The 57671-nt window shown below is 66.7% G+C and carries 49 protein-coding genes, 1 pseudogene and 1 riboswitch (1 of these 51 running past the window's edge); of the genes and pseudogenes, 30 read left to right on the top strand and 20 right to left on the bottom strand.

Annotation, left to right across the window (positions count from 1 at the left end):
• The 6 genes from DI605_RS07740 to DI605_RS07715 form a co-directional block, all read right to left on the bottom strand.
• Positions 1–349: the 5' portion of a DUF885 family protein gene (locus DI605_RS07740; RefSeq protein WP_293971541.1), read on the bottom strand. Its footprint begins 842 nt before the window's first position; the window shows 349 of its 1191 coding nt (coding positions 1–349); its start codon is at positions 347–349; its stop codon lies off the left edge, out of view.
• Positions 346–4122: a LamG-like jellyroll fold domain-containing protein gene (locus tag DI605_RS07735; protein ID WP_293972556.1), complete on the bottom strand. Its 3777-nt coding sequence runs from the start codon at positions 4120–4122 to the stop codon at positions 346–348. The genes DI605_RS07740 and DI605_RS07735 overlap by 4 nt, the downstream gene beginning before the upstream one ends.
• A 262-nt stretch (positions 4123–4384) precedes the next feature.
• Positions 4385–5671 (bottom strand): MFS transporter, encoded by a 1287-nt coding sequence (locus DI605_RS07730; RefSeq protein WP_293971539.1) that lies wholly within the window; start codon positions 5669–5671, stop codon positions 4385–4387.
• A 20-nt stretch (positions 5672–5691) separates the two neighbouring features.
• A complete protein-coding gene (locus DI605_RS07725; RefSeq protein ID WP_293971537.1) occupies positions 5692–6486 on the bottom strand; it encodes a 2-keto-4-pentenoate hydratase in 795 nt (264 codons plus the stop codon).
• An 85-nt stretch (positions 6487–6571) separates the two neighbouring features.
• Entirely contained in the window at positions 6572–8014 is a 1443-nt protein-coding gene (locus tag DI605_RS07720; RefSeq protein WP_293971535.1) for a mannitol dehydrogenase family protein, read from the bottom strand.
• Positions 8011–9492: a UxaA family hydrolase gene (locus DI605_RS07715; protein WP_293971533.1), complete on the bottom strand. Its 1482-nt coding sequence runs from the start codon at positions 9490–9492 to the stop codon at positions 8011–8013. Before DI605_RS07715 ends, DI605_RS07720 begins: the two co-directional genes overlap by 4 nt.
• Before the next feature lie 113 nt (positions 9493–9605).
• On the opposite strand from DI605_RS07715, the gene DI605_RS07710 reads away from it, so the two are divergent.
• From DI605_RS07710 to DI605_RS07680, 7 genes are all read left to right on the top strand, one after another.
• Complete coding sequence (locus DI605_RS07710) at positions 9606–10634, top strand: LacI family DNA-binding transcriptional regulator (RefSeq protein ID WP_293971531.1); 1029 nt, start codon at positions 9606–9608, stop codon at positions 10632–10634.
• A gap of 87 nt (positions 10635–10721) precedes the next feature.
• A complete protein-coding gene (locus DI605_RS07705; protein ID WP_293971529.1) occupies positions 10722–11639 on the top strand; it encodes a hypothetical protein in 918 nt (305 codons plus the stop codon).
• A gap of 149 nt (positions 11640–11788) precedes the next feature.
• On the top strand, positions 11789–13240 hold the full coding sequence (gene uxaC / locus DI605_RS07700; RefSeq protein ID WP_293971527.1) for a glucuronate isomerase: 1452 nt from the start codon (positions 11789–11791) through the stop codon (positions 13238–13240).
• 114 nt (positions 13241–13354) lie between these two features.
• Positions 13355–14026, top strand: a complete 672-nt coding sequence (locus DI605_RS07695) for an RpiB/LacA/LacB family sugar-phosphate isomerase (protein WP_293971526.1) — start codon at positions 13355–13357, stop codon at positions 14024–14026.
• A 211-nt stretch (positions 14027–14237) separates the two neighbouring features.
• The gene (gene kduD / locus DI605_RS07690; RefSeq protein ID WP_293971524.1) at positions 14238–14993 is read left to right on the top strand and encodes a 2-dehydro-3-deoxy-D-gluconate 5-dehydrogenase KduD; all 756 of its coding nucleotides are present in this window, start codon (positions 14238–14240) and stop codon (positions 14991–14993) included.
• Between the two features lie 147 nt (positions 14994–15140).
• A complete protein-coding gene (locus DI605_RS07685) occupies positions 15141–16148 on the top strand; it encodes a sugar kinase (protein WP_293971522.1) in 1008 nt (335 codons plus the stop codon).
• Positions 16135–17700 carry a carboxylesterase/lipase family protein gene (locus DI605_RS07680; protein ID WP_293971520.1) on the top strand — a complete coding sequence of 522 codons (1566 nt, stop codon included), beginning with the start codon at positions 16135–16137 and terminating at the stop codon, positions 17698–17700. Before DI605_RS07685 ends, DI605_RS07680 begins: the two co-directional genes overlap by 14 nt.
• A gap of 78 nt (positions 17701–17778) precedes the next feature.
• Here the strand turns inward: DI605_RS07680 and DI605_RS07675 are convergent, their stop codons facing one another.
• Both DI605_RS07675 and DI605_RS07670 read right to left on the bottom strand, forming a co-directional pair.
• On the bottom strand, positions 17779–18246 hold the full coding sequence (locus DI605_RS07675; protein ID WP_293971518.1) for a DUF1203 domain-containing protein: 468 nt from the start codon (positions 18244–18246) through the stop codon (positions 17779–17781).
• A gap of 111 nt (positions 18247–18357) precedes the next feature.
• Entirely contained in the window at positions 18358–18765 is a 408-nt protein-coding gene (locus tag DI605_RS07670; protein WP_293971516.1) for a cupin domain-containing protein, read from the bottom strand.
• Positions 18766–19012: 247 nt separating this feature from the next.
• On the opposite strand from DI605_RS07670, the gene DI605_RS07665 reads away from it, so the two are divergent.
• The 4 genes from DI605_RS07665 (at position 19013) to cobO (ending at position 24443) form a co-directional block, all read left to right on the top strand.
• A complete protein-coding gene (locus tag DI605_RS07665; RefSeq protein ID WP_293971514.1) occupies positions 19013–21991 on the top strand; it encodes a TonB-dependent receptor in 2979 nt (992 codons plus the stop codon).
• A 217-nt stretch (positions 21992–22208) separates the two neighbouring features.
• On the top strand, positions 22209–23204 hold the full coding sequence (locus tag DI605_RS07660; protein ID WP_293971512.1) for an alpha/beta hydrolase: 996 nt from the start codon (positions 22209–22211) through the stop codon (positions 23202–23204).
• Positions 23205–23226: 22 nt separating this feature from the next.
• A complete protein-coding gene (gene eda / locus DI605_RS07655) occupies positions 23227–23841 on the top strand; it encodes a bifunctional 4-hydroxy-2-oxoglutarate aldolase/2-dehydro-3-deoxy-phosphogluconate aldolase (protein ID WP_293971510.1) in 615 nt (204 codons plus the stop codon).
• The gene (cobO, locus tag DI605_RS07650; RefSeq protein ID WP_293971508.1) at positions 23838–24443 is read left to right on the top strand and encodes a cob(I)yrinic acid a,c-diamide adenosyltransferase; all 606 of its coding nucleotides are present in this window, start codon (positions 23838–23840) and stop codon (positions 24441–24443) included. The genes eda and cobO overlap by 4 nt, the downstream gene beginning before the upstream one ends.
• A gap of 320 nt (positions 24444–24763) precedes the next feature.
• Here cobO and DI605_RS07645 read toward each other — a convergent pair whose 3' ends face one another.
• Complete coding sequence (locus DI605_RS07645) at positions 24764–25564, bottom strand: ABC transporter substrate-binding protein (RefSeq protein ID WP_293971506.1); 801 nt, start codon at positions 25562–25564, stop codon at positions 24764–24766.
• Positions 25565–25726: 162 nt separating this feature from the next.
• Here DI605_RS07645 and DI605_RS07640 point away from each other — a divergent pair, with 162 nt between their 5' ends.
• From DI605_RS07640 to cobS, 8 genes are all read left to right on the top strand, one after another.
• Positions 25727–26728: an iron ABC transporter permease gene (locus tag DI605_RS07640; RefSeq protein WP_293971504.1), complete on the top strand. Its 1002-nt coding sequence runs from the start codon at positions 25727–25729 to the stop codon at positions 26726–26728.
• Positions 26722–27516: an ABC transporter ATP-binding protein gene (locus DI605_RS07635; RefSeq protein ID WP_293971502.1), complete on the top strand. Its 795-nt coding sequence runs from the start codon at positions 26722–26724 to the stop codon at positions 27514–27516. The genes DI605_RS07640 and DI605_RS07635 overlap by 7 nt, the downstream gene beginning before the upstream one ends.
• Positions 27515–27705, top strand: a riboswitch (cobalamin riboswitch). (Overlaps the previous gene by 2 nt.)
• 108 nt (positions 27706–27813) lie before the next feature.
• The gene (locus tag DI605_RS07630) at positions 27814–29802 is read left to right on the top strand and encodes a TonB-dependent siderophore receptor (protein ID WP_293971501.1); all 1989 of its coding nucleotides are present in this window, start codon (positions 27814–27816) and stop codon (positions 29800–29802) included.
• A gap of 82 nt (positions 29803–29884) precedes the next feature.
• Positions 29885–30418: a hypothetical protein gene (locus tag DI605_RS07625; RefSeq protein WP_293971498.1), complete on the top strand. Its 534-nt coding sequence runs from the start codon at positions 29885–29887 to the stop codon at positions 30416–30418.
• A gap of 14 nt (positions 30419–30432) precedes the next feature.
• Positions 30433–30819, top strand: coding sequence for a DUF1636 domain-containing protein (locus DI605_RS07620; protein ID WP_293971495.1), 387 nt, complete (start codon positions 30433–30435; stop codon positions 30817–30819).
• Positions 30816–31823, top strand: coding sequence for a nicotinate-nucleotide--dimethylbenzimidazole phosphoribosyltransferase (gene cobT / locus DI605_RS07615; protein WP_293971492.1), 1008 nt, complete (start codon positions 30816–30818; stop codon positions 31821–31823). Before DI605_RS07620 ends, cobT begins: the two co-directional genes overlap by 4 nt.
• Positions 31820–32368, top strand: a complete 549-nt coding sequence (locus tag DI605_RS07610; protein WP_293971489.1) for a histidine phosphatase family protein — start codon at positions 31820–31822, stop codon at positions 32366–32368. The genes cobT and DI605_RS07610 overlap by 4 nt, the downstream gene beginning before the upstream one ends.
• The gene (cobS, locus tag DI605_RS07605) at positions 32365–33072 is read left to right on the top strand and encodes an adenosylcobinamide-GDP ribazoletransferase (RefSeq protein WP_293971486.1); all 708 of its coding nucleotides are present in this window, start codon (positions 32365–32367) and stop codon (positions 33070–33072) included. The genes DI605_RS07610 and cobS overlap by 4 nt, the downstream gene beginning before the upstream one ends.
• Here the strand turns inward: cobS and DI605_RS07600 are convergent.
• The 3 genes from DI605_RS07600 to DI605_RS07590 are packed head-to-tail and all read right to left on the bottom strand — an operon-like array spanning position 33057 to position 36410.
• Positions 33057–34508: a cobyric acid synthase gene (locus tag DI605_RS07600; protein ID WP_293971483.1), complete on the bottom strand. Its 1452-nt coding sequence runs from the start codon at positions 34506–34508 to the stop codon at positions 33057–33059. The genes cobS and DI605_RS07600 overlap by 16 nt on opposite strands.
• A complete protein-coding gene (gene cbiB, locus DI605_RS07595) occupies positions 34496–35434 on the bottom strand; it encodes an adenosylcobinamide-phosphate synthase CbiB (RefSeq protein ID WP_293971480.1) in 939 nt (312 codons plus the stop codon). Before cbiB ends, DI605_RS07600 begins: the two co-directional genes overlap by 13 nt.
• Complete coding sequence (locus DI605_RS07590) at positions 35427–36410, bottom strand: aminotransferase class I/II-fold pyridoxal phosphate-dependent enzyme (protein ID WP_293971477.1); 984 nt, start codon at positions 36408–36410, stop codon at positions 35427–35429. The genes cbiB and DI605_RS07590 overlap by 8 nt, the downstream gene beginning before the upstream one ends.
• Positions 36411–36461: 51 nt before the next feature.
• Here DI605_RS07590 and cobU point away from each other — a divergent pair, with 51 nt between their 5' ends.
• Positions 36462–36980, top strand: a complete 519-nt coding sequence (gene cobU / locus DI605_RS07585) for a bifunctional adenosylcobinamide kinase/adenosylcobinamide-phosphate guanylyltransferase (protein ID WP_293971474.1) — start codon at positions 36462–36464, stop codon at positions 36978–36980.
• A 78-nt stretch (positions 36981–37058) separates the two neighbouring features.
• The gene (locus DI605_RS07580) at positions 37059–37673 is read left to right on the top strand and encodes a PEP-CTERM sorting domain-containing protein (protein ID WP_293971472.1); all 615 of its coding nucleotides are present in this window, start codon (positions 37059–37061) and stop codon (positions 37671–37673) included.
• Between the two features lie 102 nt (positions 37674–37775).
• On the opposite strand, the gene DI605_RS07575 is transcribed toward DI605_RS07580, so the two are convergent.
• Entirely contained in the window at positions 37776–39554 is a 1779-nt protein-coding gene (locus tag DI605_RS07575; RefSeq protein WP_293971470.1) for an ABC-F family ATP-binding cassette domain-containing protein, read from the bottom strand.
• A 134-nt stretch (positions 39555–39688) separates the two neighbouring features.
• Here DI605_RS07575 and DI605_RS07570 point away from each other — a divergent pair, with 134 nt between their 5' ends.
• From DI605_RS07570 to DI605_RS07560, 3 genes are all read left to right on the top strand, one after another.
• Positions 39689–39994 (top strand): hypothetical protein, encoded by a 306-nt coding sequence (locus DI605_RS07570; RefSeq protein WP_293971467.1) that lies wholly within the window; start codon positions 39689–39691, stop codon positions 39992–39994.
• A gap of 92 nt (positions 39995–40086) precedes the next feature.
• Positions 40087–40752 carry a response regulator transcription factor gene (locus DI605_RS07565; protein WP_293971465.1) on the top strand — a complete coding sequence of 222 codons (666 nt, stop codon included), beginning with the start codon at positions 40087–40089 and terminating at the stop codon, positions 40750–40752.
• Positions 40753–40919: 167 nt separating this feature from the next.
• Positions 40920–42245 carry an ATP-binding protein gene (locus tag DI605_RS07560; RefSeq protein WP_367120038.1) on the top strand — a complete coding sequence of 442 codons (1326 nt, stop codon included), beginning with the start codon at positions 40920–40922 and terminating at the stop codon, positions 42243–42245.
• Positions 42246–42359: 114 nt separating this feature from the next.
• On the opposite strand, the gene DI605_RS07555 is transcribed toward DI605_RS07560, so the two are convergent.
• The 5 genes from DI605_RS07555 to DI605_RS07535 form a co-directional block, all read right to left on the bottom strand.
• Positions 42360–43196, bottom strand: a complete 837-nt coding sequence (locus DI605_RS07555; protein ID WP_293971463.1) for a TorF family putative porin — start codon at positions 43194–43196, stop codon at positions 42360–42362.
• Between the two features lie 183 nt (positions 43197–43379).
• Positions 43380–44894, bottom strand: a complete 1515-nt coding sequence (locus DI605_RS07550) for a SulP family inorganic anion transporter (protein WP_293971462.1) — start codon at positions 44892–44894, stop codon at positions 43380–43382.
• A complete protein-coding gene (locus DI605_RS07545) occupies positions 44891–45586 on the bottom strand; it encodes a carbonic anhydrase (protein WP_293971461.1) in 696 nt (231 codons plus the stop codon). Before DI605_RS07545 ends, DI605_RS07550 begins: the two co-directional genes overlap by 4 nt.
• Before the next feature lie 112 nt (positions 45587–45698).
• Positions 45699–47012: an ATP-binding protein gene (locus DI605_RS07540; protein ID WP_293971458.1), complete on the bottom strand. Its 1314-nt coding sequence runs from the start codon at positions 47010–47012 to the stop codon at positions 45699–45701.
• A gap of 13 nt (positions 47013–47025) precedes the next feature.
• Positions 47026–47733, bottom strand: a complete 708-nt coding sequence (locus DI605_RS07535) for a response regulator transcription factor (protein WP_293971456.1) — start codon at positions 47731–47733, stop codon at positions 47026–47028.
• A gap of 263 nt (positions 47734–47996) precedes the next feature.
• Between DI605_RS07535 and DI605_RS07530 the strand changes: the two genes are divergently transcribed.
• A complete protein-coding gene (locus tag DI605_RS07530; protein ID WP_293971453.1) occupies positions 47997–48266 on the top strand; it encodes a hypothetical protein in 270 nt (89 codons plus the stop codon).
• 125 nt (positions 48267–48391) lie between these two features.
• Here the strand turns inward: DI605_RS07530 and DI605_RS07525 are convergent, their stop codons facing one another.
• Together DI605_RS07525 and DI605_RS07520 are read right to left on the bottom strand one after the other, a co-directional pair.
• Entirely contained in the window at positions 48392–48811 is a 420-nt protein-coding gene (locus DI605_RS07525) for a MerR family DNA-binding transcriptional regulator (RefSeq protein WP_293971450.1), read from the bottom strand.
• Between the two features lie 119 nt (positions 48812–48930).
• Positions 48931–50592: a long-chain fatty acid--CoA ligase gene (locus DI605_RS07520; RefSeq protein ID WP_293972550.1), complete on the bottom strand. Its 1662-nt coding sequence runs from the start codon at positions 50590–50592 to the stop codon at positions 48931–48933.
• Positions 50593–51162: 570 nt separating this feature from the next.
• Here DI605_RS07520 and DI605_RS07515 point away from each other — a divergent pair.
• From DI605_RS07515 to DI605_RS07495, 5 genes and pseudogenes are all read left to right on the top strand, one after another.
• Positions 51163–52299, top strand: coding sequence for a thiolase family protein (locus DI605_RS07515; RefSeq protein WP_293971447.1), 1137 nt, complete (start codon positions 51163–51165; stop codon positions 52297–52299).
• Entirely contained in the window at positions 52296–54623 is a 2328-nt protein-coding gene (locus DI605_RS07510) for a 3-hydroxyacyl-CoA dehydrogenase/enoyl-CoA hydratase family protein (protein ID WP_293971444.1), read from the top strand. The genes DI605_RS07515 and DI605_RS07510 overlap by 4 nt, the downstream gene beginning before the upstream one ends.
• Positions 54624–54684: 61 nt before the next feature.
• Positions 54685–56475, top strand: coding sequence for an acyl-CoA dehydrogenase C-terminal domain-containing protein (locus DI605_RS07505; protein WP_293971441.1), 1791 nt, complete (start codon positions 54685–54687; stop codon positions 56473–56475).
• A complete protein-coding gene (locus tag DI605_RS07500; RefSeq protein ID WP_293971438.1) occupies positions 56472–57386 on the top strand; it encodes a nitronate monooxygenase in 915 nt (304 codons plus the stop codon). Before DI605_RS07505 ends, DI605_RS07500 begins: the two co-directional genes overlap by 4 nt.
• A 3-nt stretch (positions 57387–57389) precedes the next feature.
• Positions 57390–57671, top strand: a pseudogene (locus DI605_RS07495) (electron transfer flavoprotein subunit beta/FixA family protein); the annotation flags it as partial.

Genomic DNA, 57671 nt, shown 5'->3' with positions numbered 1-57671 from the left:
GGCCCAGCAGGCGCGACAGTTCCGCCTCAAGGCGGGTGCGGGCGGCATCGGGCGAGGCATCGTCACCCAGCATCCGCTTCAGCTGGAGCGGATAGCGCGCCGCTCCTTTCACGTCGGCGAGCGCGGCATCGAGCGCAAGGCCCGAGCGGGCGGCCGCGAGATCGAACGCGAGGCCGGGGGGCAGGCCGCGCGCGTCGAGCGGCGACAGCAGGGCGAGCGCGCTGGCGGGATCGCGCTCGGCGGCGGCGGCATCAAGCATGGCGACGATGTCCGGCGTGGCGGCCGCCCCGGCACCGGCGACGAATGTGGCGGCCGCCCCGGCCAGCAGGGTGCGCCGGGAAACGATCATCGCGCGACCGGGGGAAGCGGCACCCGATTGTTCCGCAGCGTGACTTCGCGGGCATCGCCATCGAGCGCGAGGCGGACGCTGACGCCATCGGCCTTCACGCCGGCAGGCAAGGCGAGGCTGAGCGTGGCGGTCTTCGGCGTGAGATCCGTCGGCGCGGCGAGCGTTGGCACCGGAATGCTTGCGAGCACCGTGCCGTCCGCCGCGACCAGCATGGCCTTGCCGCCCGCAGCCTCCTTCGCGCCGAGGCTGTGCACGGTGACGCGCACGGTGCGGCCGCGCACCTGTATATCGTCCGTCCCGATGCCGATATCGGGACGCGTCTCGACCGGATCGCCCGCCTCCTCAAGCGCGAAATCGAGAACCGTGGTGGTAGAGGGCGCGAAGGCGACATCCACGTCCGCGCCACGTTCCAGCGTGATGCTGCGCGGGGCACCCTGCGACACGAGCGTCCTGCCTTCATTCGGGCTGGTGGCGGCCTGCATCGTCCAGCGGCCGGCGGTCACGTTCCAGCCGGTCATTTCGGCGCGCACCTCGCCCGGCATGGTGTTGTAGGCGATCACCCGGAAGCGATCGGGCTTCCCGCCGGGCAGCAGGATCGCGACCTTCTCGGCCGCGCCTTCCTCCGCGAAGCGCCAGCTGACGATGTTGCCCGGCCAGATCTGGCCGCGCCGGAGCGCGACGCCGCCCAGCCGCTCCCGCTGGAGGATCTCGGTGGGGGAATCGACGCGATCGGACCACCAGTGGCCGGTCGTCAGCATCGCCTCATGCTGCATCTTGTCGCGCAGGCTATCCTCATGGAGCGACGCGAGCGGGGCGAGATCGCCCGTCTGCGCCCAGGCGGCATAACGGGAGAAGGGATCGCTGCCCGCCTTGCCCGCCAGCGCCCTGCGCCAGGCCGGCCCCTCCGGCAGCAGATCGAAGACATTCTCGTTGAATTCGGCAAGGGCGCCGGCGCCGTTCTTCGCGATGCGGCCATAGAAAGGGCGGAGATATCTGGCGTCGCCGGTGAAGCGCCACGCCGCCCAGGCGGGCTGGAGCGGCGTGGTGGCGCCGCCGCCATCGCCCACGCGTTCCTTGTCCGAATACCAGTTGATCTCGTTCGGGAAGCTCCATGTGCCGTCGGCCGCCTGCCGGCCATGCGCGATCCAGCCATCCATCAGGCCGGTGACGAGCCCGCGCGCATCGGCATTGCCATTGTAGAGGCCGAGCAGAACGGGCGCGTGGAGGATCAGGAAGCCATAAGGCTTCTGCCACGCCCAGGGATCGTCGCGATAGATCCTGCGCCCGCCATACCAGCTGCTGGCGAAGTGGAGGTGGCCCGCCGGATTCACGAGCGCCACGCGATGCAGCGCCTTCGCGGTCGCCATCAGCCGTTCCAGCGCGATCGGCTCGCCCCAGTTCAGATAGAGCCGCTCGGCATCGGCATTGAGGCCTTCTTCATAGACGTGCAGTTCGTCCGTCTCGATCGTGCCGAGGCCGTTGGTGTGCATGGCGTTGCGATAGGATGCCTCCGTCAGCGCGCGCAGCGAGGCGTTGATCTTGTCCGGCTGCACCCCCATCAGCGCGAGACCCGGCCATTGCTGGGTCAGATCATCATCGTCGGAAATGCCACCGCCGAAATCGCCATAGGGGACCTGACGCTCATCGATCCACCAATCGACGAAGCGGCGGGTGGCGGCGAGATCCTGAAGCTGGCGCGCGGCCCAGGCGGGCACGCCGGCCGGGATGGCGGGCAGGGTGACCGGGGGCAGATTGGCGGGGGTGTAGTTGATGTCCGCCCAATAGGCGCGGCCCTCCACATTGTCGGGATCGATGCGGAGAAGATCGGTCATGTCGGCATAGACGCGTGCATAGAGGCCGGCGCGTTTCGAGGTGGTATGCTCCTCGACGAGGAAGGCCCAATTGTCCTTCACCTGATGGAGCCGGTCGGCGACATGCTCCCTCACCGCCGCGGCCCGATCCTTGAAGACCAGGCGGATCGCGGCGCCGTCCAGTGCCTGCGCGTCGAAATCGGGCGCGGCGGAGGCGATCGTCAGATAGAGGCTGTCGTTCGGGAGGATGCGATCGCGCAGGTCCAGCCAGAGGGTGCGCTTCTCATTCGGGCGGACCGAGACCGACAGATCGATCATGTCGCGACCGGGCCAGATCGGATCCTTCACCTTGATGTTGAGCGGGATCAGCCCATCCGGGCGGGGCGCGAGCTTCAGCGCGGGAATGTCGATGGCGATGCCATCGAGCCCGTCATGGATGTTCTGCCAGCCATAGGCCCAGGCGCGGGCGAACGGGCGGGCCGGGGGCGCCTCGCCGAATCCCGCCGGAATCAGCACGTGGACGATGGGCGAGAGGCCCCTAGGGCGGATGGCGGTGCCGGCGGCACTCGCATCGCCCGCGCCGACCGCCGCGCGCGCGCCGCCGACCGGCATGGCGACGACGGTGCCGCGTTCTTCCGGCGCGTAACGGCCCGCGATGAAGCTGTTCAGATCGGTGAGGATCGCCAGATCCGGCGAGGCCGAGGAATCGATCCTGTAGCTGAGCTTGAACGTGCCTTCGGGCTCGGTGCCCTTCGTTACGTCATAGGCCCAGATTTCCTGGATCGGCTGCTCCTGCATCACATTGGTGAAGCGCAGCCTGCCGCCCTTGCGTTCGGATAGATTGGTGACGGAGCGGACGACGCCCGGCGGGCGTTTCGCGAGGCTCGCATAGCCCTTGCCGTCCGCCGACCAGCCGAGATCGCCATAGGCCGCGCCGCGTATCTCGATCCGGTTGAAGTTCTCGTCCGCCGGGACGGTGAGGTCATAGCTCTTGCCGCCCTCGACATAGACGTTCCAGTCCGGCAGCTCGAAATAATCGTCGCGGCCGGGCAGGCGGGAGCGGTTATAGACGTCGGGCCAGGTCGTCTCGGGGATGCCGTCCACGCCCTTCCACATCCATTCCTTGAGATCCTTCGCGTCCGCAAATTCCACCTTGCGGACGCGCGTGACGGCGTCGCTCAGGGCGGGCGGGGAAGCCTTGTCCCAGCCGTAACGGTGCAGCCAGGCCTGCCGGCGGGCGGGGGCGTCCGTGGGGGAGGGAGCAGGGGCGGGATCGCCCTTCTCCGCCAGCGCCGTGACATCGGCGGGGAGAAGCATGTGATCGTAAACGCGGATTTCATCGAAATCGCTGCCGCGCATGAAATTGTAGCGGCTCTGCACCTGATGCGGGGACATGATGCGCGCGGCGAGGCCAAACTGGTCGAGCCCACTATCGAGATCGGCCTTCTGGAGCTTCGAGGCGACCTCCTTTCCATCCCAGAACAGCCGGACGCCGACCGTCTCGTCCCATGCGAAGGCGATATGGTGCCACGCCTCGGGCGCGGGCGGGGTGGGGATCTTCCACGATACGCGCACGCGGGAGAGGTTCGCGTCCGTCACGAAGGCATCGAAGCCGTGGCCATTCCAGTCGATCCGCAGGAAGGCCATGTCCCAGCTCGAATGATCGGCGAAGCCGGTGCGGAAAATCACGAAGGGCGCTTCGCCCACCGGCTGGCGTGCGCGCCAGAAGAAGGAGAGCGTGCCGCGCTGGGCGGCCATGTTGCCCGGCGCCTTCCACGAGACATAGCCCTCGTCCGGCCAGCGGACCGCGCCACCGATGGCGCCATCGGGCGTGATCGTCACGCCGCTCAGGAAATTGGGCTGCGCCTCTCCGCCGGCGACATCCGCGACGAGATCCCTGTCGGCGGAAAGGCGGAAGAGGAGGCCGCTGGAATCGGGCGCCGCCGCCCCGGATGCGGCCATCGCGGGATGCGCCAGCCCGGCGAGGCTCAGCGAGAAGATGCCGATGCGGAACAGCGACGAAACACGATCGGTCACTTGGCCAGTCTCTCCGATGGATGCCGGGCTTTCTGCATCCCGGTTTTCAGATGATGTCCCGTTCGGGTGCCACCGCGCGCCCGCGAAAGCAGCGGCCCGGAGCGGTAAACGCGACGCCCGCATCGCCCGGCTCCCGCCTTCGCGGCGACATGGTCACTACCCGACGGGCAGGCGCGGCCCCCAGCGTTCAGATCCGATCGACGCGGGCCAGGCGCGGCGAAAGCACATGCACGACCAGCACGGCGGCCAGATAGACGCTGCCCGCCACCGCGAAGATCGGCGTGTAGCTGCCGGTCGTCTGCAGGATATAGCCGGTGAACTTCGCCATCAGCATGCCGCCGATACCGCCCACCATGCCGCCGATCCCGATCACCGATCCCACCGCGCCGCGCGGGAACATGTCCGACGGGATCGTGTAGAGATTGGCCGAGAAGGCCTGATGCGCCGCCGTGGCGAGGCCGAGTATGCCCACGGCAAGCCAGAGATTTCCGGCATATTGGGCGAAGAAGATCGGCATGACGAGGAAGGCGCAGACCAGCATCGTCAGCTTGCGTGCCACATTCGCGCTGAGCCCGGCCTTCATCATGCGCGAGGAGGCGAAGCCGCCGGCGACGCTGCCCAGATCGGAGATCAGATAGATGGCGACGAGCGGCGGCCCGAAGCTCAGCAGATCGAGATGGTAGGTCTTGCCGAGGAAATCGGGCGTCCAGAACAGAAAGAGCCACCAGACCGGATCGATCAGGAACTTGCCGAGCGCATAGGCCCAGGTTTCCCGGTAGCCGAGCAGCCTGAGCCAGCCGATCTTTTCCGCGGGATCCGCCGGATCGCTCTCGATATAGGCGAGTTCGCCCGCGCTGAGCGCCTTCGTCTCGCGGGGGCGGCGATAGAGCGCGATCCAGGCGACGAGCCACAGCAGGCTGGCGACGCCCGTCACGATGAACGCCATGCGCCAGCCATAGGCGATGGTTAGCAGCGGCACGACGATGGGAGCGACGATCGCGCCGACATTGGCGCCGGCATTGAACGTGCCCGTCGCCAGCGCGCGCTCGCGGGCGGGAAACCATTCGGTGACGGCCTTGATGCCGGACGGGAAATTGCCGGATTCCCCCAGTCCGAGCAGCGCCCGCGCGAGCGAGAATTGAAAGGCATTGCCGACGAAGCCACACAAGGTGTGCCCGGCCGTCCAGATGATGAAGGCGATCGAATAGCCGATGCGCGCGCCCACCATGTCCACGATCTTGCCGAAGCTGAGATAGCCGATCGAATAGGCCGCCTGAAACCAGAAGACGACATCGGCATAGGTGGTTTCCGACCAGCCCAACTCGGCCGAGATGGTCGGCTTCAGCAGGCCGATCATCTGGCGATCGACATAGTTGATCGCCGTGGCCGCGAAGAGCAGCCCGCAGATCACCCAGCGATATTTTCCCACCCGCTCGGCGGCCGCGATGACCTCCGGCGGTGCTTCAGTGGCCATCGGTCCCTCTCCTGATTTTCTTATAGCGCGGTGATGATGCAGCGTGTCGCGAGCCGGCCGTCAAACCGGACATCCACGCTGTCGCCCACCGCGACGGGATGGACGCCGGTGACCGCGCCGCTGGAAATCCACTGGCCCGGCTGGAGCGCGATCCCGCGCTTCGCCATGATCTCGAACAGGAAGCGGGCGGCACCGATCGGCCCGTCGAGCATAGAGGCGGCCGTCTTGCTGCCGATCGGCGCGCCATTGATGTCGAGTTCGACGAGCCAGGCGTTCAGATCCAGCTCGCGCCAGTCGGGGATGGCCGCGCCGATGACCAGGCCGTTATTATTGCCGAAATCGGAGATGGTGACGAAGGGGCCGTTGCCATTGATGCCCACGAAAGGCGAACTGGCGATCTCGATGCCGACATGGACGGCATCCAGCAGATCGGCGGCTTCCGCGATCGTATAGCTTGCCTTGGCGGGATCGGGCGCGGTGCCGATGCGGAGCAGGAATTCCGCCTCCGCCGCCGCGAAACCATCCGCGAATACCGGCATGGCGACGGGATCGGCCGTCTCGTCGAAGATCGTATCGCTGAAGATCGGGCCGGTGAGCCGATCATAGCCCTCGACCGGCGGATTGATGCGGCCGACCTTCCAGCCGCCGATCGAGCCGCCATACAGAGTGATCGCCCGATCCTGGGCGGCATAAGCGGCGGAAATATCGCCCGGAATATCGCCGGGATAGGTGAGGAGCGCCGTGCGCGCCTTGCGCGCGCCGACGAAGGACTGGGCAATCTGATCGAGATTCCGATCGACGTTTTCGGACGGCAACTCCGCTCCCCTTCCGTATTATTTCAGGATGAGAGCGACTATAGGAAACCGGTGTCATTGACAAGCCGGCGGCGTGATGCGCTGCTCATCCGGCGAGGTGGATAGCGCCCCAATCCCCTGCGAAGGCCGCGTCGGCGGCGATCGAGATCGCGGCGGCGACGGGCGCGTCGGCGGCGAGATCCGGCGGCAAAAGCATGCCTTCCGCCAGAAGCCTGCCCAGTACCGTGGCGCCATCGCCTTCCGCCGCTGCGTCGGCGATGACGGAGCCGAGCGGATCGACGATCGTGGTGCCGGCGCGCGCGCGCCGCATGGCGAAGGCGATCCAGCAGCCGAGCGCGGCACAGATCCGCGCGGGCAGCAGGCCGCGCCGGCGCGCTTCCGCCAGCGTATCGACGAGGCGATAGGGAAGCTTCTGCGAGCCATCCATCGCGATCTGCTCCAGCCGGTGGATGATCGCCGGATTGCGGAAGCGGGCGAGGACCGCGCCGACATAGTCACCCAGATCGAGGCCGGGCACCTGGCGCAGCACGGGGGCGATCTCCTCCCGCATCATCGCCTCCACGAAGGAGGCCAGCGCCGCATCGCCCATCGCCTCCGCCACGCTGGCATGGCCCCGCAGCAGGCCCGCATAAGCGAGCGTGGAATGCGGGCCGTTGAGCAGCCGCAGCTTGGCATTTTCATAGCCGGCGACATCGCTGGTGATCGTGGCGCCAGACCCGCCCAGATCGGGGCCGAGCGGGCGGCCGATATCCTCGATCACCCACTGGACGAAGCTTTCGCGCTGGACGGCGGCATCGTCGCGCATGCCGAGCGCGGCTGCCGTCATGTCGAGGAAGGCGGCGTCCGATGCGGGCGTGATCGAATCCACCATCGTGGCGGGCACTCGCACCTCACCCTCTATCCAGCGGGCGAGTTCGGCATCGGTGAGGCGGGCGAAGGCGGCGAGCGCGGCGTGGAGCTTTGCGCCATTGTTGGCGAGATTGTCGCACGGCATCGGCACGAATGGCGGCACGCCCGCCGCTTTGCGCGCGGCGAGGCCCGAGACGATCCAGCCGATCACGCTGCGGGGGACGGCGGGTCCTGCGAGATCGTGAACGATATCGGGGTGGCCGGCATCGAGCGTGCCATCGGCGGCGAGGCAATAGCCTTTCTCGGTCACGGTCGTCGTGACGAGGCCGACATCGGCGGAGGCGAGCAGGGCCGCCGTTTCCGCGGCGTCGTCCGCCGCCAGGAAGCGATTGTGCGCGGCGATCACGCGCCAGCCCGGCTCCGCATCGCGGATGCCGATCGTATAGGCGCCGCCCTGCTCCTCCAGCGCGGCGATCGTGCCGCGCGTGCGCAGCGAGACGGCGGCGATGCCCCAGCGCGGATCATGATTCAGCACCGTATCGATGTAGGCCGCCTGATGCGCGCGGTGAAAGGCGCCGGGGCCGAAATGGACGATGCCGGTCTTGCCCGGCAGGAGGTGGCGGGGAGCCGCAACAGCGGCGGGCAGATCGGCCAGACGGCCGGCATGAAGACGATTCAAAGGGTAACGCCTCGCTTCCAAATGGCGATTTCGCGCTCGCCATTGCGTTCGGCCCTGGTTTCGGCGCCGGACGCGATCTCGCGGATATGATCGAGCATCTTTTCCTCGACCGGGGGAAAACCTTCTTCCAGCACCGCACCCGCGTTGAAATCGATCCAGCCGGGCTTGCGCGCGGCGAGCGCGCTGTTCGAGGCGACCTTCACGGTGGGGACGGGAAAGCCCAGCGGGGTGCCGCGCCCGGTGGTGAAGAGGATGACGGTGGCGCCCGCCGCCGCCAGTGCGGTGGAAGAAACGGCATCGTTGCCGGGGGCCTCGAGCAACGTCAGGCCGTGGCGGCTGATCCGCGCGCCATAATCGATCACGTCGACGACGCTGGCGTGGCCGCCCTTCTGCACCGCGCCGAGCGATTTTTCCTCGAGCGTGGTGATGCCGCCCGCGACATTGCCGGGGGAGGGATTTTCGGAGACGGGCTCGCCCGCATCGATGAAGCCCTGCTTGAAGCGATTGACCAGTTCGCCGATGCGATCGAACTGCTCCGCGCCGATCGCGCGCTGCATCAGCAGATGTTCCGCGCCGAAGATTTCTGGAATCTCGGTCAGGATCACGCTGCCGCCCGCATCCGCAACGCGATCGCTCATCCGGCCGACCAGCGGATTGGCGGTCAGGCCCGAAAGCCCATCCGATCCGCCGCATTTCACGCCCAACACCAGCGCGTCGAGCCCTACCGGTTCCCGCCTGGCCTGTGCCGCGATCCCGATCAGTTCGGCGACCGCGGCGATGCCGTCGGCCGTTTCATCCTCGGCGAATTGCGAGGTGACGGTGCGGATCAGCGCGCGGCGCTCCTCCGGAATGTCGGCAAGCAACTGGCTGATCTGGTTTTCCTCGCAGCCGAGCCCCACGATCAGCACGCCGCCTGCATTGGGATGGCAGGCGAGGCTGGCGAGGACATGGCGCGTGCCGGCAAGATCGTCGCCCAACTGCGAGCAGCCGAAGGGATGGGTGAAGGCGTGGACGCCATCCACCTTGCCTTCCGCAAGCGCCGCCGACTTTTCCGCGATGCGCTGCGCGGTGCGGGCGACGCAGCCGACCGTGGGCAGGATCCAGATTTCGTTGCGCGTGCCGACGCGGCCATCGGCGCGGCGATAGCCGAGGAAACCGCGCGTGCCGCTCGGCTCCGGCGGGGGCGGGGCGCCGGCTTCGAACCGGTAATCCAGCGTGCCGCTGAGCGAGGTGTGCAGATTGTGCGAATGGACATGCTCGCCCGGCGCGATCGCGCTGGTGGCATGCCCGATCGGGGAGCCGAACTTGTGGATGGCCTCGCCCTCGGCGATCGCGTGCAGCGCCATCTTGTGGCCGCGGCCGATCGGCTGGAGCGCGGTGAAGGCGGTGCCTTCCAGCATGACGGTCTCGCCGGCCGCCACATCTGCCAGCATCGTCGCGACATCGTCTGCCGGATGGGTCCGGATCGCTTCGGGCACGCTTTTCAGGCCTTTCAGTCGGAGCTTGCGGGAACCGGTGTCAACTAAGACTATGCGACTATATCCGCAAGGCTGGCTGGCGGCACAGTGGTTACCACGATATGGCGCATTCCATGCAGAAAACGGGACAGCCGACGATCAATGACGTTGCCCGTATCGCGGGTGTTTCGAAGAAGACGGTCAGCCGGGTCATCAACAATTCGCCGCTTTTGAACGGCGACACGCGCCAGCGCGTGGAAAAGGTGATCGCGGAAATCGGCTATATTCCCAATCCGCAGGCCCGCGCGCTCGCGCTGCGGCGGAATTATCTGATCGGCCTCGTCCACGACAATCCGAATGCGCAGACGGTGATGAACGTCCAGCGCGGCATGCTGGAGGCGTTGCAGGGGACGGAATTCGAACTGGTCGTCCGCCCGCTGAATCGCGGCGCGCAGAGCATGATGGACGACCTGCGCCACTTTCTGGAGCGGCAGCGCCTGTTCGGTGTGCTGCTGATGCCGCCGATCAGCGAGAATGATTCGATCGCGAAGCTCTGCGACGAGATAGGCTGCCGTTACGTCCGCATGGGATCGGCCCTGCTGGACGAGGAAGCGCGCATGGTCGCCTCGAACGATCGCGAGGCTGTGCGCGGTGCCGTCGCCTTCCTGATCGAACAGGGGCATCGCCGGATCGGGCTGGTCGCCGGGCCGCATGGCTTCCGTTCCGCCAAGGAGAGGCGCGCCGGCTTCGAGGAGGCGCTGCGCGAGGCGGGCATTCCGCTCCAGCGCAGCCTGATCGCCGATGGCGACTATACGTTCGAATCGGGGCTCGTCGCTGCCGAGCGACTGCTGGAACTGACGCCCCGGCCGACCGCCATCTTCTCCTCCAGCGATACGATGGCGGCGGGCGTGATGCACGCGGCCCGGCAGCGCGGGCTGGAAATACCCGACGATCTGTCGCTGATCGGCTTCGACGACACGCCCGTCGCCGCGCACGTCTGGCCGCCGTTGACGACGGTGCGCTGGCCGAGCGTCTCGATGGGGCGCTCGGCGGCTCTCAAGCTGATTACCGCGCTGGACGACGATCCCACGGCCGTGGAGGAGCCCTCGCTCTTCCTGTCCACGCTCGTCCGGCGCGGATCGGTGGCCGCCCCGCGCGAATAGCCGCGCTGCGGGAACGGCGTTTTCGGTCCGGCGGATCGCGCCCGTGCCGCTGGTGATGCCGTCCCGCAGCTTGCGAGGGAGACGTGTTTGTTCCAGAAAACGCGCGTGGGCCTGAAAACAGCTCTATTCGCCACATGGGCGCTCTGGGCGTTCCAGAACGCCGCGCCAGCCTTCGCCCAGGTGGCAGCCGGGCCGGCGGCCCCCAAGTCCGCGCCCGGCGAGATCGTCGTCAATGCCAGGACACAGACGATCATCGATTCCTTCATCGATGACGTGGCCGATATATCCGGCGAGCGGCAAATCCCGCGATGGGAGGGCTCGATCTGCCCCGGCATCGTCGGGCTGGAGGCGGCGCAGGCGGAATATGTGAATTCCAGGATCGGTGCTGCGGTCCAGGGCGTTGGCCTGCGACTGGATCGCGAGGGATGCGATCCTTCGATCTTCGTCATCTTCACATCCGGCCCGGAGCGCGTCGCCCGCGCGCTGGCGGAGCGCTATCCGATCACGCTGAGGGCGGATGGCCGGGCGAAGCTGAAGCGGTTCGTGGAAGCGCCGGCGGCAGCCCGCTGGATCACGACGACCGAGACCGGCGTGAAGGGCATCGCCAAGGCGGCGGGGTTCGCGGATCCCAGGCTCAACCTGGAAAATGGCGTCGTCAGCGGCAATGTCCCGCAATCGCGGATCGGCACTCCGGCGCGCGCCATCACCACATCGATGGTGGTGCTCCTCGACTCGACAAAGTTGCAGGGGCTGAGCATGCGGCAGCTGGGCGACTATATCGCCATGCTGGTGCTCGCCCGTCCTCCGCTCGGATCGACGCCGCCATCCCAGTCGATCCTCAATCTGTTTGGGGAAGGGGGCCGTGCGCTGGGGCAGATGACGGATTTCGATCTCCTGTATCTGCGCGCGCTCTATGCGGCGCCGGAGAATATGAAGGTCAACGCCCAGAAATCGAGCATCCGGCATGCGATGATGAAGGCGGCGGCCCTCCGGCCGGATCAGTGAGGCGATCGGCGGACGGCGCCACCCCGATTTCCTCGGCGCCAGCCGCTGATCCGGCGGCATCGGGCGGCGATTGGTACGACAAAAGTTGCGTCGAAATCTGACACCGGTTACCAGCACGCCGCCATGTTTTCGGGCCAGGGAGGATGACGATGCCACGGCGACTGGAGCTCAATCCGGACCGTCTTTTTCCGAGCGATCCCACGATGCGCGGCATCGCGCGCAGCCTCTATGCCGAGGTGGCCCGCCTGCCGATCGTGAGCCCGCACGGGCATACTGATCCCACCTGGTTTTCCGAAAACGAGAATTGGACGGACGCGCAATCGCTGCTGCTGGCGCCGGACCACTATGTCTATCGCATGCTCTTCAGCCAGGGCATCGCGCTCGACGATCTGGGCATACCGCATCGTGGCGGCGTGCCCGCGACGGACAAGCGCGCGGCCTGGCGCCTGTTCGCGAGCCATTATCATCTGTTCCGCGGCACGCCCTCGCGCATGTGGCTGGATCATGTGTTCGGCGAGGTGTTCGGCTTCGACGTGGCGCTGGAGGGGGCCACCTCCGATCTCTATTTCGACGGGATCAACGAGAAGCTGGCGAGCGGCGCCTTCAAGCCCCGCGCGCTCTTCGATCGCTTCCGCATCGATTTCCTCGCGACCACGGAAGGGCCGCAGGATGATCTTTCCGCGCATCATCGCATTCATCGCTCCGGTTGGGGCGGCCGCGTCGTCACAACCTATCGTCCCGATGCCGTGATCGATGTGGAACATGAGAATTTCGGCGCCTCGATGGCGACCTTCGCGGAGGTGACGGGCGAGGATGTCTATGGCTGGAAGGGGTATCTCGCCGCGCACCGCAAGCGCCGAGCCGATTTCCGCGCGGCGGGCGCCACCGCTACCGATCATGGCCATCCGACCGCGCTGACGGCCAATCTCTCGGCCGCCGAGGCAGAGGCGCTGTTCATGAAGGTAACGAAGGGCGAGTGGACGGCCGAGGATGCCGAACTGTTCCGCGCGCAGATGCTCACCGAGATGGCGGCGATGTCCGTCGAGGACGGGATGGTCATGCAGATCCATCCCGGCGCCTTCCGCAATCACAATGCCGGCCTGTTCGACAGTCACGGCCGCGACAAGGGTGCCGACATTCCCAGCCGCACCGAATATGTTCGCGCGCTGAAGCCGCTGCTGGATCGTTTCGGCACGAACACCCAGCTTTCGATCATCCTCTTCACGCTGGACGAGAGCGTCTATTCACGCGAGCTGGCGCCGCTGGCCGGCCATTATCCCTGCCTGAAGCTTGGCCCATCCTGGTGGTTCCACGATTCGCCCGAGGGCATGCGCCGCTTCCGCGAAACGACCACCGAGACGGCTGGCTTCTACAATAGCGTCGGCTTCAACGACGATACGCGCGCTTTTCTTTCGATTCCTGCGCGACATGACGTGGCGCGCCGGATCGACTGCTCTTTCCTGGCAAGGCTTGTCGCGGAGCACCGGATCGAGGATTGGGAGGCCGTCGAGCTTGCCCACGAGCTCACCAGCGGCCTCGTCAGAAGGGCCTATCGCATCGACACGCCGCAACCGGCCGAGTCGCTCCGGGCCGCCTCTTGAACTGGCTGGTGACACCGGTTACTCGGCGGTTCGCGATAGTCGATCATTCTCGCACCATGGAGGCGAGACTCACTGGCCGGACGCGCCGCCCGACACATTAGAGGAACGAGTATCATGAAGATCGCGCTGATCACCGAGAACAGCCAGGCCGCCAAGAATGGCATCATCCATCAGGCCCTGACATCGGTTGCCGAGCCGCTGGGCCATCAGGTCTTCAACTACGGCATGTATTCCGCCGAGGATTCCGCCTCGCTCACCTATGTGATGAACGGTCTGCTGGCCGCCATCCTGCTCAATTCCAAGGCGGCGGATTTCGTCGTCACCGGCTGCGGCACGGGCATGGGCGCGATGCTCGCCTGCAATTCGATGCCGGGCGTGTTCTGCGGCCTCGTGATCGATCCGACAGATGCCTTCCTGTTCGGCCAGATCAATGACGGCAACGCCATCTCCATGCCCTATGCCAAGGGCTTCGGCTGGGCGGCGGAGCTGAATCTCCAGGATGTGTACCGCAAGCTGTTCGATGGCGAGCGTGGCCTTGGCTATCCGAAGGAGCGCGCCGAGATCATGCGCAAGAATCGCGGCATCCTGAAGGACCTGAAGGATGCATCGTGCAAGGACATGCTCACCGTGTTGAAGACGGTGGATCAGGATCTCCTGCGCGCCGCGATTGCGGGCGAGAAGTTCGCCGAATATTTCTACGCCAATTCGCAGGACGAGGCGATCAGCGCCTATCTGAAGAGCCTCTCGGCCGAGAGCGTGAGCGCGAAGCAGGCGGAGCCCGCCTGATCCGATCGGTCGCCCCGCTCCATCTCGCCCCGGCGGGACGGAGTGGAGGGCGACGCTGTGACCGGGAAGGGCCGTGCGCCGTTTCCGGCCGGCCGCGACAGACGCGGGCATCCGGGCCTTCCGCTCCCCCGCGTGAGGAGCGGGGGCCTTCCCAACCTTTTCGACGCGATCCTCGTCGACAATGCCAGATCCAGCAAAGGGCGGCCTAGCCATGGCGAATATCTTCGATCTCTCCGGCAAGGTGGCGATCGTCACCGGCGCCAATACCGGCATCGGCCAGGCGATCGCGCTGGCGCTGGCGGAAGCCGGCGCGGACATCGCCGCCGTCGGCCGCACGCCGGCCGAGGAGACGGTGGAGAAGGCGCGCGCCCTGGGGCGCAAGGCCGAGATCGTCTCTGCCGACCTTTCCTCGATCGAGCCCGTCCAGCGCGTGGTGGATGAAGCGAAGGAGAAGCTGGGCGGCCTCCACATCCTCATCAACAATGCCGGCATCATCCGCCGCGCGGATTCGGTGGATTTCACCGAGGCCGATTGGGATGCCGTGATGGATACCAACCTGAAATCCGTCTTCTTCCTCTGCCAGGCGGCGGGGCGGCACATGATCGCGCAGGGCTATGGCAAGATCGTCAACATCGCCTCCCTGCTGAGCTTCCAGGGTGGCATCCGCGTGCCAAGCTACACCTCGTCCAAATCGGGCGTGGCGGGGCTCACCAAGCTGCTCGCCAACGAATGGGCCGCCAAGGGCATTACGGTGAACGGCATCGCGCCGGGCTATATCGAGACGAACAATACCGAGGCGCTGCGCAACGACGAGACTCGCAACCGCCAGATCCTGGAGCGCATCCCGGCCGGACGCTGGGGGGCTGCCTCCGATCTGGGCGGAGCGGCGGTGTTCCTTTCCGCGCCGGCCTCCGATTATGTGCAGGGGCATATCCTGACGGTGGATGGCGGCTGGATGGGGCGCTGAGCCGGGACAGATGATATCCCTTGTTCGCTTCGAGCGGGGATCGGGCCTGTCGAGATCGTGGTCGGGAAGTGGATGCGGAGATTCTCGACAGGCGCTTCCCGGCTTCGCCTGAAGCTGTTCGAACCGGGCGGGCGTTAGGAGACGTGAATGGGCAGGTTTCTCGCGTTCGGTGAAATGATGTGGCGGCTCTCGCCTCCGGGGCGGGAGATGCTGCTGCAGACGCCGAAGCTGGATGTGTGGCTGGCCGGCGCCGAGGCCAATGTCGTCACCGCGCTGGCGCGGCTGGGCCATGACGTGGGGCTGGTCAGCCGCGTGCCGGATAATGATCTGGGCCGCGCGGCCGTCACCACGCTGCGCGGGCATGGCGTGGATACGAAGACCATCCTGTATGGCGGCGAGCGGATGGGTCTCTACATGGTCACGTCCGGCGCGGGCATGCGCGCGACCGAGGTGATCTATGATCGCGCCGGATCCTCCTTCGCGGAAGCCCCGGCCGACCTGTGGGACTGGAATGCGCTGCTCGATGGCGTGGATCGGCTCCACCTCTCAGGCATCACGCCGGCGCTTGGTCCCGTGCCCGCGAAGGCCGCGATCGCGGCGGCGGAGGCCGCCGTGGCGCGTGGCGTGCCGATCTCGTTCGATGGCAATTATCGCGCGAAATTGTGGGAACGCTGGGATTCCAACCCGCGCGCAATCCTGATGGAGCTGGTTTCCAGGGCGGACATATTGTTCGGCAATCATCGCGATATCGCGCTGCTGCTCCAGCGCGATTTCGGCGGCGAGGGCGAGGATCGGCGGCAGGTGGCGGCGGACGCGGCGTTCGCCGCCTTCCCGAAGCTGCAATTGATCGCGTCCACCGCGCGGCATGTGGACACGGCCGACCAGAACCGCCTTTCGGCGCGGATCGACGGGCGCCAGGACCACGCCCAGACCGAGGAGATCATCCTGGCGGGGATCGTCGATCGCATCGGCGGCGGGGATGCCTTTGCCTCCGGCGTGTTGCACGCGCTGCGGCAGGGCGGAGACATCGCGCAGGCGGCACAGACCGGCCTCGCGCTGACCGCGCTCAAGCATTCGCTGCCCGGCGATGCGGCTCTCTTCCGGCAGGCCGACATCGATGCGTTCCTGGCCGGCGGGCTCGATGTCCGCCGCTGATGGCTGGTCGCGCCGGTCCGTGATGACCGGCGCGGGTGCGGCGATGCTGCCCACCATCCTGCGCGCCCGGGGGGCGGCGGATCGCGTGCGCGCGCCGGCGGGCGATTTCATGGGTGCCCGCGAGGATGGCGTCACGGTCTTCCGGGGTATACGTTATGGACGTGCGGAGCGCTTTCGGGCGCCCGTGACCGTGGCGACGCCGGGCAGGCGGGTGGAGGCGCGCGCCTTCGGGCCGGTCTGCCCCCAGGACGACCGGCAATATCAGCCGCAATCGGAAGACTGCCTGTTCCTGAACATCTGGACGGCGGAGCCTCGTCCCGGCGTGGCCCGGCCGGTGATGCTCTATATCCATGGCGGCGCCTATTCGAACGGCAGCGTCACGGATCCGTTGAACGACGGGCACAGGCTGGCCGCGCGTGGTGACGTGGTGGTGGTGACGGTCAACCACCGGCTCAATGCCTTCGGCTATCTCTATCTGGCAAGGCTCGATCCGCGCTTCGCCGACAGCGGCAATGCCGGGCAGCTGGATCTCATCCTCGCGCTCCAGTGGGTGCGCGACAATATCGCGGCCTTCGGCGGCGATCCGGCGCGCGTGATGGTGTTCGGCCAATCCGGCGGGGGCGCGAAGATCGCCACGATGATGGGCATGCCCGCAGCCGCCGGCCTGTTCCAGCGCGCCGCGACGATGAGCGGCCAGCAGGTGACGGCATCCGGCCCGATGAACGCCACCGCGCGGGCGCGATCCTATCTCGCAAAGCTCGGCGTGGCGGAAACGGATCTTGGCGCGCTGCTTGCCAAGCCAGCCGAAGCGCTCGTCGCCGCGCTGGATGCGATCGATCCGGTGCTGGGCGGCGGCGTCTATTTCGGGCCGGTGCTCGACATGAAATGGCTGACGCGTCACCCCTTCTGGCCGGATGCGAACCCGCAAGGGGCCGGTATTCCGATGATGCTGGGCAACACGCATGACGAGACGCGCGCCTTCATCGGCCCGGATTCGCCGAAGGTGCGCGGGCTGACCTGGGACAATGTGGCAGCACGGATGGCGCCGGAGCTGCGCGTGGACATCCTGCCCGAATGGGTCGTGGCCGAATATCGCAGACAGTTTCCGGACTGGACGCCGCTCGACGTCTTTTACGGCGCCACCACCGCCGGGCGCAGTTGGCGCGGGCAGGTGATCGAGGCGGAAGCGCGCGCACGGGCGGGCGTACCGGGCTGGGTTTATCAGGTGGATTTCGCCTCGCGCACCGATCCGCGGCGCGGCGCCTTCCATACGATGGACATACCGCTCGTCTTCGGCACGCTGGATGCGGCGGGATCGCAGACCGGCACGGGCGCGGATGCGCGCGCGGCGAGCGGTGCCATGCAGGAAAGCTTCGTCGCCTTCGCCAGGACGGGCGATCCCCATCATGCGGGCGCGCCGGTCTGGCCGCGCTATGACCTGACGACGCGATCGACGATGATCTTCGACGCGACATCCCGCGTGGAGAATGATCCGCGCAAATGGCAGCGGGAGTTGTTCGCGCGCGTGCCCTACATTCAGCCGGGGACGTGAGCGAACGCGGCGTGCCTTCCCATAGCTGCCCGCCGCGGCGGAGGGTGACGCGCCGGCTTTCATCGGGAAGCGATAGCGTCAGCATCGTTCGATACGGGCGGCATAGCAGCCTCGTTTCGCATAATAAGCGTGCAGATAAGCGACACCCGGATCAGCGAGAAAACGGGAAATGATCGGCTCGAGAAAAGAGCCATCGGCAAGTTCGGCGTCGAGCATTTCCCCCGATGCACTGAATGCGCGAAGCGAGATCTGCCGGGAAAGGATCGCGTCTGGCAGACGATCGACCAGATCCAGCGCCTGTCCCAATCCTTCTCCCACGAAAATGGCGTGGCGCGATCGATAGGCCGTCTGCGCAGGCTGATGCTCGTAATTGAGCAGGATCGCCGTTTCGCCGATTTCCAGATCGCGCACCGTCACACGATCGGGAAAGCCGGGTTTTGCATCGACGATGATCCGCGTAGCTCCAAGCGCCTTCAACGCGGCGTCGGGGAGGCCGACCAGATGTTCGAACGGGGCTGGATCGAGCCCCACGACACAAAATGACATGTAGCCCTCCTTTGTGGAGGCGTGATGTGGCACGGGGTTTCGCGGTGCGGCTTCCCGGCGCTTGTCTTCAAATCCCGATCGCACCCACGTCGCGCTGCGGGGATTGCACCGTCATGGAGCGGGCGAGGGGAGGGGGTAGGCGATGATGAGGGCCAGCGGCTGCTTGCCCACCTGGCGGATGCCGACCGTCTCGCCGCTGTAGAGATAGGCGGTCGCGCCCGGGCCGATCGGCGCTTCCCTGCCGCCGGAGAGGACCACGCCTTCGCCCGACAGCACATGATAGACCTCGTCATGCGCGATCGGGTGCGGGCCGATCGCGGCGCCGACGTGGAGGATGCGCTTGCGGAATTCCATCGTGCGGCCGGGCACCGCATCGCTGATGCGATAGGCCGTGCTCATGCCGATCGCGCCATGGGGCGGGGGCTCGTCGCGCATCGTCGGCCCCTCTTCGATCACGAGCGGCGGTCGACCGGCCGCCAGCGCAGTGGCGGCGGCGGCAAAGGCGATCAGGCTCCGCATCCATCCTTTCCCCTCGCAATCCCGCAACAGTCTGTTGACACTGGCGGCGCGGCTAAGATAACACGATGACACCGGTTACCAAAACGAACAAGCAAGAGCAAAAACCGGTGGCGTGGTCTCGGAGATGGACCTGAAGGCGCGCTTTCAGCGCCCCTGGCATTCTTTCCCGACGGCTGTGTCCGCGGCTGGCCGCCCTCGTCCGCGGTCGCCTGGCGACGTCGCTCTGCAACAGGGGAAGGCTTTTTTCATGACCAAGGGTGCATCACCATTTGCCGGCCGCAGCGGAATTTTCGCTCGGTTTGCAGGAGCATCGTCCGCCGTTCTCGCCCTGGGCCTGCTGTCGCCGGCAGCCGCGGCCGCGCAAACCAGCGCGACATCGCCCGCTTCCGAGACACCGGCGACGCAGGCCGCGCCCGAAGCCGCTCCCGCCCTTTCCGAGAGCGCCGCGCAGGATATCGTTGTCACCGGTTTCCGTCGCTCGCTGGATGCGGCGCTGACGGTGAAGCGCGAGTCGATCTCGGCGGTCGACGCGATCGTGGCGGAGGATATCGCCAAGTTCCCCGACCAGAATCTCGCAGAATCGCTCCAGCGCATTCCCGGCATCTCGATCCAGCGCGATGCAGGCGAAGGCCGCGCGATCACGGTGCGCGGCCTTGGCGCGCAATTCACCCGTGTCCGCGTCAACGGGCTGGAAACGGTCGCCACATCCACGGACGGCGCCAGCGCCAATCGCGATCGCGCCTTCGATTTCAATGTCTTCGCCTCTGAACTCTTCAACTCGATCGTCGTCCACAAGACGGCGGAAGCCTCGCTGGACGAAGGATCGCTGGGCGCGGTGGTGGATCTCAACACCGGCAATCCGCTGGCCGGCAAGACCGGCTTCACCTTCGTCGGCTCGGGCCAGGCGAGCTATAACGATCTTTCCAAGAATTTCGGGCCGCGCCTCGCCGGCCTCGTCTCCTGGAAGAATCCCGAGGGCACGTTCGGCGCCTCGCTGTCGGCGGCCTACAGCAAGACCAACAATTACGAACTGGGCAACAATACGGTGCGCTGGGCACAGGCGCGCTTCGATAGCGTGAACGGCACGCCCTGCTTCTACAGCAGCAACACCAGTTCGACCCGTTCCAGCAACAGCGGCGGCAATTATCGATCGAGCACGGCCTGCGATCAGGCCGCGCTCGCCTTCCATCCGCGCATCCCGCGCTATGGCTCGATCCGCCATGATCGCGAGCGGCTGGGCGTGACGGGCAGCGTGCAATGGTCGCCGCGCGACGAGACCAAGGTTTCGATCGACGGCCTCTTCTCGCGCTTCAAGGAAACGCGCGAGGAGAAATGGGGCGAGGTGCTGCTGCGTTCGAACGAGCGCTCCGTGGACGTGCTCAACCCGGTCTATGATGCAAACGGCAACATGATCTCCGCCACGCTGAACGATGCGTGGGTTCGCACCGAACATTACCTGCGCAAATCCCAGACGAAATTCTGGCAGATCGGATCGACCTGGGATCAGGATGTGACGGATCGCCTGCGCTTCACGCTGCTGGGCGGCCTTTCCAAATCGAGCGCGACGATCCCGGTGGAGACGACCTTCGTGTTCGACGATCGCGACGCGCAGAATTACAGCTACGATTATAGCGACATGCGATCGCCCAAGCTGGTCTTCGGCACCAGCGTTACCGATCCGGCGAACTTCCAGCTTGCCGAGATACGCGATCGCCCCTCGGATACGGTCAACAAGTTCCGCACCGCGCAGCTGCGCACCGAATGGGATGCGGTGCCGGATGCCTTCACGGTGAAGGCGGGCGGCGTCTATCGCCGGTTCGAATTCGATTCCAAGGCCTATACGCGCGATACCACGATCTGCCCGACCGTGACGACGCCGACGACCGTGACCTTCAATGGCAACAGCGTGACCTGCACGGCCTCGTCCGTCTTCGGCTCCAGCGCCGTCTATGGTTTTCCGGCGGGCAGTCTCGGCGAGACGTTCAACATCGGCAGCGGTGGCCAGCCTTCGGGCACGACCACGACCTTCCTGATCCCGAACATCAATGCCGCCGCCAACTATACCGGGCTGTACGGCCGCCCGCTGGTGGTGGATTCGGGCAATATCCGCAACGTGACCGAAGAGGTGCGCGGCGCCTATCTCCAGTTCGATCTGAAGGGCGACATGTTCGGCCTGCGCTATGCCGCCAATCTGGGCATGCGCTATGCCGGCACGCGCCAGACCTCGACCGGCCTGAACAATGGCGCGACCGTGACCGTGAAGCGCAGTTATGACGATTGGCTGCCGGCGATGAACGTGGCCCTGTTTCCCACCGAGAAGCTGATCGTGCGCGGCTCCATCGCCAAGGTGATGACGCGTCCGTCACTCGGCAATCTCACGCCGGGCGGATCGGTGGACGGCTTTGGCTACCGGATCACGTTCGGCAATCCCCGCCTCGAACCCTTCCGTGCCACCGCCTACGATCTTTCGGTGGAATGGTATTTCGCGCCGCAGTCGCTCTTCTCGGTCGCGGGCTTCAAGAAGGATGTCGAAAGCTTCCCCGTGGGGGTCACGACCAGCGGCACCTATGCCTCCACCGGCCTGCCGCTTTCGCTCATAATAGCCTCCTCGCCGGCGGCATCCAATCCCGAGGGGCAGCTTTGGACGATCAACACGACCACGAACGGCACGGGCGCCAGCCTGAAGGGCATCGAGGTCGCGCTCCAGTCCAGCTTCCGCTTCCTGCCGGGTTTCCTCAAGAATTTCGGCGTGCTGGCCAACGCGACTTTCATCACCTCGTCCGCCAACTACACTCAGTCCGGGCCGGTAGTGAACGCTTGTGTCCCAGGCACGCCTACTCAGGCAAACCCCAATCCGGCCTGCACATTCGGCCCCCTCGTAAACGTCACGCGCAAGACAACACTCTATGGCCTCTCGAAGCGCTCCTACAATGCGACGCTTTATTATGAGGACAAGAAGTTCAGCGCGCGCGCCTCGATCGCCTATCGCGGGCCTTATGTGGATGCGGGCTCGGGCACGGGCAACGTCTTCGAAGGCTATAACAGCACGATCAACGTGGATGCCTCGATCCGCTACAAGCTGACCGAATATCTGGAGGTGTCGCTGGAAGGCACGAACCTGACCGACGAATATCGAGATCGCTATACCGATCTCGATGCGAACCGGAATTACGAGAACAACCACTTCGGTCGCACCTTCCTGCTCGGCGCGCGCCTGAAGCTGTAGGCTTTGCGAAGCGGGCGATCGCCTGCCTTCGCCCCTGCGCATCGAGGCGCCGTTCCTTTCCCTCGCGGCGATCGACGGGGAGGGCATCGCGCCTCGATCCGGCGCGAAAGAGTGTCTCTCGCGGGCGTGTCGATGGACTATGACGGCTCCTCCGCTGGGCCGCGCCCCCCGTTGGGGTGCGGTCCTTTTTCCGCTTCGTGAATCTGGAAGCCCGCCGATGATGAACCGCCGCACCCTGCTCGTTTCCGCCGCCGCCGCGGGCCTCGCCGCACGGGTGATGGCGCAGACGCCACCGCCCGCCGTCGCCGGGGGGCATGTCGCCGCCGGCCTGCCCGAGCCCGATGAGACGATCGATCTCTGGCCGAGGGGGGCGCCGGGCATGCCCGCCATGCCGCCTGTGGAGATCGTCGACGAACGCAGCCGGGATGCGGGGCTGACCGATCGATCCGTCCATGGCACGATCCGGCCGCGTCTCGTCGTGTTCCGGCCGCGCATTCCCAACGGATCGGCGGTGATGGTGACGCCCGGCGGCGGCTATGCGCGCGTGGTGATCGACAAGGAGGGCTATGAGATAGGGCGCTGGCTTTCCGCGCGCGGGTGGACCGTGTTCGTGCTTTTCTATCGCCTGCCGGGTGATGGCTGGAAGGCCGGGCCGGATGTGGCGCTTTCCGATGCGCAGCGGGCGATGAGGATCATTCGGGCGCGGGCGCGCGATTATGGGCTGTTCCCGGAGAGGATCGCGGCGATGGGCTTTTCGGCGGGCGGCCATGTCTGCGCCGATCTTTCGACGCGCTTCGATGCGAAGGTGTATGATCCCGTGGACGCCGCCGATCGGCTGAGCGCGCGGCCGGATGTGGCCGCGCCCATCTATGCCGTGCAATCCATGACATTGCCGATCGCGCATCCGGGATCGCGCGAGCTGCTGATCGGCAAGGATGCCCCGCCCGCGCTGGAAGCCGCGCACACGCCCGCCAACAACGTCACCCGTGCTACTCCACCTACTTTTCTGGTGCATGCGGAGGATGATCCGGTCGTGCCCGTCGAGAACAGCTTGCTTTATCGCGCGGCGTTGAAGAAGGCCGGCATACCGGTCGAGACGCATCTGTTCACGGCCGGGGGACATGGATTCGGATTGCGGCTCGCGATGGGCAAGCCGGCCGAAGCGTGGCCGGACCTGTTCCTCGCCTGGGCGCGGACGCAGGGCCTGGGCTGAACATTCGAGTGCGGAGGCAACATTGAACGACATCGCCGGTATCATGACGCTCGCCCCGGTCATCCCGGTGCTGGTGATCGACGACGCGGCCCAGGCCCGGCCGATCGCGGAAGCGCTGGTGGCGGGCGGCATCCGCGCGCTGGAAGTGACCTTGCGCACGCCGGCCGCGCTGGACGTGATCGCCGAAATGGCCAAGGTGGAGGGCGCCGTTGTCGGCGCCGGCACCGTCACCAACGAGGCGCAGTTGAAGAGCGCGATCGACGCGGGCGCGCGCTTCATCGTCAGCCCCGGCCTGACGGAGGCGCTGGGCAAGCCCGCCATCGCCAGCGGCATTCCCTTCCTGCCCGGCACGGCCAACGCGGCCGACATCATGTTCGGCATGGATCTCGGCCTCAGCCATTTCAAATTCTTCCCGGCGGAGGCCAACGGCGGCATTCCCGCGCTCAAGGCGCTGGCCGCGCCCTTCTACCAGTGCCGCTTCTGCCCCACGGGCGGCGTGAGCCTGGCGAGCGCGCCCGATTGGCTCGCCATTCCCGAAGTGCTGTGCGTCGGCGGAAGCTGGATCGTGCCGCGCAAGGTGGAGGATTATGCCGCCATCACCACGGCGGCGAAGGCGGCGAGCCAGCTCAAGGCGTGACCGCGCGGCGCGGCGAGGCCGATCATGCCGCGCGGATGGCGAAGCGCAAGGCGTTGCAGGATCGCCTCGTGGCCGAGCGGCAGGTGGAGAAGGGCCTGCTGATCGTCCACACCGGCAAGGGCAAGGGCAAGACCACGGCGGCGCTCGGCATGGCCGTGCGCGCCGTGGGCCATGGCATGAAGGTGGGCGTCGTCCAGTTCGTGAAGGGCGCGATGGAGACGGGCGAGAAGCCGGTCTTCGACAGGCTCGGCGTGGAATTCCGGCCGATGGGCGATGGCTTCACCTGGGATACGCAGAACCGCGCCGCGGATATCGCCTCCGCCCGCGCGGCATGGGACGAGGTGCGGCGGATGATCGCGGATCCCGGCTATGGCATGATCGTGGCGGACGAGCTGAACATCGTGCTGCGCTACGATTATCTGCCGCTGGACGAGGTGCTGGACGCGATCGCCGCGCGGCCGGAGATGACGCACATTGTCGTCACCGGGCGGAATGCGCCCGAGGCGCTGATCGAGGCGGCGGATCTCGTCACCGAGATGGCGCAGGTGAAGCATCCGTTCCGTGAGCAGGGCGTGAAGGCGCAGGCCGGCGTGGAATTCTGAAGGCCGGCCGCCGCCTCCCTCGCAAGGAGAAGGCCGCCATCATTCTCTTATATGTAACTGTCGATCGAACGTGGCTTTGCCCGGCGAGGGCGAGGGCGAGGGCGAGGGCCAGGGCCGGGTTGGGCAGGCCCTCTGCCCGATCGCGTCGGGCTCCGGCCTGCGCCGGATCGCGGAGCCCGCCTTGCCCGATGGGGGGCGCCGGACGCCCCTTTCGCATGAGAATCGCACCTCCGGACCGGGGCGGTCACGATCCGTGCGGGGGGCGAGATCAGCCTTCAGGAGGAGGAAACGGAACAAGGGGGAAGCCGCTTTCAAGCGTGTCACCGCCTCGGCTTCACCGCCCGCAATTCGCGCACGAGCTGTTCTGCCGCCAGCACATAGGCCGGGCCGCCGCAGACCGTCCATGCCTGGGGAAGGTGGAGGCGGGGGATCGGATCGAGGATCGGGTGGTGGAGCAGTTCGGTTCCCTGATCGACCACGCGATCACTGTCCGTCTCGACGATCAGCAGATCGGGGCGGGCGAGCGCCATCTCCTCCAGGCTGACGCTCGCCAGCGCGGGCTTGCCGAGCTTCGCGGCGAGATTGACGAGGCCGACGCGGGCCATCAGTTCGTCGACCAGCGTGCCCGTGCCGGTGAGGAAACCGCGCCGTTGATAATAAGCGGCCACGCGGCCCCGGCCGGCGGCGCGCGGCAGCCGGGCGAGGCGCGCATCCATGCTTGCGATCAGTGCCTCGCCGCGCGCCGGATGGCCGACGGCGGCGGCCACGGCGCGGATCTGCGCGACGACATCGGCATAGCTTTCCGCCGGCTTCACATCGAGCGTGGCGATATCGCGCCCGCGCAGCTGTGCCATCGTCTCGCGGCGACGGCCGGGGGCCGCGAGCAGCAGATCGGGGCGCAGCATCAGCACGTCTTCCGCCGAGCCCTTCGATATCGGGACATGATCGGCGCGCGCGGCGCCCGCCGACATGCGCCGATCGCGGGCGAGGCTGGTGAGTGCCGCGATCTGGCCCGGATCGGCCAGCGCGAGCAGATATTGATCGGCGCACAGATTGAGAGAAACGATGCGGCGGGGTGGCGCCGGTGCCGCCCCGAGCAGGAGGGCACAGGCGAACAGCAACGGCGCGCGCCGCTTGCTTCTTCCGTCCGCCCGGGCTTGTTCCGGGGTCCACCGTGCGGCTAGTCCCATCGCCGACGCTCTTGCTTCACGGCGGATGCCGGAACAAGTCCGTCCTGATTGAAGCCGAAAGATCCGGCGCGACGATAAGGCAGCAATCGAGACGTGACTGATGACAAGGCGACTGACCGCTGGCTGTGGCCGGTCCTCATCCTGCTGGTAATCGTGTCGTTCGCACTGTCGGTGGGCGTTGGCAGCGCCTCCATCCCGCCCGCGCGGGCGATTGCGGCGCTGCTCGGCTCGGGCGATCCGGTGGAGCGGGCGATCCTCGTCGAACTGCGTCTGCCGCGCGCGATCCTCGGGCTGGCGGTAGGCGCGGTGCTGGGCATCGCCGGCGCCGCGCTTCAGGGCTATCTGCGCAATCCACTGGCCGAGCCTTCCGCGCTGGGTGTTTCGAACGGCGCGGCGCTCGGCGCGGTGGTGGCGCTCTATTTCGGGATTGCGGAGGCGCATCCGGCGCTGCTGCCGATCCTTTCGATCCTCGGCGCGCTCGGCAGCCTCGGCCTGCTGTTCCTGCTCGCGGGGCGAGCCGAAAGCGGGCTGACGCTGATCCTGGCGGGCATCGCCATCGCGACGCTGGCGGGCGCGTCCATCAGCCTTGCTTTGAATCTCGCCTCCAATCCCTTCGCGGCGATGGAGATTGCGACATGGCTGCTGGGCTCGCTGGAGGATCGCTCGTTCCGGCATGTGGCGCTGGCGCTGCCCTGCATCCTCGCGGCGCTGGCCCTGCTGGCGTGGGACGAGCGCGCGCTGGATGCGCTGACGCTGGGCGAGGATGGCGCAGCGGCGCTGGGCGTCGATCTCCGGCATACGCGGCTGCGGCTGCTGGCAGGGGTGGCGATCGGCGTGGGCGGTGCCGTGGCCGTCTCGGGATCGATCGGCTTCGTCGGGCTGATCGTGCCGCATCTGCTGCGGCCGTTCACCGATCGCAGCCCGTCCGCCTTGCTGTGGCCGAGTGCGCTGGGCGGTGCCGCGCTGCTCAGCCTGTCGGACGTGCTGGTGCGGATCATTCCGGCTTCGAACGAATTGAAGCTCGGCGTGGTGACGGCCTTCCTCGGCGTGCCCGTCTTCCTCGTCCACCTGATCCGGGAGCGGCGGATATGGTGATGCTGGCGATGCGGGATCTGGGCGTGCGGCTCGGCCCGCGCGACGTGGTGCGCGGCATCGATGCGGCGCTGGAGGCGGGCCGGCTGGTCGGCATCCTCGGGCCGAACGGGGCAGGCAAGTCCACTTTGGTGCGCGCGCTGCTGGGGCTGATCCCGGCGACGGGCGAGGTGCTGCTGGAGGGGCGGCCGCTTGCCGGTTTCGCGCGGGCGGAGATAGCGCGTCGCATCTCCTATCTGCCGCAGGGGCAGGTGCTGCACTGGCCGCTGACGGTGGAGCGGCTGGTGGCGCTGGGGCGGCTGCCGCACCTCGCGCCTTTTTCGCGCATCGGCGCGGCGGATCGGGCGGCGATTTCCCGCGCGATGGCGCTGGCCGAGATCGAGCCGCTGGCCGATCGCACCGCGACCGAGCTTTCGGGCGGAGAGCGTGCCCGCGTGCTGCTGGCGCGCGCGCTGGCGGTGGAGGCGCCCGTGCTGGTGGCGGACGAGCCGCTGGCAAGCCTCGATCCCGCGCACCAGATCCAGGGCATGGAGATCTTGCGCGATCAGGCGGATGCGGGGCGTCTGGTGGTCGCGGTGCTGCACGATCTGAGCCTCGCGGCGCGCTTCTGCGATCGTCTGCTGGTGCTGCGCGACGGCCGGCTGGTGGCCGACGGCGCGCCGCGTGACGTGATGACGCCAGCGCTGCTTGCCGACGTCTATGGCGTGAGCGGTTATTTCGGCGGGGGCGAGGAGGGCGTGGTCGTCCCCCTCGCACGGCTGCCGTTGACGGCGGACCCGAACCGGCTCTAAGGGCGCGACCGCGACAGGTTCCCTCGCAAGAGGGATGAAAAGGGAACGGGGTTCGAGACCCCGGCTGCCCCTGCAACTGTGAGCGGCGAGCAATCTTGCCACGGGCCATTGGAACTTCGGTTCCGAGAAGGCGGCAAGAAAAGCGGTGACCCGCAAGCCAGGAGACCTGCCCGTCGCGGTCGTCCTTCGTGCGGACAGGGTGTGCCGGGCGGACGGGGAAACCCGAGAGACGACTTCGATCTCTCCGGAGTCCGCAAGGATTCCGGGGGCGCTTGTCGTTATCCGGGGGACTTTCCGATGAAGAATATCGTGATATTTGCGGGCCTGGCCTTGTTTGCGCCGGCCCATGCTCTTGCCGAAGCCGCGCCGCAGGAAGCGCCCCAGCCGGACGCCGCGGCGCTGCCGGCCAGCGGAGGCGATGGCGCCGATCCGTCCACGATCGTCGTCACGGCCACGCGATCGCCGCTGTCGATCGATCGCGTCGCCGCATCGGTGACGGTGCTGGACAAGGCGGCGATCGATCGCGCGGGCGATCTTTCGGTGGCCGATATCCTGCTGCGGACGCCGGGCGTGAGCCTTTCGCGCAATGGCGGCTATGGCACCGCCACCTCGCTGCGCATTCGCGGCGCGGAGAGCGATCAGACCGTGGTGGTGATCGATGGCGTGAAGCTCAACGATCCTTCCTCCACGGGCGGCGGCTATAATTTCGCGAACCTGCTGACGGGCGATGCCAGCCGTATCGAAGTGCTGCGTGGGCCGCAGTCGACTCTCTGGGGCAGCCAGGCGATCGGCGGCGTCGTCAATATCGTGACGCCGCTTCCCACCAAGAGCCTGGAAGGCAGCTTCGATGCCGAGGCGGGCAGCCGCCGCACGGCGAGCGGCCGCGCGGGCGTCGGCGGGCTTACGGGGCCGCTCGCCTGGCGGATCGGCGCGCAGGCCTTCACCACGGATGGCATCTCCGCCATCGCCCCGACCTTCGGCGGGCGCGAGCGCGACGGCTATACCAATCGCAGCGTGACGGGCCGTGCCGTGCTGACGATCGCGGATGGCGTGAGCGCCGATGTGCGCGGCTATTATTCGGACGGCCGCGTCGATATCGACGGCTTCTCCGGTGACAGTTTCGAATATAGCCTCAACAAGGAATTCGTCGGCTATGCGGGCCTCAATGTCGATCTGCTCGACGGGCGGCTGCGCAACCGCTTCGCGTTCGGCTATACCGACACGAACCGCGACAATTACAATCCGACGCTCCAGCGCGCGCAGACCTTCGATGCGGCCGGCAAGAACCGGCGGCTGGAATATCAGGGCAGCTTCGCGTTGACCGACAGGATCGATGCGGTGTTCGGCATCGAGAATGAGCGCAGCCGTTTCCGCAGCGTCTCGCCCTCGTCCAGCCTGTCCGTGCCGATCCCGGATCCCGCGCGCGGCAAGGCCGACCTCACCGGCATCTATGCCCAGCTCAACGCGGAACTGATTCAGGGGCTGACGCTCACCGGGGGCATCCGCCACGACGATCATAATCGCTATGGCAGCAAGACCCTGTTCTCGGGCGGTGCGGTCTGGGCGCTGCCGACCGGCACGGTGCTGCGCGCCAGCTATTCGGAGGGCTTCAAGGCGCCCACGCTCTATCAGCTCTTTTCCGAATATGGGAATACCGCGCTCGATCCGGAGCAGGCCAAGGGCTGGGAAGCGGGCGCGGAACAGCGCCTGTGGGATGGCAGGGTCAGCTTCGGCGCGACCTATTTCGAGCGGCGTTCGCGTGATCTGATCACCTATAATGGCTGTTCGACGACCTCGACCGATCCGCTCTGCTTCGCCACGGGCAGCACCACGACGCGCCGCTTCGGCTATTACAAGAATGTCTCGCGCGCCTTCGCGCGGGGCATCGAGGCGACGGCATCGGTGAAGCCGGTCGCGCGCGTCACCATGGATGGCAATTTCAGCTGGACCGCGTCCGAGGATCGCTCGATCGGGGGCGCCACCTACGGCTTCCAGCTGGCGCGGCGGCCGCGCCATACGGCGAACGGATCGATCACCTATGCGATCCCCGACGGCCCCTCGCTGGGGGCGGCGATCCGCTGGGCCGGCGAGAGCTTCGACAATGCGACGCACACGACGCGGCTGGCGCCCTACACGCTGGTCGATCTGCGCGGCGAGGTGCCGCTGTCCAAGCAGGTGGCGGTGTTCGCGCGGGTCGAGAACCTGTTCGATGAGAAATACATGACCGTCTATCGCTACGGCACGCTGGGACGCAGCATCTATGCGGGTTTCCGCGGGCGCTTCTGACGCCTCATTCCACTAACCGAGACCGTGGCCGGTCGGGGTGGATTGAACCCGGACCGGCCAGGGGCCCTGAAGGAGATCGAAGATGACTCGTGATGGTTCCTTGCTCTGGATCGTGCTGCTTTCGGTGGCGAGCGTGCTTGGCAGCTGGGCGCTGGCCTGCGCGACGCCGTTCGCCGCGCTCGCCGCGCTGGCGGCGACGCGGATGACGAAGCGCGATGGCATTGCACTGATGATCGTTGCCTGGTTCGCGTCCCAGGCGGTGGGCTTTGGCATCCACCATTATTCGCACAGCACCACGCCGCTGATGTGGGGCGGCGCGATCGGCACGGCGGCGGTTGCCTCGCTCTTCGCGGCGCGCTGGGCCGAAGGCCGCATGCGCGGTGGATCGGCGGCGCGGCTGGTGGCGGCGTTCGCGGGCGCGACACTCGGCTATAAGGGTTTGCTGGTGCTGTGGTCGGTCGCGTTGGGCGGCCTCGGCATCGCGCTTTCGCCCGTCTATTTCGCACAGGGCCTTGCCCGCGACGGGGCGATCCTGGTCGCGCTCTTACTGCTCTATCGCGGGTTGGTGGCGATTGGCGTGCCCGCCGCCACGCGCGGCAGGCTGGCATCGGCCTGAAGGCGGCGACCGCGATGCTGAAGGCCACCGCATCCGGGCCATCGGTGATCGCGTGCAACACCTGTCGCCGGGCGGGCGTCCCCGGTGGTGGGGAAAGGCTGCTGGCGGCATTGCGGCGCGTGCGGGAAACCTCACCGGATTATGCCGGGGTGGCGGTGGAGGAAATGCCCTGCCTCTTCGCCTGTTCGTCCGGCTGCACCGTTCACCTCCGTGCGCCCGGCAGGATCGGCTATGTCCTCGGCCATTTCGAGCCGGACGAGGAGGCGGCGCGCGCGATCCTTGATTATGCGCTGGCCTATGCAAGAAGCGCGGAAGGGCAGGTGCCCTATCGGGACTGGCCGGAAGGCGTGAAGGGCCACTTCCTCGTCCGCATCCCTCCGGAAGGATTTGTCGTCACATGATCTTCCCTTCGGTCGCGGCGTTCGAGGCGGCGCTGGGCACGCTTTCCGCCCCGGATGAGTCCGCGCGAATGGCGGCGGCCGTGCGGCAGGGGCAACTCACCAAACCGCCGGGTTCGCTGGGGCGACTGGAGGAGGTCGCGATTTTCCTGGCCGGCTGGCAGCGCCGCGAGCGCCCGGTGGTGGAGCGCGGCCGCGCGATCGTCTTCGCGGGCAATCATGGTGTGGTCGCACGCGGGGTGAGCGCCTTTCCGGCGGCGGTGACGGTGCAGATGGTCGCCAATTTCGAGGCTGGCGGCGCCGCGATCAACGCGCTGGCGCGCGCGGCGGGCCTGTCGCTCGCGGTGGTGCCGCTGGATCTGGACCGGCCGACAGCGGATTTCACCAGCGGGCCAGCGATGAGCGAGGCGGAATGCCTCGCGGCGCTGAATGCGGGCGCCGGTGCGATCGGCGATGCGGATCTGATCGTGCTGGGTGAGATGGGGATCGGCAACAGCACCGCCGCCGCCGCTTTGGCCGCCGCCTCGTTCGGCGGTGCCCCGCGCGATTGGGTGGGGCCGGGCACGGGCGTGGACGCGGCTGGCATCGCGCGCAAGGTGGAGGCGGTGGCGGCTGGGCTGGCGGCGCATGCGGGCGCGCTTACATCAGCGTTCGAAATCCTGCGGCGGCTGGGCGGGCGCGAGATCGCCGCCATTGCGGGGGCTGTCGTGGCAGCACGGCAGGCCGGCGTGCCGGTGGTGATGGACGGCTTCATCTGCACCTCCGCCGTGGCGCCGTTGGCCGCGCATCATCCCGCGATCACCGATCATCTGATCGCCGGCCATTGCTCGGCCGAGCCCGGCCATCGGCGGCTGCTGGAGCGGCTGGGGCTGGCGCCCTTGCTGTCGCTGGATATGCGGCTGGGCGAGGGGAGCGGTGCGGCGGTGGCGGTGGGCGTGATCCGCGCTGCGCTGGCCGCGCATGACAGCATGGCGACCTTCGCCGAGGCGGGTGTTTCGGTCGGGTGAGCATGGCCCCGCTCTATCTGATGCGACATGGCGAGCCTCTGCTCGCCGGGCGGATGCTGGGGCGGACGGACTGTGACGTGACGGCGGAGGGGATCGCGCGGTGCCGGGATCAGGCGCGGGGGCTGGAGGTGCGGCATCTCCTCTCCTCCGATCTGTTGCGCGCGCGGCGCTGCGCCGAGGCGATCGGCGCCGCCGGGATCGATCCGCGCTGGCGGGAACTGGATTTCGGCGCATGGGATGGGCTGGCGCCGGCCGAGATCGATCCCGTCGCGCTGGGCGCCTTCTGGCAGGATCCCGACGCCTTTCCCCCACCAGAGGGTGAGTGCTGGTCAGCGCTGGTCGCCCGCGTGAGGATGGCGCTGGCGGATCTGCCGGACGATGATCCCACGCTGATCGTCACGCATGGCGGCGCGATGCGGGCCGCGCTGCATATCCTGTGCGGGCTGGATCTGAAGGCGATATGGGCGTTCGATCTGCCTTATGGCGCGGTTCTGGCCTTCCATCGGTGGAAGGGTGGCGCGCAGATTGCCGGGCTGTGGCCGTGAGGCGGCTGATCGTCGCGATCGGATTTCTCACGCGGCTGCCCGTGCCGCATGTCGGCATGCGCGACGATGATTTCGCGGGCGCGATCCGGCTCTATCCTCTGGTGGGGCTGCTGATCGGTCTGGCGGTCGCCGGCGCGACATGGCTGGGCGGGTTGATCGATCCGTGGCTGGGGGCGCTGGCCGGATTGCTCGCATGGGTCGCAGTGACGGGGGCGCTGCATCTGGATGGGCTGGGCGATGTGGCGGACGGGCTGGGCGCAGCGCATGGCGACAGGGCGCGATTGCTGGCGGTAATGCGCGATCCGCATGTCGGCAGCTTCGGCGTGGTCGCGATCGGGCTGCAACTGCTCGCCAAGCTCGTTCTGCTGCATCTGGTGGGTTGGCGGGCGATTGTCGCGATCCCGGCGGCGGCCCGGCTGGGGCCGCTCGTCTGGGCGCGCTGGCTGGCACCGCTGAAGGCGGAGGGGCTGGGCGCCGCCGTGGCCGGCGCGGTGCGGATGCGCGACGTGGCGGGCTGGGCGGCGATACTGGCGGGCGCGAGCGTGATGCTGCCGTGGCTGCTCGCCGGGCCGCTGCTGATCGCCCTGTTCGCGCTGTGGGCGAAGGCAAGGATCGGGGGCGCCACCGGCGACGTGCATGGCGCAGGGATCGAACTGGTCGAGGCCGGGCTGCTGCTGGCCTGCGTGATCTATTCGGCGGTCTGAGCGATCGCGATCAGTGCATCCACGTCGACATGGCGCTCGAAGGCGGCGGCGAGTTCATCGAGTGCGGCATTCACATCTGCGTGATGATCCGGGCCGGTGGCCTCCACGCCAATGCGCGCGAGCCACGCCTTGCGCTGCGCGGCGAGGCCAAGCAGGCCATGGACATAGCTTCCCGCCACCAGCCCGTCCGCGCTGATCGCGCCTTCGGGGCGGCCGTTCAGATGGCAGAGCGGGCGGGCGCGATCCGGCCCCCCGGTTTCGCCGAGATGGATCTCGTAACCCGAAAAGGGCGCGCCCAGCGCCTCGCCCGATACTTCGCGCACCGTCTTGTCGCCGGTTAGCACGGTGGTCACCTCGAGCAGGCCCAGGCCGGGCACGTCGCGCGGGGGGCCTTCCACGCCATCCGGATCGGAAACGATGCGGCCGAGCATTTGATAGCCGCCGCACAGGCCCAGTACAGGGCGACCCTTCCGGTGATGCGCGATGATGTCCACATCCCAGCCCTGTTCGCGCAGGAAGAGCAGGTCGGCGGTGGTGGCCTTGGAGCCGGCCAGCACGATCAAGGCGGCATCGGGCAGGGGGGTGCCGGGCGGGACCATCACCACCTCCACGCCGGGCTCCAGACGGAGCGGATCGAGATCGTCGAAATTGGCGATGCGCGGCGTGATCGGGCAGGCGATGACGAGGCGACGATCGCCGCCCGTACGTGCGCGCTCGAGGATGACGGCATCCTCGCTCGGCAGGCGGAAGGCGGGTGCGAGCCACGGGATCAGGCCCAACGCCTGCCAGCCCGTGCGATCGGCGATGGCCGTCATGCCATCCGCGAACAGGGCCGGATCGCCGCGAAACTTGTTGACGAGGAAGCCCTGGATCATGGCGGCATCCTCCGGATCGATCACCGCCTTCGTGCCCACGAGCGAAGCGATGACGCCGCCGCGATCGATATCGCCCACCAGGATCACGGGCACGCCGGCTGCGCGCGCGAAGCCCATATTGGCGATGTCGCCGGCGCGCAGGTTGATCTCGGCCGGAGAGCCCGCGCCCTCCACCACCACGATGTCGCATTGCGCGCGGAGGGAGTGATAGCTTTCCAGCACCTCATCGAGCAGGCCGGCCCGGCCTTCGCGCCAGCGCCCGGCTTCCAGTTTTCCACGCACCCTGCCGCGCACGATCACCTGCGACGTGCGATCGCCCTCCGGCTTCAGCAGTACCGGGTTCATGTCCACGGAGGGCGGGACGCGCGCCGCCATCGCCTGCGTCGCCTGCGCGCGGCCGATCTCGCCGCCATCCGCTGCGACGGCGGCATTGTTGCTCATATTCTGGGGCTTGAACGGGCGCACGGAAAGGCCGCGATTGGCCAGCGCACGGCACAGCGCCGCGACCAGCACGGACTTGCCGACGTCCGATCCCGTGCCCTGCAGCATCACAGCGCCCATGCGACGGCCCCCGCGAGGATCCAGGCGAGCGCGCAGGCGCGGATGTAAATGGCGAGCGCACGGGAAAGATCGGCGGCGCGGGGCGCGCGTCCTCCGGTGCCGATCGGGGGCTTTTCATGCATCGCGCCATCATAGGCGGCCGGGCCTCCCAGCACGATGCCGAGCGCGCCGGCCATCGCCGCTTCCGGCCAGCCGCCATTGGGCGAGGCGTGGGCGGCATGATCGCGCCGCATCACGCGCCAGCCGCCGGGGGCGGCAAGGCACAGCAACAGGCCGGAGAGGCGCGCGGGGATCCAGTTGGCGATGTCGTCGGCCCGTGCGGAGGCCCAGCCGAAGGCGCGCCAGCGATCCTCCCTGTGGCCGATCAGGCTGTCCGCCGTGCTGATAGCCTTGAAGGCCCACAGGCCCGGAAGCCCGAGCAGCAGCAGCCAGAAGAGTGGCGCCATCACGCCATCGCAGAAGCTTTCGGCCAGGCTTTCGATCGCGGCGCGGGCGATGCCCACTTCGTCCAGCGTAACGGTATCGCGGCCGACGATCTTGGCCACGGCGCGGCGGGCAGCGCCAAGATCGCCTCCGATCAGCGGTCGGGCGACGTCGCGCACATGATCGAACAGGCTGCGCTGGGCCAGCGCCGGCCAGGCGGCCAGCGCGATCGCCAGCCATGCGTGGCGGCCGGCAAAGGCAGTTGCCGTACGCTCGATCGCCCATCCGGCCCCCGCGCCGCACGCCACGAGCAGCAATAATGTCGCCGCGCCCGTCAGGCGCCGCCGGGGCGCGGGGTGGTGGGTGCGATTCCAGCGCCTTTCGGCCCAGCCGATCAGGCGGGCGAACGCGCCGACCGGATGGCCGATGCGGGCATAGACCCATGCCGGCCAGCCGACCGCCGCATCGATGGCGAGTGCCGTCAGCGCGGCCGGCTCAGCCATGGCCGAGCGCGCGATCGAGGCGGGCGAACGCGGCCTCGTCCGCCGGCAGGCCGAAGCGGAGCCAGTCCGGCCGATCGGTGAAGGGGCGGACGAGAATGGCTGCGCGTGCGAGACGATCGAACAAGGCGGCGGCGTGTGGCGTCTCGATCAGCCGGAACAGGGGGCAGGCCCCCCGGGCGGCAAGGCCGTGGCGGGCGAGAAGCGCATCCAAGGCAGCGGCCCGCACCGGCAGGGAGGTGGCGGTCGCGGCGATCCAGTCGGCATCGGCATAGGCCGCGCGGCCAAAGGCGATGGCATGGGCCGAGACCGGCCAGTCCCCCAGCAACCGGCGCAGGCGCGCGATCACATCTCCGGATGCGATGACGAACCCCAGCCTGATGCCGGCCAGCCCGAAGAATTTGCCGAAAGAGCGCAGCACGATCGTTTCGTCGCTCGCTTTCAGGTGCGGCAGGAGGCTGCTGCCCGGAGCGGCATCGGCAAAGGCCTCGTCCATCACGAGGCTGCCGCCATTCTCTTCCTGCCGCCGTGCGAGATCGATCAACATGTCCGGCGAAAGAAGGACGCCGTCGGGGTTGTTGGGGTTGGCAAGCAGGAGTGTCGCGCCCGCCACCGGGACGGGCGCGTCGAGGCGATGCACCGCGACATCGCGATGCGTGGCATAGGTGGTGGCGAGGCTGGCGACAGGCGGCAGGCCGAGCATGGGAAGCAGGCGCAGCGCGATCTCGCTTCCCGGCACCGCCGCGACATGCGCCGGATCAACGCCGAAATGGCGCGCGGCGATAACCTCCAGATCCCGCAGCGCACCGCGCGAGGGCAGAGCGCGCGGATCGATATCGAGCGGCGCGGCGGGTGCCCAGGCATTGGGGTTTATACCGGTGGACAGATCCAGCCACGGCGCCGGCGCGTGGGGATAGAGGCGTGCGGCCTCGTCGAGGCGGCCGCCATGGCCGGTCAGGTCTGCCGAAATCGCTTGCATGGGCGGGAGCGCCATCGCCATTCCGGCGGCTCTCGGCAAGCGGATAGGCATATGAACGAAGGCGCGCGGACAAGATTGGTGCTGGGGGGCGCGCGATCGGGCAAGAGCGGCCTTGCGCAAAGGCTTGCCGAAGTGGGCGGCGGCGATCTCGTCTTCCTCGCCACGGCCGAGGCCTATGATGATGAGATGCGCGAGCGGATCGCGCGGCACCGCGCCGATCGCGACGCGCGCTGGCGCACGGTGGAGGCGCCGCGCGATCTGGTCGCGGCGATCGCGCGCGAGGATGGCGAGGGGAGGACGCTTCTCGTCGATTGCCTGACCCTGTGGCTTTCGAACCTGCTGCTGGCGGGGGAGGATCTGGACGCGGCGGGCGCGGCGCTGGGCGAGGCGATCGGCACGGTGCGGGGGCGGATCATTCTGGTCAGCAACGAGGTGGGCTTCGGGATCGTGCCGGAAAATGCGCTTGCCCGCGCCTTTCGCGATGAGCAGGGGCGCCTGAATCAGCGCATCGCGGCGCGATGCGAGGCGGTGGATCTGGTGGTGGCCGGGATAGGCATGCGAATCAAGTAGGGCGATATCGACGCTATTCGGCCAATATTGACAGCGATCATGGAAAGTGTTTCCTTTCTGTAAACAGGGAGGGTGCACATGCGTAAGCTTGTCTTTGTCTTGGCGGCGCTGGTGTCCGGCGCGTCGATTCCCGCTCATGCGGCTTTAATCACCAAAACGATCGACTTTTCGGCGAACGATTTCGTCGATCTCAATGGAAGTGCGGTTCCTTTATATTCGTCGGCATCCGGATCATTCACGCTGACGTTCGATACATCGCTGGATTATGCGGGAGATACGGCGAATATCATCGTGAACAGCTTCAGCGGCGTTCCCGTGGCGTCGCCCTTCGGATTTACTTATTATGCGTCGAGCGGATTTCTGTTCATCGGAGGGACGCAGAACGGCCCGAACTATGTTGGATATGGCACCGACGATTATGCCCTGGTTCTGGATCTGACGAATCTGGCCGCGCCGCGTGCAGTGACCTGCGCGGATCCGGGCATCAATTGCGGCGCCAGCACCGGCGATGCCGGGATTCTGGTTTCGGGATATACGTCCAGCCTGAGCAACACCGCTTTCTTCCAGAAGGCGGCGGCGACGGTGGTGACGAGCGACGTGCCGGAACCCGCCTCCTGGATGACGATGATGCTCGGTTTCGCGGGCATCGGCGCGCTTGCCAGGCGCAGGCGATTGCCGGTTGCGATTGGCTGATCCCGCGGCGGCGGGTGCGTTTCCTGATAGTTGCGCACCCTTTCGCGCGAAATGGCGCGGGTGGCCGCAAGGCTTCGCCGTGGGGTTCGTGAGGACGGCGGTCTAGGAAAGCCCTTCCGCCATTTCCGCCAGTTCCAGCCAGCGCATCTCGGCTTCCTCCTTGCGCGTGCGGGCCTTTTCGAGCGCGGCCATCAGCGTATCGAAGCGCTTGGGGTCCTTCGCGTAGAGATCGGGATCGGCCAGCGCCGTTTCATCGCGGGCGATGGCCGCTTCCAGCTTTTCGATCTCGGCGGGCAGCAGATCCAGATCACGCTGATCCTTATAGCTGAGCTTGGCCTTCTGTTTCGGCGGGGCGGGGTTCTCGGCTTTGGTGGCGGTCCGCGCGCGAAGCTCAGGCCTCGGCCCGCGCTGCTTCTCCCAGTCGGCATAGCCGCCGGCGACCACATCCACCTTGCCCGAGCCATCCAGCCCGAGCGTTACCGTGACGGTGCGATCGAGAAAGTCGCGATCGTGGCTGACGATCAGGACGGTGCCGTCATAATCGGAGATCACCTCCTGGAGCAGATCGAGCGTCTCCAGATCCAGATCGTTGGTCGGCTCGTCCAGCACCAGCAGGTTCGAATGGCGCGCAAATTCGCGGGCCAGCAACAGGCGTGAGCGCTCGCCGCCGGAAAGCGTGCCGACCTTGGCATCGATCATGTTGGGATCGAACAGGAATTCCTTGAGATAGCCGATGACGTGCTTGCGTTCGCCCAGCACGTCCACCCAATCGCCCCCGTCCGCGAGGATATCGCGGATGCGCTTTTCGGGCGCCATCAGCTTGCGCTGCTGATCGATGACGATGCCGTCCAGCGTCTGCGCGCGCTTCACCGTGCCGCTGTCGGGCTGGATCTCGCCGGTAAGCAGTTTCAGCAGGGTCGTCTTGCCGGCCCCGTTCGAGCCGACCACGCCGATCCGGTCGCCGCGCGTGATCCGGAAGGTGAGATCGCGGATGATCGTGCGATCGCCATAGGTCTTCGTCACATGTTCGGCATCGATCACGATCTTGGTCTTCGTGTCGTTGGCGGCGTGGACGATCTTGGCGGTGCCCTGCGGGCCGATCATCGCGGCGCGGGCGGCCCGCATCTCCATCAGCTTGGCCTTGCGGCCCTCGTTGCGCGCGCGCCGGGCGGTGACGCCGCGCTGGAGCCAATGTTCCTCCAGCTTGAGCTTCGCATCTAGCCGTTCGGCATTGCGCGCCTCCTCGGCATAGACCTGTTCGGTCCAGGCATCGAAGCCGCCGAAGCCCACTTCGCGGCGGCGCATCTGGCCGCGATCCAGCCAGAGCGTCTGCTTCGTCAGGCGTGTCAGGAAAGTCCGATCGTGGCTGATCGCGACGAAGGCGCCGCGATAGCGGCCGAGCCATTCCTCCAGCCAGTCGATCGCGGCGAGATCGAGATGGTTGGTCGGCTCGTCCAGCAGCAGCACGTCCGGCTCCATCGCCAGCGCGCGCGCTATGGCGGCGCGGCGGCGCTCGCCGCCGGAGGCGGTGGCAGCCTCGCGATCCAGATCGATGCCGATCTGGTCGGCGATCGCCTCCACCTCATGCGCCAGCGGCGCATCCGGCCCCTTGAGCGCGAAATCGCGCAGGGTGGCCATGCCGACCATGGCGGGCTCCTGCTCCAGCAGGATCACGCGCGTTCCGGGCACGATCGTGCGCCGGCCCTCGTCCGCCTCGATCTGGCCGGCGAGGAGGCGGAGCAGCGTCGTCTTGCCGGCGCCGTTGCGGCCGATCAGCGCGAGGCGATCCCGCTCGCCAATGTGAATATCGAAATGACGGAAGAGCCAGCCGGACCCCTGGACGAGGCCGACATTTTCAAAGGCGAGGACGGGGGCAGCCATGGCGCCCCGCTAGCCGAGAAGGTCGCGCGCGTCATCCTCCGGTCGCATATCCGGGGATAGATGCACGGATGCAACACCTGCGGCGTTCGGGCCATTCATGGGGTATTCAACGCATTTTCCCTATGCGAACGTCCATGCCGATGTTCAGGCCCCTTGCCGCCGCGCTAGCGGTTCTCTTGATCGCGCCCGCTTTGCTTGCCGAAGGCCAGCGGCGCCGTGAACAGGACGAGGTCTTCGCCGCCCGCCAGTCGGGCCAGGTGATGTCCTTGCGGCAGATCGAGCAGAAGATCGTGCCCCGCATGGCCGGTTTCGATTATCTCGGTCCGGAATTCGATCCCGCGACCGCCAGCTATCGCCTGAAATTCATGCGGGCCGGTTCGGTCATCTGGGTCGATGTCGATGCGCGCACCGGCGCGATCATCGGGCGGACCGGCAATTGATCGGCATTTTTCCCTGGCATGGGAAATTGAACCGGCTTTCCTGAACGAGCATAAGCGGCGGCGTTAGGAATACGCCCCTCTGGGAGACAATGATGCGCGTCCTGATCGTGGAAGATGAACCGAACCTGGGGCGCCAGCTGCGCGCCACGCTGGAAGGGGCGGGCTATGCGATCGACCTCGCCACCGATGGCGAGGACGGCCACTATCTCGGCTCGACCGAGGATTATGATGCGATCGTGCTGGATCTGGGCCTGCCGGAGGTGGATGGCCTGACGGTGCTCGATCGCTGGCGCAAGGAAGGCAAGGATACGCCCGTGCTGGTGCTGACGGCGCGGGATAGCTGGAGCGACAAGGTGGCCGGGCTGGATGCGGGCGCCGACGATTATCTGGCCAAGCCTTTCCAGACCGAGGAACTGATCGCGCGGCTGCGTGCGCTGATCCGCCGTGCTTCCGGCAACAGCTCGTCCGAGCTGGTCGCGGGCGACATTCGCCTCGATACGCGCAGCGGCAAGGTGACCAAGGCGGGCGAGCCGGTGAAGCTTACCGCGCAGGAATATAAGCTGCTTTCCTACCTGATGCACCACAAGGGCAAGGTGGTGAGCCGCACGGAACTGATCGAGCATATTTACGATCAGGATTTCGATCGGGATTCCAACACGATCGAAGTGTTCGTCACGCGCATTCGCAAGAAGCTGGGCGCGGACGTCATCACCACGATCCGCGGCCTGGGCTACTCGCTCGACGAGAATGGCGGCTGAGGATGGAGGCGGGCGCTGAACCGCCCAGGCGCGTGCCGGCTGGCTGGCGCTGGGTGGAAGTGCCGGTGAATTTCGTGCGCATGTTGCTGGGGCTGCCGGCGATGGTTTCGAGCGGGGAGGGCACGCTGCGCGTCTCCTCGCGCACCACGGGCTCCCTCACACGGCGCATGATCGGGATCGCGGCCTTGTGGATCCTGCTGCTGCTGGTCGGCGGCGGGGTCGCGCTGGATCGCGTGCTGAACGCCGCGATCAGCCGCAATTTCGATGACCAGCTCGGCTATGTCCTGAATGCGATGATCGCCTCGGCCGAACTGGATTCCGAAGGCGACGTCCGCTTTACCCGGCCGCTGGGCGACCAGCGTTTCCTGGAGCCGGCGTCGGGCCTCTATTATCAGGTTTCGGGCGATGGGCATGAGCCGTTCCGCTCGCGCTCGCTCTGGGATCGTACCCTGACCGGCGATGGCCGCCATATCGATCTGCAAACGCACATCTACGACAGCAAGCAGTTCGATTATGAGCCGCTGCGCATCATGGAGCGCGATCTGCGGCTGCCGGGATCGGATACGGTCTGGCATTTCCAGGTGGCGCAGGCGCGCAACGGGCTGGATGAGCAGATCGCGATCCTGCGGCGGACGCTGGTGCGATCCTTCGCGATGCTGGGCCTGGGGCTGATCGTGATGTCCGCCCTGCAGGCGACGTTCGGATTGTGGCCCCTGCGCAAGGTGCGGCGCGAGATTGCGGCGATCCGCGGCGGGCGCAGCGCGCGCGTCAATGCGCGGCTGCCGATCGAGATCGCGCCGATGGCGGAGGAATTGAACGATCTGCTCGCTCACAATGAGCGGCAGGCGGAGGAGGCGCGGCGCCATGCCGGCAATCTCGCCCATGCGCTGAAGACGCCGCTGACGGTCATCATGAACGAGGCGACCGCGAACAGCCCGGATCTGTGCCGCACCGTGATCCGCGAGGCGACGACGATGCGGCGGCAGGTGGATCACCATCTGGCGCGCGCGCGCGCCGTGGGCCGCCGGGGCGTCGCGCAGAGCGTGGCGGCGGTTTGGCCGTCGCTCGATGCGGTGGAGCGCGCCGTGAGCCGGCTCTATCCCAATGTGACGATCGATCTGGACGGCGACCGCGAGGCGCGCGTGCGCATCGAGCGGCAGGATCTGGACGAGATGCTCGGCAATCTGATCGAGAATGCCGCCAAATATGGCGGAGGGCGCGTCTTCGCGACGATCTGCCAGCCGAAGCCGGGGGCCAAGGGTGCGCTGGGCAGCGTCGACATCCTGATCGAGGACGATGGCGCGGGCATTCCCGAAAGTCAGAGGCTGGCCATTTTCGAGCGTGGCGCGCGGCTGGATACGGGCAAGCCGGGAACGGGGCTTGGCTTGGCGATCGTGCGCGATGTGGCGGAAATCTATGGCGGCGCGGTGGCGCTGGAAGAGAGCGAGGATCTGGGCGGGCTGCTGGTGCGGCTGACGCTGCCGGCCGTCTAGGGCTCGGGCTTTCGGTTTCAGGCCGCGCGGTGAGGAGCCTGACGCGGGCTCCGCCTGTGCGAAGGAAGATGGAAAGATGAGGGGGAGCGGGTTCGAACCCGCTCCCCCGAACGATCAGAAGGCTGCCGTCAGCGAGACGACGACCGTCGCGCCGGCGATGGTGCCGGTGCCGTCCTGTCCGCGCGTGAAGCTCGGCGCGAGATAGGCCGATTCCTTCTTGGTGATGTTGGTGTCGATATAGGCGACGCCCACGGTGAGCGGCGTGCCGCCGATCGCATAATCGATGCCGGCGAGCCAATCGACATATTCGCCGGTCGGCGCGACCGAGGTCGCGAACGGCCCGAGGCCCTTGTTGCCGTTCGAATAGCCGAGATGGGCCTTCAGCGTCAGGCCGGTATCGGGAATGCCCGACGAGACATCGCCCCAGATGTAGAGATTGTCATTCTTGTCGCCCGGAACGTCATAGACGCCGTTCGCGGCGGACGTGCCGTTCAGATACCAGTTGCCGAGCGCTTCCTGCTTGGGCGCATAGGCGACGCCGCCGAGCAGGCTGACCGGGCCGACCGTGGTCGACAGCTTCACATAAGGCTCGAAGAAATCGGTATTGTCGAAGCCCGACGGATACATGAACCAGGTGACGCCCGCATCGACGGTGACGGCATCGAAGGTCGCCTTGTAGCCGGCGACGATATCCAACTCCATGTTGGCGCCGCCGAACGTGCCCCAGCCGGCGAGGTTCGATCCCCAGGTGGAGACGTAGAGGCCGCTCTCATGCGCGATGGTGATGCCGCCCTGGACGGCGAGGTTCCGGTCGCTCTGTGAAACGCCGCGGAAGCGATAGTCGGAAACAAGGCCGACGCTGCCCGAAACGGTGAACGGCTTGCTCTCCTCCTGAGCGAAAGCCGGCGCCGCGAGGGCAAGGGCCGCAATCGCGGCGATGCGGATTTTCATAGAACATTCCCCTTTTTTAGGTCGAATGTTCCGCCTGCACCGGGAGGGCGCCCGCATCTCAACCGCGATAGCGGCGGTGCGGATGTCCCTCCAGATACGCCCGTTGCTAGGGGGGTATTGCAAACGCTCCGCTTCCCGATCGTGACAAAGTGTGTCTCGATCGGGAAGCGTGCGCCGGATCGTTCAGGCGACGAGGCGCCGGAGCTTGAGGGGGGTGCCGGCCAGTTCCACCGGAGAACCGGCGCTGCGACGACGCTGAAGCCAATCGGCGAGCAGTTCGCTGCAGGTGTGATCGATCGCCGACATATGCTGGAGGTTGAGCCGCAGCGGGCGATCGGCGGGCGCTTCGTCGAGAACCTTCGAGAGCTTGGGCAGCGTGAGAAAGGTGGCGGCACCCGCCAGCGCGATCTCGCGCACCTCGGCCTGCTCGCGCACGTCCACCTTCAGGCGCAGCTTGCTGATCTGCGGAAGGATCTCGATCGCCGAGAGGCCGATGCCGACGAGCACGCCGGTGAGCAGATCGGTGGCGACGACGGTTGCGAAGGTCGCCACCCAGATCGCGGCCGGCAGGGCGCCATAATTGTGGAAGAGATGGCGAACATGGCTGAGGCTGACGAGGCGCCAGCCGGTGACGACGAGGATGCCGCCCAGCGCCGCCATCGGGATTTCCCGCAGCAGCCAGGGCAGGAGCGCCACGAAGCCCAGGATCCACGCGCCGTGCAGGATCGCGGAAAGGCGCGTGGCCGCCCCGGCCTGCACGTTGGCCGAGGAGCGGACGATCACGCCCGTCATCGGCAGCGCGCCGGCGAAACCGCAGAGCAGATTGCCCACGCCCTGCGCGCGCAGCTCCTTGTTGTAATCGGTGCGCGGGCCATCGTGCATGCGATCGACGGCGGCCGCCGAAAGAAGCGTTTCCGCGCTGGCGATGAAGGCGATCGCGAAGCCGGTGGCGAGCAGCGACGGCTGCATCATGCTGGCGAAGAAGCCTTCGCCCGGCGTTTGCACCGCCGCGAAGATCGACGCCGGAACGCTCACGCGCAGCACTTCGAGGCCGCCGAAATAGGCGACCAGCGTGCCCGCCAGCACGCCCACCAGCGCGCCGGGCACCAGCTTCATCGAAGCCGGACGGAATTTCTCCCACAGCAGCATCGAGGCGATCGTGATGAGGCCGATCACGAAGGCGATTTCGGTGACGGTCGCATTGGACGGATCAAGGCCGAACAGGCGGCCCGGCATGGCGGCGAGATTGTCCAGCCCGTGGCTCAGCGGCTTGGCATCGAACAGCACATGGAACTGGCCGATCACGATCAGCGCGCCGATGCCGGCGAGCATGCCATGCACGACGGCGGGCGAGATGGCGCGAAACCAGCCGCCCAGCTTCAGCACGCCGGCGATGAACTGGAGGATGCCCGCCATCACCAGGATCGGGCCGAGGGCCGCTATGCCATGCTCGCGCACCAGCTCGAACACGATCACGGCGAGGCCGGCCGCCGGGCCGGAAACCTGTAGCGGCGAGCCCGCCAGCACGCCGACGATGATGCCGCCGATGATGCCCGTGATCAGTCCCTTTTCCGGGGGGACGCCGGAGGCGACGGCGATGCCCATGCAGAGCGGCATCGCCACGAGAAACACGACGATCGACGCGGTGAAATCCCGCGCGAGCGTCTTGCCCGAAAAGAGGGACAGGAGGTTGCTCATTCGGCGGCCTGTGCGAATTCGAGGCCGGCGGCGAGGCGCGGCGAGGCCTTCAGGGCGACAGGAAGCTCGCCATCGTCCTTGAGGGCGACGAAGCGGTTGGTTCCGCCATCCAGCGCGAGGATCTGGCCATGGCCGATATCGAAGAACCAGCCGTGCAGCGAGATCTCGCCGCGCGCGATGCCGGCCGCGACCGACGGATGGGTGCGCAGGTTGGCGAGCTGGGCGACGACATTTTCGAGGATGACCGCACGCACGCGCTCCACGCCGTCCAGCTCGGGATAGCCATCATTCACCACCTTGGCGGCGGCGGCCGAATGCTTGAGCCAGGCGGCGACGTTGGGCATCGCATCCAGGCCGGCGGGATTGGCGACGGCCTTCATGGCGCCGCAGTCCGAATGGCCGCAGACGATGATGTCGCGAATGCCCAGCGCCATCACGGCATATTCCACCGTGGAGGTGACGCCGCCATTCTGCGTGGCATAAGGCGGGATGATGTTGCCGGCGTTGCGGCAGACGAAGAGGTCTCCGGGCTGGGCCTGCATGATCTGCTCCGGCACCACGCGGCTATCCGCGCAGGAGATCATCAGCGCCTTCGGGCTCTGCCCATGGGCGGCCAGCTTTCCATAGAGATCGCTCTGATTCGGGAAGACCTGCTTTCCGAAGGAGAAGACGCGGCCAATTAGCTCGTTCATGGTATATCCTCTTCGCCCCTCGGGCAGAGGAGGGGCAAAGCTTATCTACCCAGCGGCTTTTGCTGCAGCGCAGCTTTTGTGTAAGGAAACGTTGCCGCGCCCGTGGAGCGGATCAGTTCTGCGGCAGGATGATTTCGGCGCGCAGGCCGCCTTCGGGCCGGTTCGCAAGAGTGATGCGACCGTTTTCCTGCTCCACCGAACGCTGCACGATCGCAAGGCCGAGGCCCAGCCCCTTTGTGTTGCGGGCACGCGCCGTATCGAGCCGGGAAAAGGGGCGCAAAACCGCCTCTAACTGATCCTCGGGGATGCCGGGGCCGTCATCCTCGATCAGGATGCGGATAACTTCGCCCTCGCGCGCGAGGGTGAGCGTGGCCGAATGACCGTAATGGATCGCGTTTTCGACGAGATTGACGAGCGCGCGGCGGAAGCCCGTGCGGCGCAGCGTTGTCTCCAGATGGTCTGGCCCGACATAGGAAGCCTCGTCGCCGCGATCCTGCGCTTCCTCGATCGTGGTGACGGCCATCACGGCGAGATCGGTGCGCGTCGGCACTTCGGGATCACCTTCGCCGCCCAGAAAGGCCAGAAGCGAGGCCACCATCGCCTCCATCTCGCCGATATCGCGGCCGATCGCCTCCCGCAGCGGCGCCTGATCGATCGATTCGGCGCGTAGCTGCACGCGGGCGAGGGGCGTGCGCAGATCGTGGCCGACGGCCGCGAGCGCCTGCGTGCGATCATCGATCAGCCGATGGATGCGCTCCTGCATATCATTGAAGGCGCGGATGAGCTGGCGCACTTCGGCCGTGCCCTCCTCCTCCAGATGCATGCCGTCCGCCGAGCCGACCTTTTCGGTGGCACGCGCCAGCAGGCGGATGGGCACGAGCGCGCGGCGAATCAGCAGGCCGCCCAGAATCGTGAAGGCCAGCGCCGGGACGATCGCGAGCGCGATGCGGCCTGCCGCGAGATCCCACGACTGGACCAGGCCGTGCGTCTTGAACATCAGCCAGCTGCCGTCGGCCAGCCGCAATTCGCCCATGACCGTGGCGTTGCGGCCGGGGGAGGCCAAGCGAATCCGAATGTCGCTGTCAGCCAGCGATGGCTCCCAGGAAACGATCTGGTCGCGCGTCTGGTTCAGCGCCGGGGCGAAAGGCGGTGGGGGCGGGGCGGTCGGGCTCCAGCGCACGACATAGCGATCTGTCGTCAGCTGCTGCGAAATGGCGGAGCGATCGGTCTTGGGGGATTCGTTGCTGATCTTGCGCGCGATGACGAGATGCTCCGCCAGCCGGCGCGCCTCGTCCTCGCGCACCGAGAAGCGGCTCGATCGCTCGTAGAGATAGGTGCTGGCGCCGAATTCGATGACGACGGTCAGCAGCAGGATCGCAAAGATATGGCCCAGCAGGCCGAGCGGTCCGCCGATCCGGCGGATCAAGGGTTTGGCCGGATCAAGCGCGCGCAACTTCGGAGTTCAACATGTAGCCGACGCCGCGCACCGTGGTGATCGGTGCGGACTTGCCATCAGCCGAAAGCTTGCGGCGAAGCCGGCTGACGAGGACATCGATGCTGCGGTCGGAGGCATCGCCGAGCCTTGTACGCGAAAGTTCGATCAGGCGCTCGCGCGAAATGACGCGCTGCGGCTGGCCGACGAAGGTGGCGAGCAGATCGAATTCGGCCCCGGTGAGATCGATCACGGCGCCGGTGGCGCTGCGCAGTTCGCGGCGCGGGAAATTCAGCACGTTGCCGTCGAAATGCGCCTCGCTTTCGCGCGTGCCGACCTGGCTGCGCTCCAGCCCGCCGCGCCGCAGCACTGCGCGCACGCGGGCGATCAGCTCACGCGTGGAGAAGGGCTTGGCGAGATAATCGTCGGCACCGATCTCCAGCCCGATCACGCGATCGGGCTCGCTGCCCTTGGCGCTGATGAAGATGATCGGCACTTCGCTCTGCTTGCGGATCTGGCGGCACAGTTCGATGCCGCTGGTGCCCGGCAGCATGATATCCAGCAGCACGAGATCCACCGGCCCGCCCTCGAACGCGATCCACATTTCGGGCGCGGTGGAGGCAGTGCGGACGAAATAGCCATTCTCCTGCAGCGCCCGTGCGGTGAGCGTGCGGAGCGCCGGATCATCCTCGACGATTACGATGGAGGGGGTCATGAAATGGCTCTCAATCTGTCCGGCAAAATGTCCGGTTGGTTGCCGGAAAGCACCTAGGAAGGGGCTTCGTGGCGATCAACTCTTGTAACGCCGTTTGGGCGGAAAGCGGCCCGCAGCAATGATTTGTCACGGCTATGCAATCGCTGCGCAGCGATCGGGACATGCTTCCTTACGAATGGGCCGATGGCTGGAAACATAGCTCTCCTACCTCTCGATCAGGGCGGTCGCGATGGCCGTCATCGTTTGAATCAGGAGAATGCACCGTGCGTCGTTTCTTTGCTACCCTCGCCGCGATCGCGCTGCTCCCGGCCGCTCCCGCGCTCGCCCAGAGCATGACCGAAACGCATGCCGAGCATGCCGGAATCTCCGGCAAGACGCCGATCAAGGCCTATCGTCCGCTCGCCCGCCAGGGCTGCCGCGTGGCGAGCAATCACCACCAGACCGGCAAGATCCCGCTTACCCCGCAGGTTTCGGCGGACACCTCCTGCCAGACCGAACTGGCCTCGCGCGAGACCAACGAGCGCAAGGATTGATGGCAAGGGCGCACGGGCGCCGGAAGCACGGTCTTCCCGGAGCGGAGGCGATGCGCGTCCGCCCCGGAGGGATCAGGTTTCCCGCCCGTGCGCTTCGATCGTTTGAAGATAGGTATGAGGCGTGGTCATTGCCCGAGCCTCGAGACGCAATCCGCCTCGATCGCGGTCAATTCGCCGATCGTCATGTCTAGGGCGGCGCGCTGCGCCCCGAGATCGGCCAGCCTTTTGCGAACCTGATCGATCAGGCGCTCGGTCTGTTCGTGATGCGCGGGATCGGCATCATAAAGATCGAGAAAGTCCTTGACCTCCCGGATCGAGAATCCGAGGCGCTTTCCCCGTAGGATCAACTGCATCCGCACCGTTTCGCGCTTCGAATAGATGCGGATGTTGCCGATGCGCTGGGGCTGGATCAGCCCTTCCTTCTCATAGAAGCGCAACGTCCTGAGCGTGACGCCCAGTTCGCGCGCGGCGTCCTGTATGCCTTTCAGCTGCTTATGCTTTTCGGGCGTTCCGGGCGGGATCGGGCCGATATCGTCAGGCGGCATACCCGCCTCCGCACGGCCCCTCGCCCGGCGAACCGGTTCGGCCCGATCCACGTCGCCGCGGGCGCCCCATCACAGCGGGCGCATGCAGGCGATGCTCCGGAGTGTCGGGGCCAGGCGGCTCATGCGCGCTTTTTATATTCCTCCTCGACCAGCTCCTTTTTGGAAAGCTTGCCGATCAGGGTCTTGGGCAGGCTCTCGCGGATCTCGATCTCCTTTGGCATTTCGATCTTGCTGAGACGCTCGCGAAGAAAATCGCTCAATTCCCGGGTGGTTACGGCGTTATCCTCACGCAACGCAACGAACAGTTTCGGAGACTGGCCGCGATAGGGATCCGGAATGCCGATGGCGACGGCTTCCTTCACCGCCGGATGCTGATAGGCGGCTTCCTCGATCATGCGCGGATAGACGTTATAGCCTCCGCAGAAAATCACATCCTTGATCCGGTCGACCAGGAAGAGATAGCCGTCCTCGTCTAGATAGCCGATGTCGCCGGTGCGCAACGCGCCATCGACGAAGACGGCGCGGGTTTCGTCTTCCCGCTGCCAATAGCCTTTCATCACTTGTGGCCCGCGCGCGCAGACCTCGCCGCGCTCCCCCTGCGGCATCAGCCGCGCCAGATCCGCCGGATCCCGGATTTCGAGGACGGTTCCCGGGAATGCCGGCCCGCAGCTATTATCCTTGATGATGCCGCTCAGTCCGTTGCACGCAATGATCGGCGAGGTCTCGGAAAGACCATAGCCCTCCACGACCTTCGCGCCCGTCCGCGCCTCGAAACATTCGCGGACGTCGAGGGGCAGCGGCGCGCCGCCGGAGACACAGGCGCGCACGGAGGAAAGATCGGGCACCTTGTCATCCGGCAGGCCATTCAGCGCGACATAGATGGTGGGCACGCCGAAAAACTGGGTCGGCGGCTTGCGCTTCATCGTCTTGAGCACCTGCTCCATCTCGAAACGCGGCAGCAGCACCATCTCCGTCCCGGTCTCGACCGAAAAATTCAGCACGGTGGTGAGCGCGAAGACATGGAACATCGGCAGTACGCCAAGCGTGCGCTCCTGCTGCGGCCGCAGACCCCCGACATGAACGAGCATCTGGGCGCTGTTCGCGGCGAGGTTGGCGTGGGTGAGCATCGCCCCCTTGGGCACTCCGGTCGTGCCGCCCGTATATTGCAGGACGGCCACGTCATCCGGATCGACGGAAACCGGATCGACCGGGGCATTGCTGGCGAGCAGGGCCTTCAGTCGAACGTGGATCGCCTCGTTCGCGATGCGGGCATGATCCTTCCGCTTGAGAAGGGTATAGCCGATCCCCTGCAGCCGGGGGAGCATGTCCGCCATGCCGCACAGGACGATCTTCTCCAGCCCGGAGGCACTGGCGACCGCCTCCACCTTGCCGTGGATCGCCTTCAGATCCGGCACGGCCATCATGCGTGTTCCGGAATCGCGGATCTGATGCTCAAGCTCGCGCTCCGTGTAGAGCGGATTGAAGTTGACGATGATCGCCCCGACACGGAGCGCGGCGAAATACAACACCACGAAATAGGGGCAGTTGGGCAGGCACAGGCCGAAGCGGTCGCCCTGGCGCAGGCCCTGATCCTGAAGGCCGCGCGCAGCGCGGTCCACCAACCGGCCCAGTTCGCGATAGCTCCAGGTGCGGCCGAGGAAATCGATCGCGGGCCGCTCCGGATACAGCGCCACCGCATTGTCCAGCAGATCGGTGAGGAGGCGTGCGTGGGCATCCTGCTCCCGTGTCGCCGGGGGCTGTTGATCGAGCGGGGAAAGCATCGCGGCCTCCGGGATCATGGCTGGAACTGTCCGGCGAGGGGTATCCGCGCTGCCAGAAACGTCATGTCCTCAACCTCTCCATCAACCGATGATGTACCCGGATTTCTGTTTTCGTAGGCATCGGTGCCCGTGTCGCGGGCGATTCGATACGAGGCGATGTTTCGTGTTGACGTTAACGTCAGTCAATATCCCAATTGGTGATTAAATTATCTAATGGGAGATTCAGGGTGTGATCGGCTTCGTCGCTACAGGATCCGGCCTGTCGCAGCGCAGCCCCCGGCGGCCCCGTCCAGGGGCATCGCGTTCCGGACATGCCATGGGAAAGCCGCGATCGTGTCGACCCATCGAAGCCGGGAGTCGCGCGCCCGACGAAGGCGCGGCATACCTCAGCCATACCCCCTCGTGATGGCGCGGGCTTTGCGCTAGGATGGCCACCATCCGGCCAAGAGGGGCAGCCTTGCGGCACAAGCCCGACCCGAATGGGCACCGTAGAAATTTTTGTTGACGTATACGTCAATTGCGGCACCATTAGGTAATTATTCGAATCCTGACCTGGAGAGGCAATTACCGATGCGCGACGTAGTGATTGCGGGCTATGCCCGTTCGCCGTTTCATCTGGCGGGCAAGGGTGCCCTTGCGCGTGTCCGCCCGGACGATCTGGCGGCGCAGGTGGTGCGCGGTCTGGTCGAGCGGACGGGCGTCAAGCCGGAGGATATCGAGGATATCGTGCTGGGCTGCGCCTTTCCCGAAGGGGAACAGGGCTTCAATGTTGCGCGGCTGATCGGGCTGCTGGCGGATCTGCCCCTGTCGGTGGGCGGCATGACGGTGAACCGCTTCTGCGGCTCCTCGATGAGCGCGGTGCATATCGCGGCGGGGCAGATCCAGCTGGGCGCGGGTGAAGTCTTCATCTGCGCCGGCGTGGAATCGATGAGCCGCGTGCCCATGATGGGCTTCAATCCGCTGCCTAATCCCGAACTGGCGAAGAAGAGCGCCGCCTATATGGGCATGGGCGACACCGCTGAGAATGTGGCGACCAAATACCAGATCACGCGTGCCCAGCAGGAAGCGTTCGCCGTCGCCAGCCAGGACAAGGCAGCCGCCGCCGTTGCCGCGGGCAAGCTGAAGGACGAGATCGTCCCCATCGCCACCAAGGCGGGCCCGGTCGATGCGGACGGGACGCCGCGCGCCGGCACTACTGCGGAGGCGCTCGCGGGCCTCAAGCCCGCCTTCAGCCAGGACGGCACGGTGACGGCGGGCACCTCTTCCCCGCTCACCGACGGCGCGAGCGCCGTTCTGGTGGCGAGCGAGGAATATGCGCGTGCGCATGGTCTGCCGATCCTGGCCCGCATCAAGGCGGTGGCGATTTCGGGTTGCCAGCCGGAGATCATGGGCATCGGGCCGGTGGAAGCCAGCCGCAAGGCACTGAAGCGCGCGGGCCTGACCGTGGATCAGCTGGATGTGGTGGAACTGAACGAGGCATTCGCCAGCCAGTCGCTGGCCTGCATCGGGGATCTCGGCCTCGATCCGGCGAAGGTGAATATCGATGGCGGTGCGATCGCCATCGGGCATCCCCTGGGCGCGACCGGCGCGCGCATCGTGGGCAAGGCGGCGGCGCTGCTGGGGCGTGAGGGCGGCAAATATGCGCTCGCCACCCAGTGCATCGGCGGCGGCCAGGGCATCGCCACCATTCTGGAGGCGGTGGAATGAGCGAGGCCATCAAGCCAGCCGGCGCCCCGCCGGAAGCCATCCGGAAGGTGTGCGTGATCGGTGCGGGCGTGATGGGCGCCGGCATCGCCGCGCAGGTCGCCAATGCCGGCGTGCCTGTGCTGCTGCTCGATATCGTGCCCAGGGATGGGGATGATCGCGACGCCGTGGCCAAGGGCGCGGTGGCGAAGATGCTCAAGACCGATCCGGCCCCCTTCATGTCGAAGGCGGCGGCGAAGCTGATCGAGACCGGCAATATCGAGGATCATCTGGGCAGGATCGCCGAGTGCGACTGGGTGGTCGAGGCGATCGTCGAGCGACTGGATATCAAGCAGGCGCTCTATGCAAAGATCGAGGCTGTGCGCCGTCCCGGCACGGCGATTTCGTCCAACACGTCGACCATCCCGCTCGACAGATTGATCGAAGGGCGCTCGGAGGAATTCGCGCGCGATTTCCTGATCACCCATTTTTTCAATCCGCCGCGCTACATGCGCCTGATCGAGATCGTGACCGGGCCGAAGAGCGATGTCGCGCTGGTCGGCAAGGTCGAGACGTTCGTCGATCGCGCGATGGGCAAGACGATCGTGCGTGCCAAGGATACGCCCGGCTTCATCGCCAATCGCATCGGCACCTTCTGGATCCAGTCGGGCCTGAACGCGGCCTTCGATCTGGGCGTCACCGTCGAGGAAGCGGACGCGATCGCGGGCAAGCCGATGGGCGTGCCCAAGACGGGCATTTTCGGCCTCGTCGATCTGGTGGGCATCGATCTGATGCCGAACCTCCAGAAGAGCCTGACCTCGACGCTGGCGAAGGACGATCCCTATCAGGCGATCGCGAAGACGAGCCCGCTGATCGAGAAGATGATCGCGGACGGCTATACCGGCCGCAAGGGCAAGGGCGGCTTCTACCGGATCAATCGCGAAGCCGGGAAGCGCAAGGAGACGATCGACCTTGCGACCGGCGCCTATCGCGAGACGGCGAAGGCCTCCGCGCCGCGCGCCGATCTGGCGACGCTGGTGGCGACCAACGCCTATGCCTGGGCGGTGCTGGGGCCGACGCTCGCTTATGCCGCGAGCCTCGTGCCGGAGGCGGCCGACAGCATCGTGGCGATCGATGATGCGATGCGGCTCGGCTACAATTGGAAGTGGGGGCCCTTCGAACTGATCGACAAGATCGGTGCCGCGAAGCTGGCCGGGCTGCTGGCCGCAAAGGGCATCAGCGTGCCGCCGCTGCTGGCGCTGGCGGGCGAGCGCAGCTTCTATCGCATCGAGGGCGCGACCAAGCAGTATCTGGGGCTGGACGGCGATTATCATGACGTGCCGGTGCCCAATGGCGTGATCCGATTCGAGGATGTGAAGCGCGGTCGCCAGCCGCTGCTGAAGAATGGCTCGGCCGCTCTCTGGGATATTGGCGATGGCGTCGTCGCGCTGGAATTCACCGGCAAGATGAACGCGCTCGATGGCGATGTGATGAAGCTGATCGGCCAGGCGATCCCGCTGGTGCAGGAGAAGTTCAAGGCGCTCGTCGTCTATAATGACGGATCGAATTTCTCGGTCGGCGCCAATCTCGGTCTTGCCCTGTTCGCGCTCAACATCGCGGCATGGAGCGAGATCGAGAAGCTCGTCGCCGGTGGACAGCAGGCCTACAAGGCGCTGAAATATGCGCCTTTCCCGGTCGTGGCGGCTCCAGCCGGTTTGGCGCTCGGTGGCGGATGCGAGATCCTGCTTCATGCCGATGCGATCCAGGCGCATGCCGAAAGCTATGTCGGCCTGGTCGAATGCGGCGTGGGCCTGATCCCCGGCTGGGGCGGGTGCGGAGAGATGATCGATCGCTGGCGTTCGAATCCGGCGATGCCGAAGGGGCCGATGCCCGCCGTCGCCAAGGTGTTCGAGACGATATCGACGGCAACCGTGGCGAAATCGGCCGCCGAGGCGAAGGAATATGGCTTCCTGCGCCCCGGCGACGGCATCACCATGAACCGCGATCGCCTGCTGGCCGATGCCAAGGCGAAGGCGCTGTCGCTGGTGGACGGCTATCAGCCGCCCAAGGCCCCGGAATTCCGCCTGCCCGGCGCCGGTGGCAAGACGGCGCTCGACATGGCGGTCACGGGCTTCCAGGCGCGCGGCCTCGCCACCTCCTATGATGGCGTCGTCTCCGGCGCCCTCGCCGAGGTGCTGACCGGCGGGGCGGCCGATCTGGTGGATGTCGTGACGGAAGAGCAGATGCTGAAGCTGGAGCGCCATGCCTTCATGGCGCGCGTGCGCGATCCCCGCACGATGGCACGGGTGGAAACCATGCTCGAGACCGGCAAGCCGCTGCGCAATTGAAGGGTGGCGCGTGCCACGCGCGTGACGCGGCGGCCACGCTTCCCGGGAAGGATGGAAACCTATGCAAGTCTATAACGCACCGCTGCGCGACATGCGCTTCGTCCTCAACGAACTTCATCAGGATGACGGGTTCGGGGATCTGCCGGCGCTGTCGGAATTCACGCCGGACCTGACCGATGCGATCCTGGAGGAGGCCGCCCGCTTCTGTCAGGATGTGCTGCTGCCCCTCAATCGTTCGGGTGACGAAGAGGGCTGCCATCTCGAAAATGGTGTCGTCCGCACGCCCGCCGGCTTTCCCGAGGCCTATCGGCAATTCACCGAGAGTGGCTGGACGGCGCTCGCCTCCGATCCCGAATGGGGTGGGCAGGGGCTGCCCGAGAGCGTCAACAAGCTGGTCGAGGAGATGATCTGCTCGACCAATCTCAGCTTCGGCCTCTATCCGGGCCTCACCCATGGCGCGACCACCGCGATCGAGGGCCATGGAAGCGATGCCCTGAAGCAGGCCTATCTGCCGAAGATGGTGAGCGGCCAGTGGTCCGGCACGATGTGCCTGACCGAGCCGCACTGCGGCACCGATCTCGGCCTGCTGCGCACCCGTGCCGTGCCGCAGGGGGACGGCAGCTACAAGGTGACCGGCTCCAAGATCTTCATCTCGGCCGGTGAGCATGATCTCAGTGAGAACATCATCCATCTGGTGCTTGCGCGCCTGCCGGATGCGCCAAAGGGCGTGAAGGGGATCAGCCTGTTCCTCGTGCCCAAATATCTGCCGAAGGAGGATGGCGCGCCGGGGCCGTCGAATGGCGTTTCCTGTGCCGCGATCGAGCACAAGATGGGCCTGAAGGCATCGGCCACCTGCCAGATGAATTTCGAGGATTCCGTGGGCTGGCTCGTGGGCGAACCCAACAAGGGCATGGCCGCGATGTTCACGATGATGAACACGGAGCGCGTCTCCGTGGGCATACAGGGGCTCGGCGTGGGCGAGGCGGCGTACCAGTCCGCCGTATGGTATGCGCGGGAGCGTATTCAGGGCCGCGCGCTTTCGGGTCCCAAATATCCCGATCAGGCGGCCGATCCGATCATCGTCCACCCCGATGTCCGCCGCATGCTGATGACGATGCGGGCTTATAATGAGGGCTGCCGCGCCATCTCCGCATGGGTTTCGCGCGCGCTGGACGCCGAGAAGCATTCGCCCGATCCTGAAGTGCGCCAGCGCGCTTCGGATTTCGTGGCGCTGATCACGCCGGTCGTGAAGGCGCTGTTCACCGATCTGTCGTTCGAGAGCGCCAATCTCGCCGTCCAATGCTATGGCGGTCATGGCTACATTCGCGAGAGCGGCGTGGAGCAATATGCCCGCGATGCGCGCATCACGATGATCTACGAAGGCACCAACGGCGTGCAGGCGCTGGATCTCGTCGGCCGCAAGCTGCCCGCGCATATGGGCCGCTATCTGCGGAGCTTCTTCCACCCCGTTTCGGCCTTCATCGAGGAGAATGATGTCGAAGGGCCGATGAAGCCGATGATCGAGGCCCTGGCCAAGGCATTCGGCGCACTCCAGCTCTCGACCGGGACGATCGCCCAGCGCGCGCTCAAGGATCCGGAGGAAGCGGGGGCCGCATCGGCGGATTATCTGCGGCTGCTCGGCCTCGTCGCGATGGGCTATTGCTTCGCCAAGGCGACCAAGATCGCCGGGCTCCAGCTGTTTTTCGGCACCGAGGACAAGGCGTTTTACGACGCCAAGATCAAGACCGCGACCTTCTTCTTCGAGCGCATCCTGCCGCAGGCGACGGCCAGCTTCCTCGCCATCAAGGCGGGCAAGAAATCGATGATGGCGCTGGCGGACGACGCCTTTTGACGCTGCCGCCGAGCCTTGTGGGGAGGCTTGCCATCCCCGCCATCGTGGCGCCGATGTTCCTCGTCTCGGGGCCGGACCTCGTTGTCGCCTGCTGTGAGGCGGGGCTGCTGGGGACGTTCCCGGCGCTGAACCAGCGCAGCAGCGAAGGCTTCGGCCAATGGCTGGACGAGATCGAGGGAAGGCTGGCCGGAAAGCCCGGGGCCGCGCCGTTCGGCGTGAACCTGATCGTGCACAAGAGCAATCCCAGGCTCGAGGCGGATCTGGAGCTGGTCGTGCGGCATCGTGTGCCGCTCGTCATCACCTCGCTCGGCGCGGTGGCGGAGGTCGTCAGGGCGGTTCAAAGCTATGGCGGACTGGTCTTTCACGACGTGACGAACGTGCGCCATGCTGAAAAGGCGGTGGCGGCGGGCGTGGACGGTCTGATCGCGGTTGCGGCCGGGGCCGGCGGCCATGCCGGCACGATGAGCCCCTTCGCGCTGGTCGACGAGATACGGCGCTTCTTTTCGGGGCCGGTAGCGCTTGCCGGAGCGATCACGCGGGGCCGCCAGATCGCGGCCGCGCAGATGATGGGGGCGGATTTCGCTTATGTCGGATCCCACTTCATCGCAGCCGAGGAGAGCCTGGCCTCGCCGGCGCAGAAGGCCATGATGATCGGGGCCGGCCCGGCGGACATCGTCTATACGGATCGGGTGACCGGCGTGGGCGCCAATTTCCTCAGGCCTTCGCTGGAAGCGGCCACGCTTCCCGAAGGCCATGGCGAAATGTCGCTGTCGGAAGAGGCGAAGGCCTGGAAGACCATCTGGTCGGCGGGCCATGGCGTCGGCGCCACCCGCGCCGTCCAGTCGGCCCGTACGATCTGCGAGACACTGATCGCCGAATATCGGGCGACATCCCAATCGGAGAAGGACTGATCCATGAAGGTATTGGTGCCCGTGAAGCGGGTGATAGATTATAACGTGAAGCCGCGTGTGAAGCTGGACGGGACGGGCGTTGATCTGTCGAACGTGAAGATGTCGATGAACCCGTTTGACGAGATTGCGGTGGAAGAGGCGATCCGGCTTCGGGAGAAGGGCGTCGCGACGGAGGTCGTGGCAGTGTCGGTGGGGCCGCAGAAGGCGCAGGAGACGCTGCGCACGGCGCTGGCGATGGGCGCGGATCGCGCGATCCTGGTGCAGACGGACGACGAGGTCGAGCCG

Origin of the sequence: Sphingomonas sp. (assembly GCF_003248515.1) — a bacterium.
In the GTDB taxonomy this organism is placed as follows: Bacteria; Pseudomonadota; Alphaproteobacteria; order Sphingomonadales; family Sphingomonadaceae; genus Sphingomonas_I.
The sequence above is the reverse complement of the archived record's forward strand: the minus strand, read 5'-3'. Positions and strand labels throughout refer to the sequence as shown.

Excerpts from the sequence above, each read along its gene's own strand:
- cbiB (WP_293971480.1), bottom strand. The coding sequence starts at position 35,434 with ATGGCTGAGCCGGCCGCGCTGACGGCACTCGCCATCGATGCGGCGGTC.
- DI605_RS07735 (WP_293972556.1), bottom strand. The coding sequence starts at position 4,122 with ATGGCCGCATCCGGGGCGGCGGCGCCCGATTCCAGCGGCCTCCTCTTC.
- kduD (WP_293971524.1), top strand. The coding sequence starts at position 14,238 with ATGGCGAATATCTTCGATCTCTCCGGCAAGGTGGCGATCGTCACCGGC.
- DI605_RS07575 (WP_293971470.1), bottom strand. The coding sequence starts at position 39,554 with ATGGCTGCCCCCGTCCTCGCCTTTGAAAATGTCGGCCTCGTCCAGGGG.
- DI605_RS07545 (WP_293971461.1), bottom strand. The coding sequence starts at position 45,586 with ATGAACGAGCTAATTGGCCGCGTCTTCTCCTTCGGAAAGCAGGTCTTC.
- DI605_RS07600 (WP_293971483.1), bottom strand. The coding sequence starts at position 34,508 with ATGGGCGCTGTGATGCTGCAGGGCACGGGATCGGACGTCGGCAAGTCC.
- DI605_RS07665 (WP_293971514.1), top strand. The coding sequence starts at position 19,013 with ATGACCAAGGGTGCATCACCATTTGCCGGCCGCAGCGGAATTTTCGCT.
- DI605_RS07695 (WP_293971526.1), top strand. The coding sequence starts at position 13,355 with ATGAAGATCGCGCTGATCACCGAGAACAGCCAGGCCGCCAAGAATGGC.
- DI605_RS07660 (WP_293971512.1), top strand. The coding sequence starts at position 22,209 with ATGATGAACCGCCGCACCCTGCTCGTTTCCGCCGCCGCCGCGGGCCTC.
- DI605_RS07525 (WP_293971450.1), bottom strand. The coding sequence starts at position 48,811 with ATGCCGCCTGACGATATCGGCCCGATCCCGCCCGGAACGCCCGAAAAG.
- DI605_RS07590 (WP_293971477.1), bottom strand. The coding sequence starts at position 36,410 with ATGCAAGCGATTTCGGCAGACCTGACCGGCCATGGCGGCCGCCTCGAC.
- DI605_RS07550 (WP_293971462.1), bottom strand. The coding sequence starts at position 44,894 with ATGAGCAACCTCCTGTCCCTCTTTTCGGGCAAGACGCTCGCGCGGGAT.
- cobT (WP_293971492.1), top strand. The coding sequence starts at position 30,816 with ATGATCTTCCCTTCGGTCGCGGCGTTCGAGGCGGCGCTGGGCACGCTT.
- cobU (WP_293971474.1), top strand. The coding sequence starts at position 36,462 with ATGAACGAAGGCGCGCGGACAAGATTGGTGCTGGGGGGCGCGCGATCG.
- DI605_RS07565 (WP_293971465.1), top strand. The coding sequence starts at position 40,087 with ATGCGCGTCCTGATCGTGGAAGATGAACCGAACCTGGGGCGCCAGCTG.
- DI605_RS07670 (WP_293971516.1), bottom strand. The coding sequence starts at position 18,765 with ATGCGGAGCCTGATCGCCTTTGCCGCCGCCGCCACTGCGCTGGCGGCC.
- DI605_RS07560 (WP_367120038.1), top strand. The coding sequence starts at position 40,920 with ATGATCGGGATCGCGGCCTTGTGGATCCTGCTGCTGCTGGTCGGCGGC.
- DI605_RS07580 (WP_293971472.1), top strand. The coding sequence starts at position 37,059 with ATGCGTAAGCTTGTCTTTGTCTTGGCGGCGCTGGTGTCCGGCGCGTCG.
- DI605_RS07675 (WP_293971518.1), bottom strand. The coding sequence starts at position 18,246 with ATGTCATTTTGTGTCGTGGGGCTCGATCCAGCCCCGTTCGAACATCTG.
- DI605_RS07555 (WP_293971463.1), bottom strand. The coding sequence starts at position 43,196 with ATGAAAATCCGCATCGCCGCGATTGCGGCCCTTGCCCTCGCGGCGCCG.
- DI605_RS07510 (WP_293971444.1), top strand. The coding sequence starts at position 52,296 with ATGAGCGAGGCCATCAAGCCAGCCGGCGCCCCGCCGGAAGCCATCCGG.
- DI605_RS07730 (WP_293971539.1), bottom strand. The coding sequence starts at position 5,671 with ATGGCCACTGAAGCACCGCCGGAGGTCATCGCGGCCGCCGAGCGGGTG.
- DI605_RS07505 (WP_293971441.1), top strand. The coding sequence starts at position 54,685 with ATGCAAGTCTATAACGCACCGCTGCGCGACATGCGCTTCGTCCTCAAC.
- DI605_RS07515 (WP_293971447.1), top strand. The coding sequence starts at position 51,163 with ATGCGCGACGTAGTGATTGCGGGCTATGCCCGTTCGCCGTTTCATCTG.
- DI605_RS07680 (WP_293971520.1), top strand. The coding sequence starts at position 16,135 with ATGTCCGCCGCTGATGGCTGGTCGCGCCGGTCCGTGATGACCGGCGCG.
- DI605_RS07685 (WP_293971522.1), top strand. The coding sequence starts at position 15,141 with ATGGGCAGGTTTCTCGCGTTCGGTGAAATGATGTGGCGGCTCTCGCCT.
- uxaC (WP_293971527.1), top strand. The coding sequence starts at position 11,789 with ATGCCACGGCGACTGGAGCTCAATCCGGACCGTCTTTTTCCGAGCGAT.
- DI605_RS07625 (WP_293971498.1), top strand. The coding sequence starts at position 29,885 with ATGACTCGTGATGGTTCCTTGCTCTGGATCGTGCTGCTTTCGGTGGCG.
- DI605_RS07520 (WP_293972550.1), bottom strand. The coding sequence starts at position 50,592 with ATGCTTTCCCCGCTCGATCAACAGCCCCCGGCGACACGGGAGCAGGAT.
- DI605_RS07570 (WP_293971467.1), top strand. The coding sequence starts at position 39,689 with ATGCCGATGTTCAGGCCCCTTGCCGCCGCGCTAGCGGTTCTCTTGATC.
- DI605_RS07630 (WP_293971501.1), top strand. The coding sequence starts at position 27,814 with ATGAAGAATATCGTGATATTTGCGGGCCTGGCCTTGTTTGCGCCGGCC.
- DI605_RS07620 (WP_293971495.1), top strand. The coding sequence starts at position 30,433 with ATGCTGAAGGCCACCGCATCCGGGCCATCGGTGATCGCGTGCAACACC.
- DI605_RS07535 (WP_293971456.1), bottom strand. The coding sequence starts at position 47,733 with ATGACCCCCTCCATCGTAATCGTCGAGGATGATCCGGCGCTCCGCACG.
- DI605_RS07635 (WP_293971502.1), top strand. The coding sequence starts at position 26,722 with ATGGTGATGCTGGCGATGCGGGATCTGGGCGTGCGGCTCGGCCCGCGC.
- DI605_RS07710 (WP_293971531.1), top strand. The coding sequence starts at position 9,606 with ATGCAGAAAACGGGACAGCCGACGATCAATGACGTTGCCCGTATCGCG.